Below are 57,671 nucleotides of genomic sequence, written 5' to 3'. Positions count from 1 at the left end.
ATGGCTATGTTTTCCGCAACGGCTGGATTACTGATGAACCTGCGGTGGTGGTGATCCTAAAGGACAGCACGGAGCGCGCGCGCATCTCGCTGCCCTCGACCGTGCTGGGAGTGCCGGTGGAGGTCCGAGACCCCGGCTTGATCGACTTGGTCGCCGATGAATCCTTCGAGTTGCCTGAGATCGCGGCGATCGCCTATGTGCCACCTGAAGACTTCAAACTGGAGTTCGTCGAAGAGGAGATGCGGGTCGTTTGCCACGCCAGCCCTGACGCCTCCTGGAGCGAGCTTGAGAAGTTCCTCAAAGATACCAATGAGCGGCTGACCGTCGCGATGTATGACATGACCGCTCCTCATGTCGTGGAGGGCATCCTCGATGCCGTCAAAGACTCTCCGAAGACGCTGCAGCTCATCATGCAGGAAGGCGAGGCAATGGAAGAGGGCAAGGGGGTGAAGGGCGACGATTGGCGGGAGACGAAAGTCCTGGAGTACTTCGCCGAAGGACTCGGCAAGCGGTTCACCCACGTTCCCGCGTCTGTGAGAAAGGGCGGTCAGTTCGCGTCCCACTACCACATCAAGGTGATCGTGCGGGATGGAAGTGCGTTCTGGCTCTCCAGCGGCAACCTCCAGAGTTCCAACCAATATGTGGAAGCTCCGAAATCCGGCGATTGGTGGTCCCTGAAGGAGCTCAACCGCGAGTGGAACATCGTCATCGAAAATGAAAACCTCGCGTCGCAGTTCGAGAGCTTTATCCGCTATGACTTCGACTGCGCGGCGGCCGAAGAAGCAAGGGAGTTCGTGACACCGGAGGAGCCGCAATTCCTGGTCGAGGAAGCGGCGGCAGTCGCGCGCGTGCCGGCCGCGAGGCCCTTTCACCGCGCCCCGCTGATCGTCACGGAGAAGGTAAAAGTGATGCCCCTGCTGACGCCGGACAACTACTATGATGAGGTGTTCCGGCTGCTCCGGTCCGCTGAGGAGCGCATTCTCTTCCAGAACCAGTCCTTGAGCATCCTGGGACTGGACCCGCGTGGACGAGATAAGAATGATCCCCGCTTCATCGACCTCTTCAGCGAGTTGCTCAGAAAGCAGCAGGAAGGGATCGATGTCCGGATCATCATTCGTGGCGATTTCAATCCCCAGACTGCGCTTGAGAGGATGAGTGAGAAGGGCTTCGACATGACCCGCGTGAAGACCCAAAGCCGTTGCCACACCAAGGGCATCGTCGTGGACCGCGACAAAGTGCTGGTCGGAAGTCACAACTGGACCAACGAAGGAGCTCTGGTGAACCGGGATGCCAGCCTGATCTTCCAGCATGAGGAAATCACCAAGTACTTTGCCGAGCTATTCTGGTACGACTGGAAGACGCTCGCCGAGCGTAGCGTGGGGCCGGCTCGCAGAGTGCGCAGGGCGCCGAATGGCGGCGGGACGGAGAGCCGTGCCGCGTTCGTGCGTTCGGCCGGTTGGGAAACCGTTCGGCTCTCCGACTTAGGATAGCCGCCAGCCACCACGAAACGACACGAACTCCCCGCACCGTTCCACCACTATGCCATCCCCCATCCCACCCCTGCTCTCCGGAGGAAATGCCTCGGTCTATGTCACGGACATGGACCGCGCGGTCCGCTTCTACACCGAGTCCCTCGGCTTCCCGCTCAAGGTCCGCATCGCGAACGAATGGGCGGAGATCGATGCCGGTGACGGCCTGATCATCGGTCTCCACATCGCCAATCCGCCCGGCACCGTGCCCGCGGGCACGCGCGGCGCGATCAACATCGAACTCAAGGCGGTCCGTCCGCTGGAGGAGGTGAAGGAAGTGCTCGGGTCGCGAGGCGTCACCTTCGATGGCGAGATCATCAATTATGAGAATGTCCGGCTGCTGACCGTGCTGGATCCGGATGGGAACGCCATCATCCTCGCCCAGGTCCTCCACAGCGAGACGTAGTTGCAATTGTTAGACCCAAGGCCGGAGCAGCCTCGTTCTCCTTGTCGCGAAACCCGGCAACATGCCGAGGTCGCATCGCGCCATCCTTCCCACCTTTCTCCGCTTTCCCTTCACGCAGTCTCATGATTCACAACGATGTCGATTACTGGCGCCATCTGGAGCACCTGAAACCGGGCGATCCGGATCTGCCCTCGCCGCGCATCTGCCGCCTCTTGCGCCGTCTCTTCCAGCGCTGGCGGGAGAAGCCCCGCTGGCTGACGGAGGAACAGGTGGGTCATCTGATCCCGGGCCCCACCGGGGATCCCGCCGAGCGCAAGGCGCTCAGCGGCGAATCCGTCATGGTCCGCAAAGGCAAGGCCGTGCGCCGCATGCTCCAGATCATCGTCCGCGATGATGTCGCTGCCTCGGCGGGCAGCTTCGAGCTGGATCCGGATGATCTCATTTTCGGCACGATGCCGCCATTCTCCGTCGGCCAGGGAAAGGAATTCGTCCGCTACCTGAAGGAAGACGAGGAGCTGGCCGGCATGCTGGATTTCCTGAACGAGATGTCGCCGATGGGACACATCGCGCCGGACCATGGACGGACGGTGCGGGTGGGCCTGCGGAAGATGATCGATGATTGCAAGGCGAAGGCGGCGGCGAGTGAGGGTGCGCGCGAGCGCGACTTCTACCTGTCCGTGATCGAGTCGCTGGAGGGCGTCGTGGAATTCGCGCACGCCTATGCCCATGGCATCCGCAAGATGGTGGACACCCTGCCCGCGGACGACGCACGGCGGCCATCGCTCGTGGAGTCCGCTGCCCGCCTGGAGCGGGTGCCGGAGTTTCCCGCGGAGTCCTTCCATGATGCGGTGCAGGCGATCCACCTCCTTCACTGTGCCTTCCACTGGACGGTGGAGATCGTGCCCATCGGCCGGCTGGACCAGATCCTGTGGCCGATCTTGGAAAAGGAGCTGGAGGCGAAGCAGCTCACGCTGGATCAGGCGCAGGAGATCCTGGATGGCTTCTGGATCAAGCTGGATGAGCCCGCCATCCTGAACTACCGCCATGCAGAGAATCGCTTCACGGCGTGCGATGGCGTGCTGACCGGCTTCTGGGGTTCCTCGAACTACGACCAGGGCGGCCTGCTGAACCAGTGGATGCAGCAGATCACCATCGGCGGCCTGCTTCCGAAAGACGGCGATCCGCAGGACGCCTGCAATCCGGTCACGAGACTCTGCCTGAACAGCTCGCGGCGGCTGCCGCTGAATAGCCCCACACTGGACCTGCGGGTGAACGGCCAGACGCCGAAGGACGTGCTGGATCTGGCCGCCGCGGCACTCCTCAGCGGCGGTGCCCATCCGGTGCTGCTCAGCGACGAGTGCATCGTGAAGGCGCTGACCGAGAACTCCAACAACGTCATCACCCTGGCCGATGCGCGGGACTACGCGTGCGATGGCTGCTATGAAACGATGGTGGCCGGGAAGTCGGAGTTCAGCTTCGGCTTCGTCTCCGCCACGGATCTGATCGAGAAGACGCTCAACCGCGGCGCCGGCATCGCTGGCACCGGACCGATAAATCTCCGTGGCTCGAAGGAGTCGTGGCGCTCCACCGCCGCCTCCGACATCAAGGATTGGGATGAATTCAAGCGCATCCTGGAAAAGCACCTGGAGCTGGGCTGCCACCGCTACGTGAAGAACCTCACGCTGAACTATGGCAACAAGGAAGCTGTCTGCCCTTCCCCGCTGCTGTCCGCCTTCATCGGCGGCTGCCTGGAAAGCGGGAGGGATCTCACGGCCGGCGGCACCGACTACCACATCTTCTCGCCGCTCTTCACCAGCATCAGCACTGCTGCGGACTCGCTGCACGTGATCCGCAAGCTCGTCTTCGAGGAGAAGAAATTCACCCTGGAGGAACTCCTGACCTGTCTCACCACCAACTGGGGCGACGCCCTGCTGGGGCCGGACGGCGCGAAGCAGCCCGCCTTCGGTCGCTACGTTTCGCCGGAGCGCATCCAGGAGATCCACGCCCTGTGCAAGAAGCAGGACAAATTCGGCTACGGCCATGCCGAGGTCGACAAGATCGCGTGGTATCTAATCGACTCCTTCTGCAATGCCGTGCGGGATGCGGCGGAGCACCCGGTGCATGCCGGGCGGCTGAAGGACCTGGCCGCAAGGTGGAGCTCGCCGGGCAAGGACTTCCAACTGATCTTCGCGCCCGGGGTCGGCACCTTCGAGCAGTACGTCTTTTCCGGCTCCTGGCTGGGGGCATCGGCGGATGGTCGCAAGTCCCGCCAGCCGATCGCCTCCGACCTGTCGCCGGCCCCCCTTCATTCGGAAGAGGACCCCATGCTGCACCGGCGCACCGCCGCGCTCGCGAAGGGCTTCGCGAGCTACTCGGACGAGTGCATGGAGCGCCTGGGCGATGGCGGAGCCGTGGACTACAACCTGCCTGAGGACTTCCCACCGGATAAACTGGCGGCCCTGTTAGGAGAATTTGCCCAGGGAGGGAAAGGCTCCGTCGCCACCTTCACCGTGGCCAATCCAAAGACTCTGCTCGAAGCCCAGACCTCACCGGAGAAGTACAATCTCGTGCGCGTCCGCATGGGCGGGTGGTCGGAGTTCTTCGTCACGCTCTTCCCGGATCACCAGAACCAGCATCGCCGCCGTCCCCTTTACACGCCATGAGCAACTCTCCGAAATGCGAGGAGCGCCCGAAGCGCCCTTATCCTGACCTGAATGGATCCCGCCAGCCCGGCATCGCGGATCCGCAGTGGCCCGTGGAGACCCCATGCTATGTGCCGGAGGAAAAGCGCGCGGGCTACGTGAAGGACTTCGCCGGCCGCGTGGATACGCAGGACTGGATCACCGCCATCTTCTTCGATGTAAACGTCTGCACACGGGACGACCTGAAGACGCTGCTGGAGGATCTCAGCAAATACGCCCGGAAGGAGATGGCAGAGAAGCCGCCCGAGTCCGAGATGGACCTGTGGATCCCCCGGCCCGACTCGCGCCGGGTGACCGTCACCATCGGCTTTGGCACCGGCCTGTTCCTTTCCGCACACGGAGACGACCGCTTCGGTCTCCGCCACAAAAAGCCGAAGTGGCTGCGCGAAATGCCGAAGACGGAGGTCGATGATTTCGAGCCCTCGGAATTCATCTCCGATCTCGTCGTTATCATCGCCAGTGATGCGGACCAGGTGAATGACTCGCTGCTAATGGAGCTGCATGACGGCCGGTGGCACGACCCGAAGACGAAAAAGCCGGACAAGCGGCTGACCTACAAGCGATCCGTCTCCGGCTACCAGCGGCTGGACTACCGCGACCACCTGCGTGTCGCCGATGGTGCGGCGAATCTGACGAACGTGAATGGAGACATCGACAAGCTGGTCTTCATCAGGCCGGAGGACATGGAGCCCGCCTGGTGCGTGGACGGCAGCTACCTGCTGTGGAAGGAGATCCAGCTTGATCGCCCGCTCTTCGAGTCGATGACCCCGGAGGAGCAATCGGGCATCATCGGACGCAACGTGGAGAACGGCGATATCATTCCGGGAAAGGGCCACATCCTGAAGGTCCAGCCGCGCCGCGGCGATCACCAGGACATCCTCGGGGTCCGCGATGAAGAGCGCCGCTTCCTGAGGCGCGGCTACATCTTCATCGGAAATGACACGCCGGTCGTCGCGGGGCGCTTGTTTTTCTCCTACATGCGCTCCCTGGAGAAGCAGGGCGACTGGGCTGTCCAGATGTGGCAGAGCGCGCCGAACTTTCCCACGACCGACTACGGCGTGGATCCGTTGTTCAAGTCCAAAGTCGCGAAGGCCCTGTCCGGCGGCTACTACTTCTGCCCGCCGAATGCAGCGCAGGGCTCGTTCGTCGGGGCCGGGCTCTTCGACTGATCGATGGACCGAATCCTTTTCCCCCTTCCACGCATGAAACCCATAAAACACATCATCTTCGACTTCGACGGCACCTGCACGCAGATCCCGGTGGTCTACGAGGCATTCTCCGAGGCCTACCGGGAGAACTTCTCCACCCAGGTCCAGAAGCTGGATCCGGCGTACCAAGTCTCCGGCGCGGATCTCTGCGCGGTGACGAAGGAGGAGTGGGCCGCCGCCGAGGATGCCGTCCGCAGCAGATCCCCGGCGGAAGGCTGGAGTGTCGGCACCACGCCCTCTGCGCCCATCGCCTCGGATCCCTACATCTTTGCGGACGAGACCGCAAAGCTCATCTGCCGCCAGCGGAAGATCAAGCTGCCCGCCACCGTGGCCTTGCACAGCGACGTGTATAAGAAGGCTTCTGCACCGTGGCGCAACGAAACGCTGCAGGTCCTGAAGACAATCACGGACAAGGGCATCAAGATCCACTTCGTCTCCAACTCCAGCTCGGAATATGTGACCGGCCGCCTCGACAAGCTCCTGGAGGGCGATCCCAACACCCGGGCAAACGTCGACGTTTTCAGCGATGCAGGCAAATTCCTGATCAAGGAGCCGGACTGGGGAACTGAAGGCGACTTGCCCGGGGACCTGCGGGAGCGCTTTGACGAGGTGCCCGTCTCCGAGAGTGCCTGCCCCTACTTCGCGCGGCCGACCTACCTGCGTCGTGGTCGCTACTACGAGGCGCTTTGCCGCGCGCTTGGCAATGACCTCTCCGCCTTCGAGAAGACGCTCGTCTGCGGCGATGTCTGGGAGCTCGATCTCTCCTTGCCCTGCCAGCTCGGCATGCAGCTTCACCTGATCCACCGCGAAGCGCCCTTCGACACCTACCCGTATGAATTTGGGAGGATCCGCCAGTGCGGTGCACAAGCCGGGCACAGTAAGGATCTGACCGGCTTGCTCGCGCGCCTCTGACAGGCGTTCTTTCCCACTTGATGCAGGAATAATCGCCAGCAAATACTGCTCCCGTTTGGGAGCACATGGCGGAGCGGGCGAGTCTAATCTGCGAACCAGTTTCGGGATTCCTCTGATTGTGGGGATGCCTTTGCCTCAGCATCGGCTCGCCCCGTTCGTCGCGGAGCCATTCCGCTTTACATGGCGGTCAAGCGGCTTCGGCGGCGACTGCCAGACGAACGGCGAAGGCCGTGAGTCTTCCACGCGACATCCGATTTGCAAGGTGCTCGAATGGCAGGAACGCTTGAACGGCGACAAGGGGCTGACGAAGGTGCAAATCGGTGAAGCAGAAGGCCTTAGCAAGGCTCGCATCACGCAAATGTTCAGCTTGCTCCGGTTGCCCGAGGACGCACAGCAATACCTAGCTTCCCTGACTTCGCCCGTCTTAATCAAATCCTTTGCCATCCGGCGGCTGATGTCCGTTGCCAAGCTGCCCTCTACCCGGCAGAGCGAGGTTTTCGAGGGGATGAAGGCCGGAGCGGAAAGACGCGCCGGTTGAAATCGGCACGATCTTGTTGCGCAAATGTGCTTGCGGGCTGGCATCACATGCTGGCCCGCGAGTCATCGCGGTCTTGTTTGGCTTGTTTATCTCGTTCCAGAAGGGCGCGAGCTTGCTTGGTGAACGTGTAGCGGGTGGCCGTAGTGGCCCCATGCCTCACAATCCAACCTCTCTGTTCCAAGCTCAACAATCGCCGGTAAGCCGTCGTTCGGCACACGCCCCAAAATTCCGTCGCATCGCGTGGGGCAATCTCTCCCAGCCCGGCATATCGCCGGAGAAGGGCCAAGTCCTCCTCCGACAATAAACCCGCTGCCAGCACAGCCGTTCCATCTGGAGCATCGCCGCCAGCCTCCTCGGCAAGAGCTTGTTTACGCGCCAGCGAAATCACCACGGCTTTGTAGAACAGCGCACCGATCCGCCGAAGCCGTTCTTCCCGGCTCAAGACTTCGTATTCGTGTGGAGCCATTCGTGCCATTCCGGGAGTTTCCCATAAAGCACGCACATTCCCGTTCCCTTACGGGTGCAAAGCCCCTACTTCCCTCTATCCGACCCGCATTTCACCGCCGGGCGGGGCGGCATATGGAGGAGTTTCAATTTCAGGTAATCCATCGCTCTCGGACTTTGAATCAACCCACAACCAATCAAGGGCAGCGGGAGGTGGCCAAGGCTGGGGATCAGACATATGATTAGCGAGGTAAGCTGATTTCCGACGTGTCAACCATCCTCGATTGGACTCTTTCGTGCCAAAGGGAAGGCCTGCACATTTCGCGAGAGCATCTAAGGCGGATTCCAAAACGCCCGGGTTGATGTCTTCGCTCGTGTTCTTCCAGTTGGCGTCGATTCCTGACTTCAAGACCTTCTGTAAACCGGGCATGAACTCGCCGACTTCTCTGATAGATCTTTCATATCTCCTACAGCGACATGCGGTCGGTGAAGGGTCGAACTTTGGAAGCAATGTTTCGATAACAGGCAAGTGAGCAACAAGCTGGAGCGGTTTGAGAAGCGTCTGAGGGCGAGGCTTGCCCTCTGCTCCGTAGATCGGATCAATGTCTGCAATGACCAACGCTTGCTCGTTTTTACCAAGGCGGCCCCGATTCTCGTGATCCAAATGGAAGATCCCTGGCTCTGGGCCATGATACGGGGAAGTTGAGGGAAGACCTGTAGACGGTTTTTCATCCAACCATCCATTATGACCAACAAAGCAACTTTGGCCATGACCATATTGGCCGCATACCGCGTTGCAGAACACGGTAGTAAGGCCGGAAGAAAGGAATGCAGCTTGGCCAAGAACGGAATAATCCGCGGTGCGGCTCGTCATCGCGGGCACGAGAAGGATCGTGCGCCGTGTTCCCAGATTTTCACTGATGGCTGTCGAGACGGCGAACTTCTTAATGTCTGTCATGACATCCTTTTCTATCATATCATCTACTCCTTTACCTCCCACGTTGCTTCCAAATTTTCGTAGTAAATCACGACGCAATCGGGCCAGCGGAAAAAGATTTGCTGGAAAGGTGACAAGAAAAACCTCCGAGCAAATCAGCTCAAAAATATGTGATTTTGCATCACCCAGTTTTTGCTCTATCAGAGCATCCATTTCATCACCTCCGGGGTGGAAGACCTCGTTTGCAGCAGCAGCTGGGTATCTCTTGAGGCGGGAAATTCGTTTCCCGGCTGGATCGGAAAGGACTACTTCGTGTATCGCACTCCATTCACGTGAATCAGTCGGTTTCTGCATCCCTGGAGGGAGGCGATATGTCCCGGCCCAAACCGAAGTCTTCGGAGCGAGTGCCGGTGCTTGCATCGAGAGCCACTCCACAGTTTCGGGGCGCACTGAATACTCTGGTAAAAGCAGAACGTCGACATTGAAGTGATTGCATGCTTTCAGCGCCGCTTTGAGCAAGGCCCTCCGCCGGCTCTCCGCACAACTTTGTCCATAGGAATGCTTTGTCCAAGTCTCGGGTTTCTTGGGTTTGAACTCGTGGACTGACCCGTTGCACAAATCGAAACCGGGATGGCGATAGGTTTCATCTACCTCCCATTGGAAAAGAGCTACTCGCACAAAACTTGGCGATTTCTCTCCGCGAGAGCGCCATGACGCATCCTGCATTTTCTCCAACTCGATATACGTCGCTAAAATATCTTCCTCAGTCTTACCTGACTCACGGTTGGACAGTGGACTGCATTCGGCGGATGGGTGAGGAGCGACCGCAACAGGAGCGACCGCAACAGGAGCGACCGCAACAGGAGCGACCGCAACAGGAGCGACCGCAACAGGAGCGACCTGGGAAGGAGTGTCCGTCGGCGCTGGTTCTACAGTGATTTCATCATTGATTGGTTGTGGTGTATGAACATCTGTTTCCAGCAGTTTAGAGGCAGCTATCGGAGTCTCATTCTCGCTCGGGGACGGCACTGTTCCGAAGGAGCTTCCTGCAAGTGCTACCATGGCTGGTTGCACCACGCCAATGCCTATAAGTTGGTCCCCTCGCCATGTTTCACTCCACCGGAAAACGACTCGATCTTCACCGCTCGATGTAGCAACTCTTTCAATTCCACCGCGGCTCTCGTCGTACGCTTTAGCCCAAGTAATTGCCCATCCTGGTAACATTCGGCGGCCGTCGGATGCCTGCACTTCCGTGGGCCGCCGCCGGCTAGCTTCGAGATAAAAGCGAGAGCTTTTGTGCGTCTCAACGCGCAAGCCAGTTGCGGTGTCAAGCTGGTCCAGAGTGACAAAAGCTTCGCCCAAGAATGTGGAGTTCCAAGCGGCGATCACCTTCTCAAATCCGCCCCATGGTATGTCATCGCTGTCGACCGCTGTGAGAGCCAATCCCCCAGCGAGTCTTTGAAGTTTCGGTCTAACTTCGGCTCCAAGTTTCTCATCACTGATTAGGCCACCACGCCAATCACCTGAGAGCGCGCCGGTCAAGGCACCCAGCACCACAGTCCAGCCTAAGGGGGTGAATCCAGCAAGAGCGCCCCAGTCAACGCGTTGACCTTCGTTAGTGGCGAGATGAAGCTTTTGAAAAAGCTCGCGAACATTCCTCCAATCCGTGGGAGCCCTCGCTCCGTGCAACGTAGATGGTTGTTCGAGATGAAGTAACGCTGTGGAGTCGAGATTCCAATCAGCGAGGCTTGGCGGTGATTCTTGAAATTTCAACTGGGCCGCGACGTCGAGGAGCGACCAGAGCTCCAAAGCTTGGCTACGAAGTTGCAATTCTATTGATAGTAGTCTTGTGCCGCTGGCGAGAGCTCCGAGTGTAGGATCATCGTCGCGCATCGGATCCAACGCCGCTAGATCCGAAATCCTATTAGAAAGCGCGAATAGTGCCCGTGCCGGTCTCCGTCTAGGGGCACACACTGCAAGTAGCGTCCCAGATGATGGGAGATGATGCGCAAGTTCCTCATCAGATCGGAATTGTCCGCGAGCCATTTCTGCAAGCAACGATGTGGCTCCTCCAGCTATTTCAGGATCGATTCGTGCATCGATTCGGGTTTGAATGGCGCGACCTTCGGCAAGTGTAGCAAGCAAATGTGCCACGCCGCGGTTGCCAGTAAATTCTTCTTGGTCCGATGGGAAATTTTCCAGCCTTTTGAGCACTCGCTCGACAGTCACTGGCAAACCTGTCTGTGGCGAAATCCTAAGTGGCCGAGCGGGTAACGACTTCCCACGCAGGCGGCAGAGGCTGAAGCGAAGCATCGCCTCGCGCGCCCAATCCTCACCCTCTTCGTGCACCAACGCCGGTGCGGCAAGACGCTGCGTAGCAAGTTGGCGTGAACTCGGAGCACGTCCCAGCCAATCCGCGAGCGCTGTACCGACTCGCCAGAGATGGTCGTGAAGCTCAAGCACCGGTTCAAGCACTAAGCCACCGTCACCCTGTCGAAGAAAAGCCTGCGCACTTACTTTGGCGACGGGTACACAAAAGCCAAGCACCCCCCATTTACTCTCGGAGTTATCCGCTCCGATCATTGGGCCGAGTAAGTTTGATGCAGTCGGTGGACACAATTGCGTTTGGTCGTCCTGATCCGCAACTGCGACAAGACTTCGGAATGCCTTGGCCAACCAGCGAGTGAGCAGTGGATTTGCTTCACTCCTTTCGGCAGGAGGGAGATACTGATATGGGGAGAGTGACCCAGTTAGTCGTTTCCATTGACCGGCTTCCCCGCCACCGTTTTCAGTCCATGAAAGCTGAGTAGGACAAAATTGCCGATGGTCTTCTTCACGAAAGTCCGCGCGCACCACGGTAGCGCCTTCGTCACGCAGGCCAAGCAACCCTGGCACATCAAGTCCGGGCGGTGTCGGAATCAGTCGAATTTCTGATCCGTTAGAGCCATTAAGAGCGAATCTCGTCAACACAGGCCGGCTGCTGATCAGGTCCACTGCACGTTTCGGTGCAAGATTTATGAGAGAACTAAGAGCTAATTCAGCGGTTGCCGGATCATCAATGTACGGCGCGTCGGGCATCCAAAAATTCAATATATTTTCTAATGAGTGAGTCGTCCTACCTCGCTGCCGCCATGTAGCCATCGATTGGCTAACGGGCATGAGGGGATCGAGACTATTCGGCTCCTGGGAATTTGCGATTCTTAGGCGAGCGACCGACTCATGGAATAAAATGCCAAGAGCAGTATTGCCCGTCCTCCACTCGGCTCGGTCCATGAGGCCGGGTTGTCCTTGAGCTTCCGCCAACGAAATGAGCAACCGAGTCTTCGCGCGTGACTCACCCGCCAAGATCGTGATCGGTGATAGTAATATTGGTCGTTGAACCAATGTTGCGGCACGGCGGATCACAAGCTTCTTGAAATCAAGCATGTGCTCGAAACGAGACGGCTCTCCATCTGGAATCACGCGGCCGATCAATATCTCGCAAAGTCCCGCGTGAACTAGCGCGGCCATACCTTCCCGTATGGCGCGGAGTGTTTGATGTTTCTGTTCGGAAAAGGTCGGATTACGGTCCGGACGGGAAATTAAAAGGCGCTCGACACCGTCCAGCCATGCAAGGAGATCGGATACCGTCAGGGTCTTACGGGGCCATCCGTTAATGAACGCCTCTGCAGCATCCGATGCGTAAAGGGCGGATTTATATCCTTCCTGAATTACGGAACGCCACAAAAGACGCGCGGCACCTGCCTTGTCACCATGCCGCAAGTCTGACTCAGGGGCAGAGAGAATTACCTCCACTGCACTTTCCAGTTCTTCGGGTTTGGTATCGGGATCATCAAGGCGCGGATCATGGAGTATCCGCAGCGAATCACTTCTGTCGGTTTCACCGGCATCGGCAAGTGGCTCAAGGAGGGAGAGCGGTGCATTGCCCGGCGGTCCTTCGAATGGACCGGAAACCCCGAGCCCGGCCCCACGCCTATCAGTTAGCCACTCCCGAACTTTAGCTTCATCCATGACTGGCAGAGGTTCCGTTTTTGGACTCAACTCCATGCCAACCAAGGCAAGCTGCTGCTCAATGGCAGTTCGTAGCCGTGCGAGATCTTGTCCAGACCGAGCGATGATCACCATGTCATCCACGTAACGTGCATAAACAGCCCCCCGTACTGAGGAAACCTGTCCTTCACGGGTCGACTCACCCTGTTCTTCACTAGCCTGACGGTCGAACTTAGCGACCAATTCGCTTAGTGCGCGATCAAGTGGAAACAGCGAAATATTAGCCAAATATGCCGACAGGTCTGGGCCTTGTGGCAAGCCGTGGGGTTGTTCCTCAGGCTCAATCGAGCCTGGGTTCTCAAACTTGTAGCCAAAACTCTGGTCACAAAGCCAATCAACCATCGCTCCAGCTCGCTTCGCCGACTCCTTGATGCTGGGCAGGAACAGCTTAGCGCACGCCTCCGCATTATTTTCCTCTGTACTGTCAGCTAGCTCCGCCAAGGCATCCGTGACTGCGGGGAGCAGCACAGAATTCACCACTGGTCGGGTAACGGTGTCGTAAAAGCTACGCACGTCGAGTCTAGCAACGTGAAACTTACCGGGTGGGAATGCGGCCACCCGCGTATCGATGTAGGAGATAAAATCACGCCAGCACTCGAAGTAAGATCGGAACATCCCGGTGCGCCGTGGAGGTGCCCGATGCTCGATGACATCCATGTCGAGCGTGTAAGCAAAGCTTACGGTTTCACCACCGACGGGGACCAAGCGATCCGCTCCTGTCGTTTCCAAACGACGGGTTCCGCTGCTGGTCGAAAAGCGAACCCCCGGGATGAAGCTCCGGAAGCGGGGGCAATCTGCATATTCACGTAACAGCTCATTGAGAACGTATTGCTGCATCGTTAAAATTTCCGGGCTCGGTAAAGCCTTTAGTCGAAATTTATTCTCCCCCTTCGGCACCAATACTGAAATCATATCGTCGGCATCGACTTTTCCGCTGTCGTTGGCGACGGACAGCAACTCGCGGAGATATGGGATAGTAGCGTCGAGAGCGGCCTGAAGCCTGTCCCAGCTTCCCTCATCGACGGGAAATTCTCGCCTCTGTGTGCTTGCCTCCGCGATTTGGAGAGCACGGATGAGTCGGCCATTGTCATCTTTTGGCACAGTCTTTGCCGACGCGGCAAGAATCATACTTCTACCCCGGGAGGCGCTCAAGAATCTACGCAGGGGTTGTTCCCACAATGATTCAGCGTTGGGCGATCCTGGAAGATGACATTCAAATGCAGGGACTCGATCAAGAATTTCAAGCCAGCGAGCGCGGTCTAGACGCCGTTCTATATCGCGAAACGCCTGTATCCGTTGGGCGTCGGGAAGCTTTCCCCAGGTCGAGTCTAGGTTCACCGGTTCCACCTCCAACGACCAAGCCAACAGAATTTTCATTGGCGACTCACACCATGTGCTGAGTAGTGCGTGTGCCGTATCAAAGTCGTTAACTTCACGGAACCACTCATCTGGATCATGTGCCTGCGCCTCGTTCACAGTGTGAGGCTTACTTGGCGTCAGTACGTCCAGCAGCATTCCCGGAGCTTCCACGCTGGCCGCTAGAAGCTTTATTGTGGAGCTAACTGTTCCGCGCCTCCCAGCCTCGTCGGAATCGAGGAGGAGGTGGATAGCAAGTTGAAGGTCGTCACGATCAAGATCGCGCGCGTATTCCGTGAGCAAAGCCACTTGCTCGGCAGTGATTTGGCTTCCAAGAAGGGCGACAGCGTGGAGTCCGAGGGCCTCTAAACGGAGTGAGTCCATCAAGCCTTCAACAACAAAGATATGGACAGTCGTTTCGGATTCCTTAGATCGACGGGCTGGGCGCGCCGCCCTTACTTTGTGGAAGCGGTAGAGGGTGCTTCCCCGAGGAAACCCAGGTGAAAAGAGATACTTTGGAAGTTCTTTACCAATCGAGCGCCCCGCAAAACCGGCGACCTTGCCTCGATCATCATGGATGGTGAACAGGATACGCGGAGAATTGTAGAAATCCCGTGGGCCCATTTCCACGGGTAGCGGGACAGTTTCTCCACGACGGGCTATCGATTCTCGCAAGATCAATCCCGCAGCATCGAGCGAATCGAATTGTTCTCTATCGGCCACGGCAAGACTCTTGGAAATCTTCGGGGGGCAAACAGCGAACACGTCAGCGGATTGGAGGAAGCCGATCTTCATTCTGCGCGCCGAAGCCCATGTCCGAAGCGCAGATTTTTCCTCTGTTGTTTGGCGGCGATATAAAGATAATCCAATCTCAAGGCCGCGTGATCGAGGAGTAATACGCTCTTTGCGAGTCGTTGATTGGCTGCTGGGAAGGGTGACACGGTAGCAGTCTGCAAGCCATTGGAGCGCACCTCGGAAATCTATGTTTTTCTGGCGCTTGATCAGATCAAAAACATCCCCGTGAGCCCCGCAGCTGAAACAATGAAACTGAGGACGCCCGCTACCACTTGCGGGATAGAGGTACATCGATGGCCTTTGATCTTCATGATACGGACATAGAGTTTTCGGCGATCGGGTTCCACGTCCCACTACTCGCAAGTCTAACCATTCCGCCACGTCCGAGAGATTCGCCTCAGCTGCCAGCTTGTTGATCGCATCATTGCGAGTGCTACTATTATCTGAACCGGACGGTGAATTGCGTTTGGCTGGCATGATGAATTAGGTGTGCAAGATCTATCGATGATTCTCTAGCTTTGTTGAGGAACATGGAAACCTAGAAATTGGTCCCGGCCTGTTTCATGATAAACGTTATCAAGTGAATAAATCGAATTGTTTGTGCTTAAGGATCTTAGTGGAAGTCAGTTTGTTGAGATCAGTTCCGTTCAAGTGGCTCTGGGCGATGGATTCCGCTGTGCGGGTCGTGCATCTGAGAAAAATTCCCCCAAATGTCGCCGATCCGACTAGGGTGTAGTGCAGTAGAACAGGTTCCGGGCGCGTCTGTCCACTTCTTCAACTCGACTGGACGAGGCTGTCCCTGAAGTCGGTGACGTTGGTAAAGGCTCGGAAGTGACTATTGTTAAGTCCGGTTTTCCAAGGGCTGTCTTCCTACGAGGTTTCTGAAATCGTGACCAAAGAATGGAACCGCGATGGGGAGATCCAGTAGTCACGGCCGGTAGCTGCGCGGTACCGAAATTATCGTAAAGCAGGATGTTTCCTAGAACTGACATTCTCTCGTTTACTTCCGATGAGCCAGTCGCATCAAGCACGAGTCTCCTGCAGCCGGGACATTATCGGCCTAGTCCAAAAGTCCGGCCTGCCCCATCGACCTTCAGGGTTCAGCGGTCGACGTTTCTTTCGTGGGACAAACTACAATTTCCGTCACCACGGGGGAGCCTTCCGAAGCCAGAGGCGCGTAGCGGGAGGGAAGCACGCGGACCCATACCAACGAAAGATCGTCCAAGGCTTTCTCCAGCGGCTCCAGCCGCTTGCCCCGGATTTCCACGGTGTCGGATGGGAAACGCAGGGTGGGCAGTTCTTTCCCGTCGTCGGTGTCCTCCAGATGGCCGCGAACGAAGTAGAAATACGGGAACACGAATTTTCCCTTGTCCTCCGTGATTACCCGGATTGTCTGCGTTCCTTCCTCGCGGTGCCAGCATTTGCCGGGGCGTGCCCCCGAGCGTTCCGCCGGGTCCGATTCATTTGTGTCTGATGATTTGATCATGGCTTGATGGATGGGGTGATTTGTTTCCGGTGCATGGCCCGCGCGCGGAAGCCCGTGAATGCTCGAATCCCTCGGGCGAACTCCTCCGCCAACGCTTGCAGCGTGCCTTGGCCTAAAAATTGCCGCTTGCGGCGGGCGGCGATGACGGATTCCGCGTTGCCGCGCACCAGATCGAGCGCCAGCTCGTTCTGGCCGGAGCGGGTGACGTTCTCCCGTAACTGCTTCTTGTCCGTGGTGAAGACCTTCACGCCGCGGCGGCCGCGTGAAATGGTCACATACCATTGCCGCGCATGGGTCGCGGCCTTGATGGAGGAATCCGAGAACAGGACATAATCCACCGTCTTCCCATGGGAGGCGTAGGAGGTGACGGCGTAGCCACGCACGAACTGCCGGAAATCCGGTGGGAGGATGCGTCCGTCATCCAACCGGATGCTGACATCCGCCTATACCCGCTTTAACGGTGACAAGCTCGCCGTTCATGAGCCGCTCGCCGTCGGCGGTCTCGACCTTGAGTTGGACCTGATTCAATAGAGCCATCACAATCCTTTCACACCCGGCCTGTTCAAGAAATTCACACGAATGAGCACCAGCCCATCGGGTATCGACTGGAGATCCGAACTTCCTAGAACAAACCGCCTTGTTCGCCGCAATGTTGAGCCGGCCGGCCTACCGGAGGAACCCTAGAAGCGCGAGAATCCACGTGGCTGGATGGTGAACCGGGAGGGATTGCCCTTGTCGGCGGCGCTCTTCACACCAAACCAGATGGGCTCGTTTGGCGCGCGGGCATCCGTCGCCGATCCGTTCAGCTTTCCGTTTTCAAACCCTCCTGCACTGCGCTCCGCGAGGGACTGCCACCTCCCAGAAACGCCATGACCCCATCCCTGCGAGCAGGGATGGGGTCATGGCGGAGAGAGTGGGATTCGAACCCACGGTAGGTTTAACCCTACGCACGATTTCGAGTCGTGTGCCTTAAACCGGGCTCAGCCATCTCTCCTTGGGCCGCGAGGCGGCGGGCGGTTTGTAGCAATCCAATTCCCCTTGTAAAGCTCTCGTTCAGCGAAATTGGATCAATCAGGAAAAACAATGGCACGGTGCCCATCAATGATGGTGCGGTCATGAACGTGGTAACGAATTCCCCGCGCAAGAGCTGCCCGCTCACAGTCGCGCCCAAGACGGACGAGGTCCTGAGGCGTATGGAAATGCTGAACGCGCTCAACTTGCTGCTCAATGATCGGTCCCGCATCCAGGTCAGCCGTGACGTAGTGGCAGGTTGCCCCGATGAGTTTGACACCCCGTTCGTAGGCTTGTTTGTAGGGATTTGCTCCGATGAAGGCCGGCAGGAAGCTGTGGTGGATGTTGATCACCCGGCCTTCGAATTCCCGGCAGAAATCATTGGGAAGGATCTGCATGAAGCGCGCAAGCACCACCAATTCCACGGCTTCGTCGCGGAGAATGGAGCGAATGCGCTCGAAGCCCTCGCCTTTCTGAGAGCCATCCATCTCGACCCGGTGAAAGGGCAGCCCAGCCTGCTCCGCAGGAACCCGGCAATCGTCGCGGTTGCCGACCACTGAGGTGATCTCAATCGGCAATTCCCCGAGCCGCGTCCGCCACAGGACCTCGTTGAGGCAGTGGTCGGTTTTGGTCACCAACACGGCAGTGCGCATCTTGTAGGGGAGACGCCGAAAGTGCCACTCCGCCTTGAGGGCCCTGCCAAGGGTGCCGAAGCCATCGATGAAATCCTCGACCTCGACTTCGAGGCCACCGGTCTCGATCTCCAATCGGGCAAAGAAGCGCCCGCTCATCTTGTCGGTAAACTGGGCAAACTCGATGAGGTTCGCCGCATAGCCCGCCACATAGCCGGAGATTTTTGCCACGATCCCAGGTTGATCGGGGCAGCGGAGTTTGAGAATGAGGCCGGGTCGAGTCATGCCGGCGGTGACGGAAGCGTTCCAGCGGCATCATGACAAGCTTAGGGCCTGCCAGCCTCCGCATCCGTCCGGACGATCAGCGGTGCCGAGGGTGAATCGGCCCGCACTTCCGACGGCGGACGAGTCGGCACCGGTTCCGAAGCATCCAGTGGCAGCACTCTCCAGCCGATCACCAGCATGAACCCGGCAGCGGCAGCACTGCCTAAAATCCATAGGGAGGTTTTTTTCCCGGCAACTCGCTCTGCCGGCGAAGCCGCGACTGACCGGACCCCTGGGTCCGCAACTACCGGTGCGCTCATGGAGCTTTCCCTCGGTACAAACGCCGGATGCGGGCCCGCTGGAAGAATCGGTGTCACTTTCCCTTCTCCATCGCGGACGGCAAAAAGCACCTCGTCACCGAAATCGACCCGTCCGGGAAAGGCGAAGTCTTCGGTCGATTCGATGCCCGTTCGCTCACGACTCCCCAATGCCATCGACCCCACCAGCAACTGACGGATGGCGGACTCGGTGACGAACTCACTCTCCACCTCCGGCTTGCTGGCATCTTCCGCCACCGGCAAGGGCGCTAGGGTGTCTGGCAAAATCATGGCGAACTCCAAAAATTTGACGAAGTTTTCGCCGATTATCCCGAATGGGTCAATTATCAATTTTTCTTAATCAAAGAGCTTTTCCGGAGGGCATTCATTGCGCGGCGATCATGGGAAAATGAAGTCGCGCTAGGCGATCGGACCGTGAATGATGCCGGACATGAATTGCTGCGTTGTCATGACTGTGCTTGCGCCCGATCGCACGGGCATCGTGAAGTCGATTTCGGAAACGATTGCTGCTCATGGGGGCAATTGGCTGGAGAGCCGGATGGCTCGACTGGCGGGGCAGTTTGCCGGGATTGTGCGAGTCGAATGCTCGGAAGCTGAGGTCGAGGGGTTGATGGCGGATCTGGAGGCGCTGGAAGGGTTGGCCATTCAGACCCGCCGTGAGTCGCTCGCGGGAGAAGAACACCACGATTTCATCCATCTGGATGTGGTGGGAAATGACCGCCCGGGCATTGTGCGCCAGCTTTCTGCGGCGATTGCCAGTGTCGGTGCGAACCTTGAGGATCTTCATACCCAGCTGGAAAGCGCCCCGATGGCGGGCCATCCGCTGTTCCACGCCACCGTCACGGTTTCCTTGCCACCGGATGTGTCTCCGGGTGCGCTGACGCAAAGCATCGAAACCTTGGGCGAGGACCTCGCCGTGACGGTGCTCGACTGAATGTTTCAAAGTTCCTTGCAGATCCGGGCAAGCTTCCAGACTTTCGCGGTGCGATGGTATCACCGGCTGGTTTGGGAGCGTTGCTCGCGGAGTTTGAGGAAAATTTCCGTTCCCGCGGCGAATTAGGGGCGTCGGTTTCGATCTGGATCGACGGGGAGGAAGTCCTCCATGAGGCCGGAGGCTGGTGCGACACCAGTCGCGAGCGGCCGTGGACGACTCAGACGATGGTGCCGGTCTATTCGGCGACCAAGGCGCCCGCAGCGGCCACTCTGCTCTTGGCGCTCGATGCGTTTGGCCTCGGTCCGGAGACTCCTGTCGGGGAAGTCTGGCCCCGCTTCCCCCTGCCGGAGGCGACCTTTGCTGAAATGCTGTCCCACCAATGCGGCCTCGCAGCGCTGGACCAGCCGGCGAGCCTGTGGCGACACGATGAAATCGTCGCAGCGGTCGAAGCGCAAAAACCGGCGTGGCGACCGGGTGAAGGTCACGGTTATCACCCCCGCACTTTCGGCGCCTTGCTCGACGAACCGGTCCGGCGGCTCACCCGGCATCCCCTTGCCCGCTACTGGCGGACCCACATTGCCGAGCCTCTGGGGTTGGATTTCTGGATTGGATTGCCAAAGTCGCAACACGCCCGGGTGGCGACACTCTATCCCGGCAAGGCCAGCCCCGCTGATTTCCAGGAGGGTTTCTATCAAGCCTTCCAGCAGCAGGACAGCCTCACCCACCGGGCTTTCTCGTCGCCGCGCGACGTCCGCTCGGTGCGGGAAATGAACGATCCGAAGGCGTGGTCAGCGGGTTTTCCCGCGATGGGAGGCATCGGCACCGCTTCGGCACTCGCTCGATTTTACCAGGTGATTTCCGGGCAAATCGACGGCCCTTTCAGTACGGAGGTCCTCGCGGCACTGGCCACCCGTCGGGTCGATGGCGAAGATCTGGTTTTGCTCAAGCCGACGGCCTTTTCCTGCGGGTGCCAGCTCGATCCCCTCGATGAAATCGGCCGCAAATGCCGACATCTGTACGGTCCGGCGACGCGTGGCTTCGGCCACCCGGGAGCCGGCGGCAGCCACGCATTTGCCGATCCAGAAAGCGGTCTGAGTTTCGCCTACGTGATGAACCAGATGGAGCTCAGCGTGATGCCGGGCATCCGTGCCACCGGGTTGATCGAGGCCCTCTACGGCGCCTGATCCGCGGCGCATTGGTGGGCACCGGAGCCTGCGCCCGGTGCCTTCACCAAAGAGGCATCAAGCCAGTTTGAGGCGTTCGTCCGACTCCAACTTGGAGCTGAGAGCCCCCCAACCGCCCGAGTTCTGGAGGTTGAAGAATTGGAGGTAAACGGTGACGATTTTCGGATCGAAGCGCTCCATCAGGGAATCGACCGCCGCGTCGAGCTTGGCGGCATCCAGTTCCTCGGGGAGTTCACCGGTCACGGAGCCCTTGCCGTCGTGTTCGATGCCCATGGCGTCGCAGAATGCAGCCAGGAGTTCTTGGTTTCCGGCCATCAACCAGGCCTGCATCAGGTGCTCACCAATCGCCTCCGCCGACTTGGTCTGAAGAGTCTTCAGAATCCACGCATACTGCTCGGGGAGGGCTTTCTTTTGGATGAAAACCGGGCGCAGCTTGCGCGATTGGGCCAGGGTCGCCACGGCAGTCTTGTAGACATTGCGGTCGTTGTCGCGGAACCAATCGAGCATGGCATGCACGACGGAAGGATCGATGGCGGAATAAATTTCGTAGGATTTCACGGCAAAGTTCGGGCCGCGATTCCATCGGGCTCCTCCGCCGATGCCAAGCCCGGAAAAGCCTCCTTCCTTCGCGCCGATTTCACCGAAAATTCCATCGCTCCCCCCAACGGAGCCGCTACAGTCCCCGATCATGTCCGAAGAATCGAAGTCTCTCCAGGACCAGTGGCTCCGGGCCGCGGCCCGAACTTCGCGCAAAATCAATCTGGGCTGGTGGCTGCAAGCCCTCTCCGCACCGCTGGTGATCGGCAGCGGGATCGCCACCCTAAGTTTGCTGTGGCTCCGCCGTCACTGGCCAGCCGTCGAATCCCCCGTGTGGTGGGCCAGCTCGGTAGGATGGGTGCTCCTGCTTGCCATCGTTGCTTGGTGGACCGCCCGCCGCCGGTTCGAATCTCCTCATCACGCCTTGGTGCGCATCGAAGACACCATGAGCCTGCGCAATGCGCTCACGACCGCCCGCTGCGGAGTGGGACGTTGGCCAGCGCTTCCACCGCAAATTGATGCCGGCCTGTCGTGGAATTGGACGCGGGTGACGGCCCCTCCCTTGGCGGCTCTTGCTCTCTTGCTCGCCGGGCATTGGATTCCTGTTTCCGCCCTGCCGGGTGCCGACTCGACTCCTCCCGAGGCCCCCTTGGCATGGGAAAATATCCAGGCTGACCTTGACCGCCTCGATCAGGAGGATGTGATCGATGAGGACTACATCGAGGAGATGGAGAAGAAACTTGAGGCCCTGCGGGAAAAGGATCCCGACGAATGGTTCGATCACGCCTCGCTGGAAGCCACGGACGCTCTGGAGCGCCAACATCAATCCGAGCTGGAGCGTCTTTCCCGCGAAGCCACCCAGGCGGATCATGCTCTCGCCAATCTGGAGCAGGGTGCAGGCAAGCTATCGACTCAGCGCAAAGACGAGCTTTTGCAGCAATTCGACAACGCCCTGCAAGGGCTCCAAAGCGGGGCGCTGAAACCCAACTCCGAACTTCTCGACCAACTTCAGCAACTCGATCCCAGCCAGCTGGGCCAATTGACCGAGGAACAGATGCGGCAGTTGCGCGAAAACCTTCAAAAAACGGCAGCCGCGGCCAAGTCCGGTCAGTGCGAGGGCTCCAGCGGACAGGGCGAGGAGTGGATGGATGAGCTGATGGCCGGAAATCAACCCGGGCAGGGCGAAGGCCCCATCGGCCCGGATGGCAGTGGGTCCGGCTCGGGCGGCGTATCTCGCGGACCGGGTGAAGCCGGAGGAGTGCTCGGCAACGAAGGCCCATCGATCAAAACCGGTGCCTTGGAAACCCTTCAGGCCATGGATCTCTCGCGCACCCTTCCAGGGGATTTGCTGGAGCTTCAAAATGGGCAACACGAGGTCGACGATTCTGCGACAGCCCCTCAAGCAGGCGGGAGCGTGAGCCAAGCCGGTGCGGGGGGGGATCGTGTGTGGCGCGAGTCCCTCGATCCCGACGAACAACGAGCACTCAAGAAGTTCTTTGAGTGATCCCCTTGGCCAGACGGTAAGTGCCCCTTCATTTTTTCGATCTTTGAAAGCGCTGATCATCGCCAGCCTCCTCTCCCTCACGCTCGGCCTGCTGATCGGGCGCTGGACCGGACCGGCAGCGATCTCGAGTTCCCCGTCGACTCCGGCGGACGAGCTTCCTTCATCGAATCTTGCCCGGGAAAAAGCACCTCACTCGAAGGTCCCACAACTTCGCAGCCTCCTCGCTTCCGACACCATCGACCAGGAAGCATTCCGGCAAGCCATGGAGGCATGGGATCCCGCCGACTACCCCGAGATCATCGGCTGGCTGGCCGATCAAGGGGGATTGCTGGGCCTGGACTTCCAGAAAAAAAGCTACCTGAAGCATTTGATTCAGAGGTGGTACGCCCAGAACTCCGACGCAGCGCTTGCGTGGATCGCCTCGCAGGCCTCCCCGGACGACCGGCAGTTCTATCATCAAGCGATCGTGGAAGGATTGGGGTTGCAGGACCTTCCTGCAGCGGTGGCCTTCTGGGAGGCTCACTACGATCGTTCCGCGCGCTTCCAACCTTTCTCCTACGACCTCTTCTCACTGGCGGCCCAGCACAGCCCAGAGATGCTGATCCGGCTCTGCCAAGCCAGCGCCAGTCGCCACCAGGGTCCCACAGGAAACCCCATCGACTTCCCTGAAGGTTTCGACTTTCGCAGCTGCATGGACGGCTTCGCTTCCGCCGCCACCTCGTTGGATGAGGATCAAAAGCTCACCATGATCCCTCCGAACTTGATCTACCAATGGAGCCTCGTTGCCCCTCAGGAGGCCTTGGAGTGGGCTCTGGAAACCGAAGGAGCCGGGTGGACTGAGAAACTTCACTATTTCGAGCCCTTGACCCAATTCTTCCAAGGCCTTGCCCAGACCAGCGACACGGTCGGCTATGGAGATTTCCTGGCCGATTTCTACCGGGCGCGCTCCGATACCGACGCTTCTGCCGAGAGGATTTTCAATGCCCTTTCACAGAAGCCGGACAGCGAAACCTTGGACACCTTTCTTGGCTCCGTCTCCCGCGATGCGAATGCCGACGAGGTCATTCGCCAAATCCTCCCCGCCTCGCTCCAAACCACAGGACCCTCTGCGGGAGGGCTCCGTCAGGAATTGTTTGTCCGCCTCTCTCCCGAGGCTCAACGCGCCTTTCTCCGGGAAATCTCAGCCCAATCGACGCGCCCGATAGGATTCAACGAACTTCTTAAGAGTCTGCCTTCGCTCGGATACTCTGAGGAAGAGATCCACCAAGCTGTCGGGCCTTAGGGGACTTGAGCTCCCTGCGCGAACCAGCGCACGGCGGAAGAACCCGCCACCGTGGCAAGCACTTCACCGGTCACTTCCGGATGTCGACTCGTTGGAACGATCCATCTAAAAAAACCGCTATCGACGCCGCTGCGCGTTTCCTCTAATTCCGCGCCGCGCACCGCGCTGATTCTCTAGCCACATCCACCCATGTCCGCTCCCAAGACCGCCATCACTCCGACTCGCGCCGAAGATTTTCCCGAATGGTACCAGCAGGTCATCAAGGCCGCCGACCTCGCGGAAAACTCGGAAACTCGTGGATGCATGGTCATCAAGCCTTGGGGCTACGGCATCTGGGAGCTGATCCAGCAGCAGCTTGATCGCCGCTTCAAAGAAACCGGCCACCAGAACGCCTACTTCCCGCTGCTCATTCCCCTCTCCTATCTCGAAAAGGAGGCCGAGCACGCCGAGGGTTTCGCCACCGAATGTGCCGTGGTCACCCACCATCGCCTCGAAGCTGTCAAAGATGAAGAGACCGGCAAAACCAAGATGATTCCGACCGGTGAGCTCGCCGAACCGTATGTCATCCGGCCGACGTCCGAGACCATCATTGGCGCTGCCTTTTCCCGCTGGGTCCAGAGCTACCGCGACCTCCCGCTGCTCATCAACCAATGGGCCAATGTGATGCGTTGGGAAATGCGGCCACGCCTCTTCCTGCGCACTGCCGAGTTCCTTTGGCAAGAAGGTCACACGGCTCACGAAACCAAGGAAGAGGCCATCGCCGAAACCCGCCTGATGCATCAGGTCTATGCCGAGTTTCTTCGCGACCACCTCGCCATTCCCGTGATCCCCGGCGAGAAGACCGAGAACGAGCGATTCCCCGGTGCCGACATGACTCTCACCGTCGAAGCCATGGTCCAGGACCGCAAAGCGATCCAAGCGGGCACCTCACACTTCCTCGGCCAGAATTTCTCCAAAGCCCAGGATATCTCGTTCACCGGTCGCGATGGCAAAGTCGAGCACGCCTACACCACCTCCTGGGGCGTCTCGACCCGCATGATCGGCACCCTGATCATGGCCCACTCCGACGACGATGGGCTGGTTTTGCCTCCCCGCGTCGCCACTCAGCAAATCATCATCATTCCGGTCACCCCGAAAGAAGACTCCAAGCAGGCAGTCATTGATTGCTGCGAGGCGCTCGCCGAAACGCTGCGCGGAGAACGATTTCATGGTGAGCCGTTGCGCGTTCACGTCGACTCCCGCGACATCCAGGGCGGACAGAAGAAATGGGAGTGGGTGAAAAAAGGGGTTCCCCTGCGCGTCGAAATCGGTCCCCGCGATGTGGAAAGCCGCAAGGTTTGCCTCAATCGTCGAGACCGGGCAGCCCAGGAGAAAGAGTTCCTCGAAAAGGAAGCCTTCATCCGCGACGCCGCGGATTTGCTCCAAGCCATCCACGACACCCTCCTGGAGCGCGCTTCGAGTTTCCGTGACGAAAACATCGTCCCCTGCGATGCATTGGCGACCTTCGAAACCCACTGGGAGACGGAGAACCCGGGTTGGCTGATCACCCCTTGGGCCGGAACGCCCGAGGAGGAAGACGAACTCAGCAAAAAGCACAAGATCACCATCCGTTGCCTGCCTCTTGACCAACAGGATGGCGACGAAGCCCCATGTTTGCTGACTGGCAAGCCGACTCGCCAACGCGCGATCTGGGGCCGCAGCTACTGAGCTCACCGAACGAGCATCTCCGGGAGCACGAGGACAAGCTCTTGCTCCCGGTGCGCAGCCATTACGGATTGGACGAGCCGTCCCATTTCCTCAGCCGCTTGAACAGCTTGGGCAACTGGCGCAGCAACGCCTTTTGCCGCTGCTCATCCATCTGCAGCTGGGCCGGATAACCGCCGTAGGTTTTGTGACCCTCCAGATTCGCGGTCACGCCCGTGCGCGCGGCAAGAATCGCCTGATCGCCCACTCGAACGTGCCCGGCGATGCCCGCTTGCGCGGCGGCAATGACGTAAGCCCCCGTCCGCGAACTCCCGGCAATGCCGCTCTGTGATACGAAAAAATTGTGGGGCCCGATCTGCACGTTGTGACCGACCTGCACCAGATTGTCGATCTTCGAGCCGGTGCCGATCACCGTGCGTCCAAAGCGCGCTCGGTCGATCGTCGTGTTGGCGCCGATCTCCACATCATCCTGAATTTCCACGATTCCAATCTGGTCGATCTTCACGTGTCTCCCGGCGACCGTCTCGTAGCCAAAACCATCCGAACCGATCACAGCTCCGGGTTGAAGGATCACCCGATCCCCAACCAGGCATCGCTCGCGGATCGAAACATTCGCGTGGATCAGGCAATCACGCCCCACCACCACATTCTCGCCGACCACGGCATTGGGGCCGATTTCGGTTCCGTCGCCAATCTTCGCGCCGGCTTGGACCACCGCCCCCGCATGGATGCGGACTCGCTCCGGGTCGAACTGCACGGTCGGATCGACCACCGCACGCTCGTGAATCCCAGGTACAAACACCCGGGCCAGCGATTCGGTGAAATGCTTCACCACCCATCCAAATGCAAAAGACGGATTGTCACAGGCGATCAATGCCAAGTGATCGGGGCCTTCGGTCACTCCTCTTGGCACCAGCACCACGGAAGCTTGGGTTTCCAGGAATTGCTGGCGGTATTTCTCGTTCCCCAGGAACGAAACATCTCCCGGCCCGGCTTCATCAAGAGCCGCAATCCCGGTGATGGAAAGCGAAAGCTCGCCCCGGACGACGTCACCGTCGACCTGCCGGGCGAGCTCGGAAAGAATCAGTTGGCTCACGCAGGGAAGTTCACTCGCCTTCGCCAGACGTGGCTGCCGGAGTCGTGGCTCCATCCTTCGGGGCGTCCTTGTTCAGGTCGACCAACAGCGTCGGAGTGATGTCGGTGGCATCCTTCGTGTAGAGAAGGAATGGCACTTGAGAGGTGCTGAGGCCCGACTTGTCGAACACGTAGTCGTAGTCCTCTTTCTTCGCCTGCTCTTCGACCAGCTTGCGGATTTCCTCAAGGATGCCCTTCATGCGCTGCACCATCTTCTCATTGAGGGCCTGCGTGCGGCGTTGCTGGAACTCACGGCGCTCACGGTCGATGGCGATGCCTTCGTTCTGCTTCATGCCCCAATCCCGCTGGATCTCCTGCTTCTTGGAGTCATTGATCGACGGATCTTCCATCATCTTGCGAAGCTTTTTGAGCTCCTCTTCGATCTCCTGCACGCGGGTTTGGCGCTCATTGAGCTCCTTCTGAATCCGAGCACGCTCAACGTTGACCTGCTGCTGGGCTTCCTCCGTACGGTAGTATTCCTTGAAAAGCTGCTGCATGTCGACCGTGGCGATCTTCAGCTTGGCGTCCTGCGCGAGGGCGGTGCCACCCAAAACGGCGGCGACAAGGAAAGGGGTAAGGCGACGAATCATAAGGTGGATGGGATTTCCCCGCTGGGGTTCCCGGGCACCCTGAACGGATTTCTGGCCCTCGTCAACGTCCACTCCCGGCCCTTGCGGCCAAATTCCTTCGTGACCAAGATCTGCCGCTCATGCGTGTCGTTTCCTCTGTTTGCGAGCTCCGCTCCGCCCTCTCCTCCTCCCCCGTGCTGGTACCCACCATGGGAGCCCTCCACGCCGGCCATCTCGACCTCGTTCAGCGCGCCCGCAGCTCGGCCGGCCCCAAGGGTCAGGTCGCCGTCTCGATTTTCGTCAATCCCATCCAGTTCGACCGCCCCGGAGACCTCCAAGCCTACCCCCGAACCCTCGAATCCGATCTCGAAAAATGCCGCGCAGCCGGGGTTGACCTCGTTTTCACTCCCTCGGCCGACTCGATGTATTTTCCCGATCGCTCAGTGACCGTGATGGAAAGCTCCCTCTCGGCCACCCTTTGTGGCGCCACTCGCCCGGGACACTTCGATGGCGTCTGCACGGTGGTTCTGAAGCTCTTCCATCAATTCCAACCCTCCGCCGCGGTGTTTGGAGAAAAAGACTATCAACAGCTGGCCATCATTCGCCGCATGGTGCGCGATCTCGATGTGCCAGTCGAAATCATCGCCGCGCCCACGGTGCGCGAAATCGACGGCCTTGCGATGTCCTCCCGCAATGCCCGTCTGAGCGAAACTCAGCGAGCCGATGCCCCGCGCATTCGCCGCGCGTTGCTAGCAGCCGCCGAAACCACGGAGCCCACCTTGCTCCTCGCCACCGCCCGCGCCGCCATCGAATCGCCCCTGAACCGCATCGACTATCTGGAACTCGTCGATGCAGAGACTCTGCTGCCAGCAAGCGACCGATCGCGTCCGACACTCCTGGCCACCGCCGTGTTCTACGGCGAGGTGCGGCTCATCGACAATCTCCTGCTCCCTGCCCTCGGATGACCTCAAGCTACCACGTTCGCCCCCTCCCCCCACTTTAAAAACCTTGGCGAATCCGGCTCCTTGGCGGTTCAATCGCCGCCCTCCCCCCTCGTCAACACGGAGCTCTCCGGCAACCAGCCCACCACCGAACCTCGCACTCCCTTGACCACCGACTTTCTCGTCATCGGCTCCGGCATCGCCGGCCTTTCGTTTGCGATCCGTGCTGCCGCTCACGGATCCGTCACCGTGATCACCAAGGGCAAATTGCTCGAATCCAACACCGCGTGGGCCCAAGGAGGCATCGCCTCCGTATTGCCCGAAGGACTTCGCGATCCAGGGGATTCCATCGAATCCCATGTCGCCGACACCCTCGACGCCGGTGCCGGGCTCTGCGATGAACACGCAGTTCGCACCATCATCACCGAAGGCGCGGCCACCATCGAAGATCTCGTCGCCGCCGGCACCGACTTTGATCACGATCAAGATCGCTACGCCCTCGGCAAAGAAGGAGGGCACAGCCACCGCCGCATCCTCCATTCCAAAGACACCACCGGACTGGAAATCGCCACTTCCCTCGTCGAGACCGCACGCCAAACCCCCGGCCTGACACTGCTGGAAGATCACTTTGCCATCGACCTCATCACCACGGGAAAACTCGGCATGGTCACCGACGACCGGGTCCTAGGTGCCTATGTGCTCGATCGCACCACCGGCGAGGTTCAAGTATTCCGCTCCGATCGTGTCATCCTCGCCACTGGCGGCTGTGGAAAAGTCTATCTCTACACCACCAATCCCGATTCTTCGACCGGCGACGGGCTCGCGATGGCTTGGCGGGCTGGCGCGACGATCGAGAACATGGAATTCATCCAGTTCCACCCGACCTGCTTCTACAACCCCGCGGCCAGTGGACCCGAGGCCCGATCCTTTCTCGTTTCCGAAGCCGTCCGTGGCGAAGGGGCGATCCTGATCAACTCCAAGGGTGAAGATTTCGTCAAACGCTCCGACGAACGGGGCTCCCTCGCCCCTCGGGACATCGTCGCTCGGGCCATCGACCGGGAAATCAAGCGCACCGGTGCTCCCTGCGTCTATCTCGACATCACTCACAAACCCGCCGGATTCTTCCGCGATCGCTTTCCCTTCATTCACGAAAAGCTTCTTTCCTTCGGCCTCGACGCCGAAAAGCAACCGATTCCCGTCGTTCCAGCCGCCCACTACCAATGTGGCGGGATCAAAACCGATCTCGACGGCCGGACCACCATCCGCGGACTCCACGCCATCGGGGAAGTGGCATGCACCGGCCTGCATGGGGCCAACCGCCTGGCCTCCAACTCCCTGCTGGAAGCCAACGTGCTTGCCCGCCGCGCCCTCGATCGGATCCTGCGTCATCACGCCCCCGGAAAACCCGTGCCCGATGCCCCGCCCATTCCGGAATGGGAGCACGGTGACACCACCCCACCCGACGAGCAGGTCGTCATCTACCACAACTGGGATGAGCTCCGCCGCCTGATGTGGGACTACGTTTCCATCGTGCGCACCAACAATCGCTTACGCCGAGCCGCCACCCGCCTGCGCAACCTCAAAAAGGAAGTTCGCGAGTTCTACTGGGGCCATCGCGTGAATGCAGATATCCTCGAATTGCGCAACCTCGTCGACGTCGCTTCGCTCATCGTCGATAGCGCGATCCGGCGCCGCGAATCAAGGGGCTTGCACTATACGCTAGACTACCCGCGCAGCGACGACTCTCTGACGAGAAACACTGTGCTGCGGCGGTTCTAGACCGCTCCCCCACGTCGACCCATTCGGAATGCTTCGCCCCATCTTCATCCTCGCTCTCGCCACCTGGCTCCCGCTGCTCTCCAGCGCGGATGCCCAAACGGCTGCCAGTTCGTCGGCGATGCCCCGGGTCATCATTCCCACCGCCCGCCAAACCATCCCGTCCCGCCGCACCCCGGTGGCACCTAACGGCCAGCTTTATCCATGGCGGCAAAACATCACGGCCACCGTGTTTTGGATCGGCGAGCAGCCCACCCAGAACAATCCGGTTCCCAACTGCAAATCTTCCTGGGACCAAAACTGGATGGCCAACTACGGCGGCTACGACAACCCGGAACCTGCCGCCCGCGTCGCCAACCACAACGCCTCCGATTTCCGCCCCAAGGGATTTCTCCCTAAGTTGAATCCCTTCTACATCGCGCTCCCCTACAACGACATCCTGCGTCACGGCGCCCATAAGCCGGAAGCAGCGCGAGTCATTCCGTGGTTCCGCCGGCACAACCCCGAACCCGGAAAAACCGTGCTCAAGGGCCGCTGGCTGCAAATCTACCATGGAGGTCGCAGCTGCTACGCCCAGTGGGAAGACTGCGGTCCCTTCGTCACAGACGATTGGAACTACGTCTTCGGCAATTCCCGCCCAAAAAACCACAACAACAAGGACGCCGCCATCGACATCTCTCCCGCCGTTCGCGACTACCTCGACCTCCAGTCGGGAGAAAAATGCCATTGGCGTTTTGTCGAGGACGCCCAGGTCCCCTACGGACCATGGAAAAAATACGGGCAGCAAAGCCCCGGAGTCACCGCCGATGGCACCGATTTCGAGGCCAAACGCCGTTACCTCGAATACCTCCGCAAACTCCGCGACCAGCAGTACCAGCAGAAGTCGCTCAACGAACTGCAACGTTAAGGCGCTCCCAGGCCCTAACCCGCGTCGCCAAGCTCCGTTCCAGCTCCCGGTCCCGAGGTCGACCTTCATAGCGTATGCCGTAGTGGTACGCCACCAGTTCGTCGGCCCATTCTGGGCGATCGACACCCAATGCCCGCGTCAACTGCCGCAAGGTGACCGCCCGCCCGGCATGCATGCCTCTTTGGCGACATCCCTGCCGAAAGATCGCTTCATAGCGCCCGCCAGGCGATCCTACCCGCCCCTTCTCCCGCTCTGGGAAAACTCGGCGACTCCCGGCCACTACCCCCGCCCACGCGAACAATCCCAGGATCACCGCCAGCACCCATCCCAACAGTCGGCCTCCCCCTTCCTCCTCTCGCCAACCACCACCGTGCACGGGAGCCTGCTCGTCCACCGCTGCCAATGCAGGGCGCCCCGCCTCCGTCGACGGCATCGGGGTCGCATCCATCACCACCCATCCGTAGTTTGGCAACCAAACCTCTGCCCAGGCGTGCGCATCCCTCCCGCGGAAAACGAACCATTTTCCTGACTCGTAGTAAGTCCCCCCTGCCCAGCCATAGACCACCCGCGACGGCACCCCGAGCGCCCTCGCCATCAATGCCGCGGCCGTCGCGAAAAACTCACAATGCCCCCGCCGTTCGTAGAACAAGAAGTTCTCCAACGGATCTCGATCGTCGCGGTTCTCGACCGTCAGAGAATATCGTGCCTGCGCACTCAGGCCCTCGCGCACCCGGCGCAGACCTTCCAAACCGCCCCTATCCCCCGCCCATTGCGCGGCCAGCTCACCGATCCGGCGGCCCAGCTCTCCACCCGCCATTTCCCGATACACCCCATCGGGAGCCTCGCGGACCACCCTTCCACCTGGATCGTCCAAGGTGCGCATTTTAGACACTGCCTCGTAGTCCCGCGCCTCGCCACCCGGCAGGGTTCCTCCCGCTGCGGAGACCACCACTTCGCCCACCCGAACCGCCGTCACCCCTTGAAGGGCCACCAACGGCTGGGAATCCTCGCCACTCCGTCCTAGAAAGACCCGATGCGCCCACCCTCCGCGACCCGAATCGAGCCTCAGCCAGCCGTCATTCTCCGCCATCAAAGATTTTTCCCCTCCAGAAACGGCCGACCATCCTCCCTGACGATATTCCCCCAAGGCAAACGCACTCAGATAGAGCCGATGGGACAATAACTGTCCCTCCTCCCCTTCTGCCCGCAGAAAGACTTCCGGCCGGTTTCCAGGATTCAACCGCGTCCGCTCCGGAAGCGTGCGACGCCCAGCTTCATCCCACAGCCAATTCCCCGTCCGCGGCTGAGGCTGCGGCGTCAAAGCCTCACGTGGTGAGGCCTCCGAATCGTCATGCCAACCGTTCCTTCCCATCGCCTCCCACCACGTCTCCATCCGCACCGGGAGGAAATGGAACCACCCACCCAACGCCACCCACATCCCCAGTCCCACCAAGCGCGTAGGCCAAATCTCACTCCAGCGACGACGCATCGCCTCCCCCCTCCTTCGCGCCGCCCATTTCCAACCCGCGGCCCACACCAGCACCGCCACGGCCACCCTCCCCACCTGCGACCCCTCTTCAGGCCATCCAAGCAGGACGGCCAATGCCCCGAAAAGCCCCGCAATCATCGCCCAGCCCTTCACCGCCGCCCTCCCTTTCTCACTTCAGGACCCCGCGCCACCCGGGCCTCCCCTGCCCATCTCTCCCAGCGTTCCATGGGCACATCCGAAAAAATCCGCAAAGCCCCTGCCACCTCCTGCAGCCGCCCTTCGACTTCGTGGCGCTGCGTCCCCTTGGCCCGTTGCGCCCGCGCCACCACCTCGCCCGCCACCGCCAGATCTCCGCGGCGCGAAATCTCCAACGGCACCCACTCAAGAAAGTCCGCCGTCCATCGCACCACGATCCCGGCATCCACCAAAAGCTCCGTTTCTCCCCACCAAAGAGCGAGCGCCCGTTCGAAGCGGTCCGGCTGGATCAATCCACCCTCCGCCAACGAGTGAAAAATCAACGTCACCTGCTCCACTTCCCCCCCGGGCGGATCCTCCTCCGCCACCAACAACCCTCCACCACTTGCCACCGATCGCAGGCTCTCCGGCCAACGTACCGCCCGTGGGGAATCACCGGGCCGATGCGCTCGCAATCCTCTCCAATCGCCTCGCTCGCCCGTGGCCAACCCTCGCGGTGGAAACGCTTCCCCCCAACCCACCGAGAGCACCTCTCCCGGCAATGGACGCACCCCTCTCGGCAAAACCACCATCTCCTTCGCCCAATCCCCCCGCTTTTCGAAATCGAAAAGCCCCCAAGGATCGGACCATGCCAGGCGCCACCCTAGGTGCGCCCTCACTCCCCGGCGCACCGCGCAAAACCCATCGTCCACCTCCATCTCCTGCCCTGCCGACAACGCCGGAACCCTTCCCCCAAAGGCCACCCCTCCCGGCCCGTCACCCGACAAATCCAACCCTCGCAGCTCCCCGCCCGCCCTTTTGCGCACCCTCATCCGCACCCGGGCAGGCATCCCCACCACCACCACCCGTGGCCCCTCCCACTCCACCTCGATCCCCCTGCCCTGCCAGCGACCCACTACCCAAGCCACCAGCAGCGCCAGCAAACCCGCCAACGCCAAAGTCAGCATCACCCCATTTCCCCACCACAGCCCGGCCACAGCCAGCGTCACCGACGCCGCTGTCCAACCGTAACCGCGCGCACTCATTCCTCCCAATTCCCGCTGGCTCACCGCCCTTGCCAAGCGCCAATTTTTCCCGCGCCCCCGTCATCGCCCACGAATTCCTCCTTCATCCCTCACTCTCAAGTCTTGCCTCCCCCCGCCCGACCTCCTGACTCTCCCCGCATGCAAGTCCGCACCCGATTCGCCCCGTCTCCGACCGGCTACCTCCACGTCGGCGGCGCCCGCACGGCTCTTTTCAACTACCTCTTCGCCCGCAAACACGGCGGCACCTTCGTCCTCCGCGTCGAAGACACCGACCACGCCCGCAACACCGAAGCCGCCCGCGCCGCCATCTTCGACGGCATGCATTGGCTCGGCCTCGATTGGGATGAGGGCGAAGGCCATGGCGGCGACTACGGCCCCTACAACCAATCCGAACGCACCCCCATCTACGACCGTTGGTTCGAGGTGCTCCGCGAAAAAGGTCGCGTCTACGAAGACGACGGCGCCTGGCGATTCCGTTTTGAGCGCAAGCCCATCACCATGACCGATCTGGTCTGTGGCGAAGTCACCATCGACTACACCAACCTCGACAACACGCCTGACATGGTCGTCAAGCGGTCCGATGGCTCCTATGTCTTCCACTTCGTCAATGTCGTCGATGACCTCGAAATGCAGATCACCCACGTCATCCGCGGCGAGGACCATCTCATGAATACGCCCAAACACCTCCAACTCTTCGAGGCCTTTGGCGCGACTCCACCGCAATACGCTCACATCCCCCTCATCCTCAATCCGGATGGATCGAAGATGTCGAAACGAGACGAAGGCGCCGCCGTCGGTGACTATCCCCGGCAAGGCTTCTTGTCCGAGTCCGTCGTCAACTTCCTCGCCCTTCTCGGATGGAATCCGAAAACCGACGAAGAAGTCTTCACCCTGGCGGAACTCGTCGACCGCTTTTCCCTCGAAAACGTCAACCGCTCCCCCGCCCGATTCGACATCGAAAAGTGCGCTTGGCTTAACCAGCAGCACCTCACTCGCCTTTCCACCGAAGCCCTCACCGCCTCGGCCACCCCCTTCGTCGAAAACGCGGGACTGCCCATCAACTCCCGCTTCCCTGCTGCGCTCACCGCCGTTCGCGAAAAAGTCCGCCTGCTCTCGGAAATCCCCGATGCCCTAGGATTCCTGGTCCTTGACGACATCACGATCGACGACGAGCCCCTGGCTAAAGTCCGCAGCCATGATACCGCCAAGCCGCTGCTGAGCGCCCTTGCGGAAACTTTCGCCGGGCTCGACGAATGGACCGCCGAGACCGCCAAGCACGCCATCGGAGACACGGCCAAAGCCCATGGTGCCAAACCCGGACAACTCATGTTCCCCACCCGCGTCGCGCTCAGTGGCAAAGGCGGCGGCCCAGACCTCGGCGACATTCTCGCCATCCTTGGCCAGGAGGAGTGCGTTCGCCGCCTTCATCACTTCACTAACACCCTCTGACCGGCCCGCCGCCCTCGCAGCCATGCCGCCTTTCACCCTCGCCACCCTCCCCGAAGCCACCGGGGCCCGGCTCGCCGTCATCGGCAAGCCGATCGCCCACTCACTCTCCCCCCGCATGCATCAGCCGGCTCTCGATGAGGCCGGCATCGATGCTCGCTACATCGCGCTCGAAATCGAGCCCGGCCAAGTGGGGGAGGCCTTCGCCCGCATGCGCGAGCTAGGCTTCATCGGCTGCAATGTCACCGTTCCCCATAAGTTCGATGCCCTCGCAGCCTGTGGCGAAATCGATGACACGGCTCGCGATCTCGGAGCCGTCAACACCGTTCGTTTCGACCCTGATGCCACGCGCGGCACCAACACCGACGGCATCGGATTCGAGCATGCCGTTCGGGAAACCCTCGGCCTTTCTTTGCCGGGACTTGCCGTGATGATCGTGGGCGCTGGAGGAGGCGCCGGAGGCGCGATCGCCGCCCATTGTGCCCGCACCGGTGTCTCCCGGCTGATTCTCGCCAACCGCACTCTTTCCAAAATTGAGGCCCTCGCCCAACAACTTCGAGATCGCCATCCCGGACTTCAGATCGAGACCGTGGCCGCCGAGGAAATATCCGCTCCCGCCGCCGACCTCCTGGTCAACACCACTTCGCTCGGCCTGAAGGATGGAGATCCCTCCCCCTTTCCCGTTCAACTCCTCACTCCCCAGCTCGCGGTCTTCGACACCATCTACCAGCCGACCGCTCTGATCCGGGCAGCCCAGGCCGTGGGAGCCCCCCACGCCCAAGGCAATCTCATGCTCCTTCACCAAGGCATCGCTGCTTTCCACTACTGGTTCCCGGATACCAATCCGGAATCCGCCATGCGCTCTGGACTCGGGCGATGAGCCCGCCATCGCGACATCAGCCGATCCGTCATGGGCAACACGGCCGTGAGCAATGCCGGCAAAAAGGTCAACGTCACCACGGAACTGCACGCCAAACCAAAGAGCACAATCGCCCCCACTCCCCGGTATAGCTCCGTTCCCGCACCTGGCAAAAACACCAAAGGAGCCAAACCCATCAAGGTGGTCGAAGTGGTCATCATCACCGGCCTCAAGCGGGCCGCAATCGCATCCTTCACGGCATCCAGCGTACCCATCCCCGCCCGACGATTCTCCATGGTCCGGTCGACGATCAAAATCGGGTTGTTCACCGAGGTGCCCAGAAGAATCAGAAAACCTAACATCGTGATCATGTCAAAAGGCTGAGTGATCAAGGGAATCCCTAACAAGGGTAGCTTCCCACCCACAAAATTCAGCAACCACAGCCCCACAATTCCACCACTGATCCCCAACGGCACCGTCGCCAAAATCAGAAAAGGCGATCCCCAATGACGATAGATGATCACCAATTGGAGATAGCAAAGCACCACCGCGATCCACAGATTGCCCGCCAACGAAGCCTTCGTCGCCTCCAACTGATCACTCGCTCCCGTGAGATCCACCGCCACGCCATGCGGCAATCCGCCTTCCCGCCGCATCGGCGCCACCACTTCCTCTCGGATCTTGCTCACTGCCGTCTCCAGGGGCATCGACCTCGGAGGAATGACGTAGAGCGAAACCGTGCGGCGTCCATCCACTCGACGGATCTCCGCCGTATCGACGGTTTCCCGAATGTCGGCAAGCGCCCCCAATGGGACGACGGCACCCACAGGGGCCCGCACCGGCAGCTCCTCAAGCCGCTCCAATTGCTGACGATTGAGCGCATCGCTAAAGAGGAAAATATCCACCTTGTCGTCGTTCAGGAAAAACTCGTCGACGAACGCTCCATCTGTCAGCGCCGAGACCGCAAACCCAAACCCCGGTGCGTCAAATCCCATCTCCGCCAGCCGTTCCCACTTGGGCCGGATTTCTAGCAACGGTTGCCCAAGCTTCAGCGATGACGGAATCGAATTGATCCGCGCACCATCGATCGCCTCACCTGCCCTACGATACACCTCCAGAGCGGTCCGATAGATCTCCGGAAGCCCTGGCCCACTGATATTCAATGCCACCGCCCGCGTTCCGCCATCATTACTGGAAATGATCGAACCTCTCGAAGAAAACGCTCGCATCCCCGGGTAAGTCCGGAAACGCGCGTCAAGACGATCCATCAGGGCATCAATATGCTTTGGGTTCTTGGTTTCAGAAATGATCCGCAGCGACTGCGACTGCGCATTCACCGAAACTCGCGTCAATGCCGGAAACTCCGTCTCCCCGCGATCAAAGGCCTCCGGCTCCTGCTCCAGAGCAGGCAACAGAGCCGCCTCCAACTCCCGCGCAATCCCGTCCATCTCCTCCAACGAATATCCAGGAGGAGCGATCATCGTCGCAAATACCTTCGCCTCCTCCCCTTCAGGCAAATACTCCGCAGGCGGGGTCAAAAACACCATCGCTGCGACCGTCATTCCCAACGTCACCACCAAACACGAAAGCCGTCGCAACGGCGTCTCGATCAACCCAAAGAGGGGCGCCAACAACCACTGCTTCCGGGGCGGCGGTGGGGCCGACGCACCTCCCCGCCGCCAGGCGAGATTCGCATATGCCACCGGAACCAAAGCGATCGCCACCACCATCGACACCACAATCGATGACGAAATCGCGATGCCGATGTCCGAGAAAAGCTGCCCGGCTTCTTCCCTCACAAACAACAAAGGCAGAAACACCAAAATGGTCGTCATCGTACCCGATAGCACCGCCGACCACACCCGGCTCACCCCATCCCGCGCTGCATCGAAGCGGCTTTTTCCCTTCTGCCGTTCTTGCTCGATGCTCTCCAGCACCACGATCGTATTATCGATCGTCATCCCAATGGCAAAGGCAATCCCCGCCAAGGAAATCACGTTGATCGTCCTGCCAAACATCAGGAGCCCCAGAAAACCCGCCACCGTACAAATCGGCATCCCCAACATCCCAATCAGCGTCGCCGAAACCGAACGCAAAAAGAGGAACATCACCAAAACCGCCAACATCGCCCCAATCAGGATGTTCTTGCGCACGTTGCCCACGGAGTCCTCGACGTAGCGCACATCGTCATTGCTTAAGTACATCCGTAGCCCGGCGGGAGCGAGGATGTCCTCATTGATCTGATCCAACATCGGAAGCACCGCTTCCTTGATCGCGATCACGTTCGAGCCGGTTTGCCGAATCAATCCCAACCGGATATTGGTTTCTCCATCGGTCGACGAGGTTCCCCGTAATTCGGCATGATCGAGATGCACCGTTGCCACATCCGACAACCTGAGGACTGCATCCCCACGCCGCGAAAGAATCAGATCCTCCAACTCCTCCAGAGTGTCGAAACGCCCGACAGTCCGGAGCAAGTAGCGACGTTTTCCACTATCGATATCACCCGCGGAGACGTCGATATTGCGGGTGCGGATGGCGTCACGCAGGTCCCCCAACGTCAATCCCCGCTCGGCCAACTTCGCCGCATCTGCCTGAATTTGGATTTGCCGCTCAGCCCCCCCGCGCACCTCCACTTGCGACACCCCCGGCACCCGTTCCAAAACCGGGCGGACGTTGTCCTCTACAAAATCGAGCATCATGTTGATGTCGACGTGCTTCGGATTCCCCTTTGCTGGCACCACGTTGAACGCCATGAAGGCATTGTAGGAAAACGAATCCGTCCGCAGCACCGGCTCATCCACATTCTCTGGATACGCCGGCACCTGACTCAGCGCATTGTTCACCCTCAGCAAGGCCTCTGTGATGTCCGTGCCGAAGGGAAACTCCAACTCGATCTCCGCCCGACCCGTCGAAGAAAACGAAGTCATCCGCTTCAAGTCGGGAAGCCCCCGTAGATACTCCTCCTGCTCGATCAGGATCTCCTTTTCCACATCCTGTGGAGTGGCCCCCGGCCAGCCGGTTTCGATCGAGATGATCCGCACATCAAGATCGGGGATCATCTGGATCGGAACCCGCAGGGCAGCAATCACCCCCATCAGCAGGATCATCGCCGTGATCACCGAGACGATCGTGCCCCGTCTGAGAATCGCTTCAAACATCAGAACGTGGGATCAAGGGGTTTCCGCTCTCACCTCCACCCGTTGCCCCGGGAGAAGCGACTCGTTGCCACGCACCACCACCCGGGCGCCTTCCGGGACCCCTTCCAAAACCTGCACGTGCTCTGCCAAGGACTCGCCCACCTTGACCGGTCGCGCTTCCACGACCGAGTGCCCCTCCTTTTCCTGCACCGTCCACACGGTCACACCACCATCCGGCGACCTCACCAACGCATCGCGCGGGATCTGCACCACCGGCTCGTCCGATTGAAAATGGAATCTCGCCCGTCCCGACATCCCAGGGGCTTCACCCCCCTCAGCTTCCGACCATTCGATGCGCACCAAGAACGTCCGCGCCACAGGGTCCTTCACCGGCACCACCGCCGCCACCTGTCCCTTCAGCGGACGCCTTCCGTACGCATCCAACTCAATCTCCACCTCCGCACCCGTCCGAACCCGTCCAAAAAACTCCTGGGGAACCTGCACGTCGAAACGAGGATCTTTCAGCGATACCAATTCAAATACGGGCGTTCCGGTTTCCACCCATTCGCCCACATCCGCCAGGCGCTCGCCAATGACTCCCTCATACGGGGCCACCAGTCGATGCCGCTCCACCACCGATGCCTGGTGCTTTGCCTGCGCCTCCAGCTGCGTCACCGCTGCACGACGGGATTCCACCACGCTTTCACGACTGTCCGCATCAGACTTGGGAAAGGCCCCGCGCTCAGCCAACTCGCGGCCGACCCGCAACAACCTCTCCGCTTCATCCCGTTCGATTCTTGCCTGATCCAACTGCCCTTCCACCTGCGCCAACTCGATCTCCGCCAACTCCGGATCCAACTCCATCAACAGATCCCCCGCTTTCACCCGATCGCCCGCATCCACGTGCATCGTTGTGGTCAATCCGGAAGTGCGGGCGGACAGCCGCGATCGATGCCGGGCACTTACCGTGCCCGTGAGCTCCAACTTGGTAACCACAGGCGACCGCTCCGCGGTGACGACCGTCACCGGTCGCGCCTCTTCAGCGTGGGCCACCGCCAGCCATGCCAGCGTGACCCCCATGCTCCGACCCAAAAACATGGCCGGACTATCCAGAGCTTTCTCGCAAGATCAAGGGATGTCGACACCCCCAGACGGGAATCCTTCCGCTCCGCTCAAATCGACTTGTAGCGGACTCTCCTGCCGTCCGAGCGAGTGGGCCGATCATCCACGCGTTCCTCCCTGACTTTCATCGACACCCGACGCTGCCGCGCGGCGGGATGGTCATCCCCGCCTCGATCGGAAGCATCATCCGCACGCAACGCCTGCCCTCCCAACTCCAATCCTTGAATGACCTCTTTCGCATTCGCGGCGGCTTCCATCGAGGCAAAGGTCACAAATGCGAAGCCACGGGGCTTGCCGGTCTGCCGATCCACAGGGCGTTGCACATCAAGGATCGGCTCAAACTCCGCCAACGCGTCACGGAGTTCGCCGAGTGGGGTTTCCGGATTCAGATTTCCTACAAACAATTTCATCATCATATCATCGGTGGTTTTCGCCCGCCCACCGGCAAACCAGACACTGCGCTTCAACTCGACCGACGAACCCAATCCTCCGCCGCGCAAACGACCAATGCCTGCCCCGGGGCAGGCCACGAGGGGCCAGCCTCTCAAGGATCCTCCCTTCTTCCGAGCCCTTTTTCCCCACTCGCCGAGAAATCCCCTCTCCGTAAGTCGCCATTACCTGACGCCCCGACACCATCCCCCCTCGATTTCCGGCTCCTTCCGCATTTCCAGGAGACTCTCGTTGAGTGGCTCTCGGGTTTTGAAACGCCCAGCGACGGTTCCTGATCGAGACTACAAATCTTCCGGCGGCAAAACCTCTGGCCAGCCGTCGTCGCTCCATCGAATCGGCATCAACCCCAGAGTCGCCTTTCCCCCCATCCGATCGTCGGCCTCAAAATGGCAGCTGAACCAGCTCTTCCCCTCCATCTCGACGATCCCTGCATGCCCCGGCCCCGTCAGCGGGCCCACCTTCATCTCCAGCACCAGGCTCCCCCCTCCATCAAGCAGCCCCTTCCCCTCGCGATCCACATACGGCCCTTCGATCTGCGAACTCCTACCCACTTGAATGTGATAGGTACTTTGGTCTCCCCGGCAGCAGTCACCACGATTCACGAAAAGGTAGTAGAGCCCCTCCCTTGAGTAGAGATAGGCCGCCTCAATCGGAACGCCGGCCGCCACGGCCACCATCGGAGCCTGCTCATCTTTTCGCTTCCCGGTCGCCGGATCCAGTTCCACCAACTTCAGGCCGCTCCATTGCGAGCCAAAGACCAGCCACAATCGACCATCGGCATCATGAAAAATTGAGGGATCGATGGTGTTGAAGTCCCCTCCTTCTCTCGATCGCACCACTTCTCCCTCATCGGTCCATTGAAATGCCGCGCTCGCAGGATCCAGCGTCGAATTCGTCGCCAGACCAATTGCAGAGTCCATCTTCCCAAAACTGGACACCGAATAATACAGCAAAAAACGATCTCCCACTTTCATCACATCGGGAGCCCAGTAAACGCCCCGATTCTTCGGCACCGCCTCCGCAATCCATGGAGGAGGCTCACGGAAAACCGGCGGCCCCGGTTCCCATGTCACGCCGTCCTTTGAGCTCATCGAGTGCACTCCCTGCCCCGTATAAAATACCCAAAACCGATCGCCCGATTGCACCACTGTCGACGGATCGCGCGTGACGACTCCACGACTCGCAGCCTGTGCCAGCGGCCCTCCCGGCAATCCCTCGGCGGCCTCGACCCCCACTCCACCCAGCCCACCGACGACTGCCGCCGTCACCATCCATCCCCTGCATCCATCAAATCCCATCATCACCCGACTCGCTACGAATCTGGGCCTCCCAAGCTATCACTCCGCCGCCACCCGCCAGACGATCCCTGCGTCATCATCGCAGACCAAAAGCGAACCATCCGGCAACAAACTCACCCCTACCGGCCGCCCATACACCTGACTCGCCCCTTCATCCGCAATGAATCCCGTCAAGAAATCCTCAGGTTGCCCTGGCCGCCCTTGCCCATCAAAAGGCACAAACACCACCTTGTAGCCCGCCAGTTTCGAACGATTCCAGGAACCGTGCTGCCCGACAAAGGCGCCTCCATGAAACTTCTCTGGAAAACTCGTCCCCGTGTAAAACGCCAATCCGAGACTCGCCGTGTGGCTCCCCAACGGCACGTCAGGCACGATCGCTGAACTCACCTTTTCCTCATGTGGGAGATGGCTCCACCGGGGGTCCTTCAAAGATCCATAGTACGAATACGGCCACCCATACCATCCGCCTTCCTTCACGCTCGTCACGTAATCTGGCACCAAGTCATCCCCCAAATCATCACGCTCATTCACCGCCGTCCACAACTCCCCCGTCACCGGTTGGATGTCCAGACCGACAGGATTGCGCAGCCCGGAAGCATACACCCGCTCACCAGAACCATCCGGACGGACTTCCAAAATCGCTGCCCGGCGCTCCTCATCGTCCATCCCGTTCTCGCCCACATTGCTCCCTGAACCCACCGTGATGTAGATCCTTTTCCCATCCTTCGAGGCCAACAAATTGCGCGTCCAATGGTTGTTGTATCCTCCAGCGGGAAGATCCAACACCTTCTCCCCTTTCCCCTTCAGCTCCGTCGAACCCTCCGAGTAGGGAAAACTTAGAAGCTCCCCCGTGTTGGCGACGTAGAATCGTCCTCCGAGAATCAGCATCCCAAATGGCTGATTCAATCCCTCCACGAACCCCATTCTCTCCTCCGGAACTCCATCACCATCCTGGTCCCGCAACAACGTGATGCGATCAGCACTGCCCCGCGTGTTCGATTCGGCGACGAACACATCCCCATTGGGGCCAACATAAGCCCAGCGCGGATGCTTCAATGCATCCGCGAATCGCGTGACCTTGAATCCCTCCGGAGCCGTCGGCGTCACCCCTTCCGGCCAAGCCACCTGACGCGTCGAATTTCGCGCCGAAGCCGTCTGATAAGGAGGCGGCAACGTCAGATCTCCCACCGCAGTTTTCACCGTCACCGGGGGCTCTTGGGAAAGCTCTTCCTTCGCCGCCCGATCCGGATCCCGCGCCTGCTCGCCGCGCACACAGGAAACCAGCAGGGACAAGCCCAAAGAGACAACGAAAGCAGGAGGGTGGGAGAGATTCATGGCGAAACAGCGACTCCCGCACCCATCCGTCAATCCTTGCTGCGGTCAAGCCACTTGCCCGCAGAAACTCCCGCATTATCTCCCTTCCGCGATCGGCCCAATGACAAAGGCGTAGTCGTAGCTCCGGTCCGCCGGGAACTGGTATTTTGCCAATGGCCAGGCACCCCACGAATTCTCTCCCCCTACTCCCATCTGAACGTGGCTGATCTGCACCGTGACCCGATCGCGCAAGGGAATATCGGTCGGGTGTCCTTTGCCTTCCAGGTCCTCTTGCAAGAATGGATAGGCGGCCATTTCCAGAAGTTGACCGTCATTCGGACGGACCTCCAAGCCCTTGCCATCCGGCCGTGTAAAACGACTCCATCGGATCCCGGTCCGGTTGGCCGTTTCGCCAGGTTCACCATAAGGGAACCAGAGCTTCGTCACCGACCCCGACCATACTCCCACCATCGTCCCGGTATTCCGATCGACGTAGTTCTCCTCTGGACCGCGACCATACCAACTCCATTCCGAATATTCGGGCATCAAAGCACAGCTCATCCCCACCCGCGGCAATACCGGCAACTTCTCCCCTTTCGGCGTAAAATGAAGCTTCACTTCAAGCGCTCCACCACTGGCAACGCGATAGCTCCACACCGCCGTGCTCTCGCCCACAGGAATCTTCAATGTATAGGTCAATTCCACCGCTCCCTCTTCGGCCTTTTGGCTTCGCGAAATCACCGTCGCCCCTGCTCCCGCAGCTCTCCAGACCTCGCAGTCCTTCGGCATCGTACTGCCCCGATCATTGTCCGTCGGCGGGCGCCAGAAATTCAATTCCAAGGGGCCAGCCAGCATCTCCTGCCCTCCAAGCCGATAGGCAACACATTGCCCCGTCGAGTCGTCGAAGACCGCCTCAAAGCCCTCACCAGTGATCGTCGTCCGACCTTGCTTCACCGCCATCTGCGGAGCCACTCCCGACACCTTCTCTGATTTCGCAGGGACGCCTCCATCCAGCGGAATCTGCTCCACAGCCACCACATAGTCTGCCGTGGCCCATGGGCGATCCACTCCCTGGAAAAACTCGAATTGCACGAAATACTCAGCGCCCGGCTTGGCTTCGAATGCCTCCACGGGAACCGTCACCTCCACTTCCGATTGGGGTGCCACCCGAGGCAGCACCGCTTCGCCCGACTGAACGACGCGGCCGTCCTCCAACAGAGACCAACGATAGGGCTGATTCTCCTGAGTGGTGAAGAACAGCTCATTCAGCACCTTGACCTTCGGACTGGAAAGGGAGCGATCGACCGCCGTCACCACCCAATTGCGATACTGATGAAACACCTCCTTGGCATGGGGATTGGGAGTTAGATCCGCCTGAACCACACCATTGAATGCAAAGTTATCACTATTCGGATAGTCTCCGAAGTCGCCACCATACGCGAAACCCTGAAGCTTACCGTCGGCCGTCAAATAGCGCTCGGAATCATAGGCAGCGAGAGCCGGTTTGCCCTCACCAGGAAACGGCATCTCCTTGAAAAAGCCCTGATCTTTCCAATCCCAGATACTCCCGCCCTGAAGAAGCGGCTCGCGGCGAATCGCGTCCCAATAATCCGCCAAACCACCACAGGAGTTCCCCATGGCGTGGCTATATTCGCACTGGATCATCGGTCGGCGCTCACCCAGCGGCTTGGCTTTTTCCTCTTCCAGCCAGGACTCCAGTCGGCCGATCGGATAATACATCGGCGAAAACACATCCACGTAGTCATCCATTCGGCCCTGTTCGTAATGAATCGGGCGGCTTGGGTCGCGCTCACGCAACCACTCCGCACAACGGACAAAATTGATCCCGTTGCCGGCCTCATTGCCCAAGGACCAAAGAATGATCGATGGATGGTTTTTGAACGCTTCCACCATGTTCTTCACCCGGTCGAGATGCTGGGCTTGCCAACTTGGATCCTTGGCCAACGAAGCCTCCTCGTAGCCCATGCCATGCGATTCGATGTTCGCTTCACTGATCACGTAGAACCCATACTCGTCCACCCATTCCAGGAAGCGAGGATCGTTGGGATAATGGGCCGTCCGAATCGTATTGATATTCAGGCGTTTCATCGCCTTCAAATCCGCAAGCATGCTCGCCTCCGTGACATACTGGGCCGTCCGTAGGTCGTGATCATGCCGATTCACCCCCTTGATCAATACCGGCTGGCCATTCACCCACAAATTGCCATCGCGAATCTCCGATCGATGGAAGCCGATCCGCGACGCGTAGTGGGCGACCTCCCTTCCTTCCGCGTCCTTGAGAGTCAAAAGCAGTGTGTAGAGCTTCGGATTCTCCGCTGACCATGGCTCGATCTCCAATTCCGTCGGCAACGACTCAAGGACCTCTTCCCCTCTGGCGGGCGCCGTTCCCGCAAGTTGGAAAGTCGTCAACGTGGCACCATCCCTGTCTGTCAGTTGTCCCTCAATCGCATACCCGGCCGCTTCTCCCCCAGCCTGATGAGTCGTCGTTTTCACCTGAAAGGTGCCCCTCTCAAAATCGTCCGTGAGACCCGACTTCACCTCAAAATCCCTCAGATCGAGATCCGCCGCTGACCAAAGATACACATCCCGAAAAATCCCCGAAAATCGCCAGAAATCCTGATCCTCCAAATAGGTTCCATCGCTGTAACGGTAGACCTCCACCGCGATCAGGTTTTCTCCTTCGTGCAGGTAAGGGGTGATATTGAATTCGGCCGGAGTGCGGCTATCTTGGGAGTAGCCCACCTTTTCCCCATTCACATACAGGTAAAATGCGGAAATCACTCCATTGAACACCACCATCGTCTGCCGGTTCTCCCACGCATCAGGAAGCGTGAAAGTCTTCCGATACGACATCACAGGATTGCGCTCCTTGAAGGTAGTATACTTCGGATCGGGCTCCTCCATCACCTTGGGAGGGTCGATCTTGAAAACATACCCGGCACTCACATAGATGGGAGTGCCGTAGCCGTGCATTTCCACACACGATGGCACCGCCAAAGTGTCCCACCCCGAGGCATCAAAGTCAGGCTTTTCGAATCCCATGGGACGCTGGGACGGCTCCGGCACCCAAGAGAATTGCCAATCCCCATTCAGCATCTGGCACCACGGACTCTCCATCCTCGACATCGTGCGCGCACTTCGCGCATCCGGGAAAGGCATCTTCACCGCGTGCGGAGCTTCCTTATGAACGCGAAACACCTCTTTGTTTTCCCAATCGGGAGGCGTCTGGGCAGATACGCTGGAAGCAGCGGCGGCAAGCATGGTGAGGGCAGTCAGGATTTTCCGAGCAAACATGACGACGGGTAGGAAGTACTCCTTTGAGACATCGCAACCGGAAGCCGGACCGGAATCAAATGGATTGATCCCCTCGTGCCGTTTCTGTGCCCGGCACCCGACATGCCGCACAAATTTTCCTCAACCTCCACTCGATCTACCCGATCCGCTTCCCTGCGAGGGCAGGCTTCGGGACCACCAAGGCCGTCAACACCAACCCCATCGTGAAACCTCCAATGTGCGCACCAAAGGCAATGCCCTCCTCCGAGCCAGAAAACTGCGAGTAGTAGTCCATCACCACAAATCCCCCCGCCAGGAGAGCCAGATAGTGCGGAGGTACCGGCTCCGCCATCGGCCAAATGTGAGGATTGGGCAGATGCCACCGCAACGCCATCCCCAGGTAAGCACCCATGAACCCCGAGACCGCCCCGGAAGCGCCCAGAGTCGGAATCAAATCGGACCGATTCAATCCAAGATGCACCAACCCAGCCGCTACTGCCGTCATGAAAAAAATCCCCAGCATCCAACGCCATCCCAACAGCTCCGAAACCAACGCGCCAAACCCCCAGAAATACAAAAGATTCCCCGTCAGGTGGAATCCGTCCCCATGGAGAAAGGCATAACTCAGCAAAGTGAAAAACTGCCACGCATCGGCCACATCTCCTTGGCCAGCACGCACATGGTGAAAACTGTCGATCACTTTTGCCGGCACCAAAACCCCTGCCATTTCGTAGCGCGCCGGACCGAAAATCTGCACCAAAAAAGAGCCCACCATCAGGGCCATCAACCCCACCAGCACGCCCTGCTCGCGCATCAAACCTTTGAATCCGTGCACCGCCATTCTCATCGCTCCCATCCTCCCTGCGATTCCTCTGGCATGACAATCCGATAGTGACCCGACTGCCGCGAATCCAAGGGTGCCCATTCCGTCAGCACCAAACAATGCCTTCACCCAGCCCCCAGAATTTGCTTGGCTAACGAGCAATCTCATCGGGATTCCCGGGCGACTTCTTCGTGCCGGCCATCCAGTTGCATTCACCACTTCTTCGTCAACTCCACCCTCTCTCACCATGTCGACCGAATCCTCCTGCCCATTTGCACCCGGCACCAGCACTGCGGGCCACGGAACCTCCAATCAGGATTGGTGGCCCAACCGGCTGAAAGTCGAACTCCTCAGTCAGCACTCCACCAAGTCGGACCCCATGGAACCGACCTTTCACTACGCCGACGCCTTCCTGTCCCTCGATCTCGCCGCCGTCAAAGCCGACCTCCATGCCTTGATGACCGATTCCCAAGACTGGTGGCCCGCCGACTTCGGACACTATGGACCCCTCTTCATCCGCATGGCATGGCACAGCGCCGGGACCTATCGCATCCAGGACGGCCGCGGCGGCGGCGGGCGCGGCCAACAACGCTTCGCTCCCCTCAATAGTTGGCCCGACAACGTCAGCCTCGACAAAGCACGCCGTCTCCTCTGGCCCATCAAACAAAAATACGGTCGCAAGATCTCCTGGGCCGACCTCATGATCCTCGCTGGAAACGTCGCCCTGGAGTCCATGGGCTTCCCTACCTTCGGCTTCGCAGGTGGCAGGGAAGACACTTGGGAGCCCGACCAGGACGTCTACTGGGGCAGCGAAACCAGTTGGTTGGGCACCGACCTCCGCTACGGAAAAAGCCAACCCGGCTCGGAAGAAGGGGCCCTCGTCGCCGACCCCGATGCTCACGGCAGCGAACACGAACGCCGCCTGGAAAATCCCCTCGGGGCCACCACCATGGGACTGATCTACGTCAATCCAGAAGGCCCAGAAGGCCATCCGGATCCGATCGCCGCCGCCCACGACATCCGCGACACCTTCGGCCGCATGGCCATGAACGACGAAGAAACCGTCGCACTGATTGCCGGCGGGCATACCTTTGGCAAAACCCACGGCGCCGGCCCAGCCGACCACGTCGGTCGCGAACCTGAAGCCGCCGGCCTCGAAGACCAAGGGTTCGGTTGGTCCAGCACCTACGGATCCGGCAAAGGAGCCGATACCATCACCAGCGGCCTCGAAGTCACCTGGACTCAGACCCCCACCCGGTGGAGCCATGGCTTCTTCAAAAACCTTTTCGACTACGAATGGGAACTCACCAAGAGCCCAGCCGGAGCCCACCAATGGGTCGCCAAAGACGCCGAAGCCAGCGTGCCCGATGCCTTCGATCCCACCAAGAAGCACCGTCCCACGATGCTCACCACCGACCTTTCCCTACGCTTCGACCCCGAGTACGAAAAAATCTCCCGCCGATTCTACGAACACCCCGAAGCTTTCGCCGACGCCTTTGCCCGTGCCTGGTTCAAGTTGACCCACCGAGATATGGGGCCGAAGTCCCGCTACCTCGGCCCAGAAGTCCCCGCCGAAGACCTCATTTGGCAGGACCCAATCCCAACCGTCGACCACCCTCTCGTCGATGCCGACGACCTCCCCGCCCTCAAGTCCAAAATCCTTTCCTCTGGACTGAGCATTGCCCAACTCGTCTCCACCGCCTGGGCTTCCGCCTCCACTTTCCGCGGCTCGGACAAACGCGGCGGCGCCAATGGAGCTCGCATCCGCTTGGCTCCCCAAAAAGACTGGGAAGTCAATCAACCCGCCCAACTCGCACAAACCCTCGAAGTCCTCGAAGCCATTCAGGCCGAATTCAACCAATCCGCATCCGGTGAGAAAAAGATCTCCCTCGCGGATCTCATCGTCCTCGCAGGTGGCGCCGCCATCGAGAAAGCCGCCCAAGACGCCGGTCACACCGTAACAGTGCCCTTTCATCCCGGGCGTACCGATGCCTGCGCAGAACAAACCGACATCGAATCATTCGCAGTGCTGGAACCCGTCGCAGATGGCTTCCGCAACTATCTTCAAAGTTCGATCCCCGTCCCCGCTGAAGCCTTGCTCATCGACAAAGCCCAGCTCCTCACCCTCACCGCGCCGGAAATGACTGTCCTGGTCGGCGGGCTTCGAGTCCTCGGAGCGAACTCCGGGGGAACCCCGCATGGCGTGCTCACTGATCGGCCAGGGCTCCTCACCCACGACTACTTCGTTCACCTCCTCGACATGGGAACCGAATGGAAATCCGTATCTCCCTGCGGCAATGCCTTCGCAGGGCTCGACCGCAGCACCGGCGCCCCGCGATGGAGTGCCACCCGCGCCGACCTCGTCTTCGGTTCCAACTCCATCCTCCGCTCATTGGCGGAAGTCTACGCTTGCTCCGATAGCCAATCGAAATTCGTCGACGACTTCATCGCCGCCTGGACCAAAGTGATGGAACTCGATCGCTTTGACCTCGCTTAGGCCACCTCATGCAAAGCCTTCCGGATGGCCCTCCGGAAGGCTCGCCATCCTCTAAGGAGGCTCCATCGAAAATCCTCGCAGCAGCTTCACCCACTCCCGCAGCGCCGGGTTCTTTGCCGTGCGCCGATAGACAAAGCCGTGCGCCAACACCGGCCGGGGCTTTCCCACCAGAGGGAGAAACACCACAGCCGCATCGAGCATCCGTGTGAGCCCGGATGGCACGAGGCTGATCCCCTGATTCGCCGCCACCCAGGTCAGCACCGCAGCGACCCGTTTCGACTCGTGGACGATCTGCGGCCCGAAACCTGCCTGGCGACACCACTCGTCGAATTGCCGACGAAATGCAGGGGCGCCCTCACGCGCCACCATCACCCAACGCTCCTCCCGCAGCTGCGCCAGCTTCAGCGATGGCTCATCCTCCCAGCGATGCCCCTTCGGCAAAACCACCACCAATGGCTCACGCTTCCAGGTGAACGACACCCATTCCTGAGACAACTTCGCCGGCCTCTCCCCAATCAGAGCCCCATCGATCCGTCCCTCCTGCAACGCCAACTCTTGGTCCGCCGGCGAAAGATCCTCCAGCTGCACCTGACAGTTCGGCCGCCCCTCCCGGAACTTAGCCAGCACCCCCGCCAAATCTTCATCCAAAAGCGCACCGACAAATCCCAAACGCAGACGCGTGGTCTCCCCCGCCGCAAATCGTTTCACCTCGTCCACCATCCGATCCAATCCACCCAACCACGGCCGGACTTCTTGCAACAACTTCTCTCCCGCGGGAGTCAGCGTCACCTTCCGCGTATCCCGCTCAAACAATCGGCAACCCAGTCGCTCCTCCAATGATCGCACCTGCCTCGACAACGGAGGCTGACTCAAATGCATCCTCACCGCGGCGCGACTGAAGCTCAACTCTTCCGCCACTGCCACGAAACATTCCAACTCGCGAACGCTCGGTCGATTCATACGTTTTTTGCATCAATTCGATGCTCAATTAGCAATTCTGGTATTAGCCAAATCACGGCATCCTCTCTGCATGACACCCCTTTCACGCAAATCCTCCCTCGACGAAATCCGGGCCCGATTCGATGCCGATGTCGACCGCTTCAGCCAACTAGAAACCGGACAACAAGCCACTCTCGATGCCCCCCTCGTCCTCGACCGCGTGGCCCATACCGCCTCCACCCACCTCCGCTCAGGAGACCGCCTCCTCGACCTCGGTTGTGGTGCCGGCAATTTCACCCTGCGCGTGATGCAGGAATGCGGAACCATGGACTGCACCCTCGTCGACCTCAGCACACCGATGTTGGAGCGGGCACGAAAACGCGTCGCCGATGCTGGCGCCACAGCCATCCACACGCTCGCCTCCGATCTCCGCGACCTCGAACTTCCCGAGAACTCCTTTGATGCCATCCTCGCCGGAGCCGTCCTGCACCACTTGCGGGAGGATGACGATTGGTCTCACGTGTTTCGCCAACTTCATCGCTGGCTCCGCCCGGGAGGAAGGCTCTACGTTGCCGACCTCGTCGAGTTCGATGATCCGAGGGTGCAAGCAAAGATGTGGCAAAACTACGGGGATTACCTCACAACGCTCGGCGGAGAAGACTATCGCGACCGGGTCTTTGCCTACATCGATCAAGAAGACTCCCCACGCTCCCTTCCCTATCAAATTCGGTTGCTTGAGCAATGCGGCTTCTCCCACTGGGATATTCTTCACCGAAACAGCGTCTTCGCCTGCTACCTAGGAGAAAAGTGAGGGATCACTCCCACAACGGGTCGTCCCAATCCTCCCATTCCCGGCCGAAACTCTCTACCACCTCCTTCGGCAAAAAGACGACCTGACTCGCATCCTTCACCGCGGGATCGAGCTCGAAGTGAACCGTCTTTCGGGTGTCACCCGAACGCGTTCTCACACTCAAATCCACCCACATCTCCAACTTCCCGTCCTCCTCGGGCTGTACCTTAAGCAGCCCGGGGATCGGGTACCGAGCGCGCACCTTTCCCCCATGGTCCTTCCATGGCCGGAATTCCGCCTTCCGTCCCAATTCCGCAGAGGGATACCACTCGTCACGTCCAGACTTCGTCGTGCGCGTGCGAACCCGATGCACCACCAGCCCTTCATGCACCCCTGCGGTTCCCACAGCCACCACCCTCCATGAAAAGGGGCCTTCGAGCGTTGCCATTCCTCCACCCACCACCATCGCGGAAACCATCACCGAGCCGGATCGACTCCCCTCCGGCCGAAATGCCATCGTCAGCTCCGCACCCGCCACCGTCGCCTGCCCACCTGAAACGTAAGTGTGCTTCGTCCCGCGCAGTGCAAAACACGAACTCACCAACCCACCCAAGGCCCCTACCAAGACTCCCTTCAGGATCTCCATAGCACTCACGCTAAGGAATTCCCGAAGACCTTCCAGCAGAAAATCCTCTTGATCATCGCTCGGTCAATCGAGCCGCTCGAACCCCCAAATGGTTCCCCACACTCCGCTGTCGCCTCCCGGATGGCCGATTCAGCACCCGGGCTTTTCCGGCCTCATCCGCAATCACCAAAGTCGTCGATCCCCCACCATCGAGATTCATCGCATCCCAGATCCCGGCCTCTTTCATCCACTCCGCCAACTCCACTAGAGACATGCCCTCGCTATAGCCAGGTTGCCGACCGTCCACCACCACACCATGCACCCATCGACCATCCTTCGAGACCCCCACGGCCGTCCGCGGATGGATGTCGCGCCCCTCACTCACCACCTTGGCATCATCCACCAACACCGCATTCCTCCCATAGTGGCCCTGCAATGCCACCACGACTTGCGGGTCCTTCGCAACTTCAACAATGGCCTCCTCGTCCGTCGCCACATGCGCTCGCCCGTCTCGCCCTACCCAGAAAACGGGATTCCCGCTCGCCAGATCTACGGGACTCACCGTTTCACCATCTGCGATGGAAAGCCCCAGGATATCGAGAGGCTTGCCGGGAGTGGTTACCGGATCGAAGGCCGAACCATTGATTGCCACCTCCAGGCCAAACTCCTCCAAAAAGGCTCCCGTCACCCTTCCATCGACCTCACCCGGCTTGTCTCCATTCGAGGGAGTCACAAAAAACCGAACTCCAGAGGCTTGAGTATCGACCCGCACCTCATGGATTTTCACCTTGCGAGGTTTCTCCAGCGTCACCTCACGGTGCTCCACACCCACAAACAATGGCTCCCATGCTTGCTCCTCGCCGGCCACAACTCCGCAGACCCATCCAGCGACTAGGCAGTTCCTCAAAATTTGCATCATGGCAGTCGATCTTTACCCACCTTCCTTCCGAAACCCTCTCAGAATTTCCAACTTTCTCACCCATCTTGTCGACCCGCCCAACTCAATGATCGAGCCATCATTGGACGCCATTCCGGCGTCGATTCAGGATGAGGGCTGATGCACACCACGCGCCCCCTTCCACATTCCGTTGCTAAAATCGCTGGCGTTCCTTCCATGGTTCCTTCCTGCACCGCATAATGGGAGACCTCACTTCGGAATCGCGCCAACACCCGAAACTCCGGCAAATCGCTCTCGCCCGCGGGCGACATGATCGGCCCATTGTGATAGCGGACTCCCAATTCGCCCGAAATGTTCCCCATCATTTTCCTGCCTTCCTCCGTCAGTTCCATTTCCACGGTCGAGGACGGACCTCGGTACCACATGCTCTTCTCCCCCTGACCGGGCACTTCTCTCATCTCGCAGAAGGTGCGATGATTGCTGATCCCCAGCGACCATGAATAATTCGTCGCCGCCAAATAGGCACCCGCGCAAATTCCGGCATACCCTCCTCCCTCCCGCACAAACGTCCTGACTTTCTCACGACCTCCTTCCCCCAATGCCTCGGCTTGGCGGCTGGCACTCCCACCTGGGAACACCACCAAATCGAAACCTGCCAAGGCGCCATCGCGCACATCGTCACCGCCGACCCTCCACACCTCGGCACCCTGCACCTTGCTTAAGGTCGCTTCGACCTGCTGCGGCCCCGATCCACTCGCGCCCGCATCATCAAACAACGCAACAGCAAACGCTCCCTCCCGGGGACGCGGATAATCTGGCGCATCCGTTGCCAACATCCCCAACTCCTCCAGCAACACTTTCAGCATCGTCCGATGCTGCCGCACCCGAAGCGAGAGCGCCTGATCCCGCGTCGTGGTTTCCAAGATCATTGCGTGGCATCCCAAGTGCGCCGCAGCAGCCCTCGCAAGACTCCCATTCACGGGCGGATGCAGGTGCTGAAACTTCCGCTGGGGATCGACAATCTCCGCATTCACCGCCTCCAACATCAACGGCACCATCGCCTCCACCTCACTCCCTCCCGCCTCAATAATACTCGACCCGACCGACGCCGGTTGCCGTCCATGAAAGTCGTAGCCTTCGTGGAGATCGATCACCCAATCCGGTCGCTGCGCTTGCAGCCACTCCCAGATCGATTCCGCGATCGTCCCCTCTGCCATTCCTTGCTCGCCAGCCTTCGGAAAACTCCGATTCAGATCACGATTTTCCCCAGGAATCTTCCTCTTTCCGGCCGCGAGCGCCGTCACATTCGCGCGCGGCAGCACCAATAATCGTCCCTTTTGGATCTTCCAGTGGCGGACCTGTTCGGCAGCGCGCGCTCCCGCCGGCTCATCCCCGTGCACTCCGCCGCTGATCACCACCAACGGTCCCGGCTCCTTACCTTCCACCACAAACCACGGCGTCGCAGCGGACGTTCCCCGACTCAAAATGCCTGCCGCTGTGCCTTCTTCCGCACCGCAACTCCCTCCCGTCACCGCGAGGATCCCTACCAACATCAACCATCTCCACATCCCCCGATAAACGTCCCCCAGTCACGGGGGACGCTACCTGAATTCTGTGTCAGTTTCCCCACAGTTCCCCCCCGCTGAGAAGTCGGCTCAGCGAGTCTCGTGGTAGACCCCGAATTCAGCAATCACCGGAGGCGCGTGAAACTTCTCGATCTCAATTCGCACCTTCTCGGCTTCGACCTCCTCAAAGCGATGCACCGTCAGCCTCCCCTGCTTCTCACCGCGGCCTGCTGCCAACGTTTTCCAATGACTTCCGTCCCAGAACTCAAGCTTGTAGGACTCGACCCGCGGCTCGGCTTCAAACAAAGTGATCATGTTGAACCGGGTTCCCTTCCCTAGCTCCACCTCCCACCATGGCTTCTCCACGGAAGGGTGCGAGATCCACGATGTCCCGAAATCATCGTCGTTCGCAAAATCCATGATCCACATGTCATCGCTCCAACTCGACTCTGCCGGTCGCCCCTTGGCCAAGTTCGACGCCACAATCGGCGCGATCCCGTCCGGAACCCGGATTCGCTTTTTCGAGGGCTCCCACATCTCGCCCATCTCCTTCAACGCCACCAACGCATTGTCATCAAGCTTGCCATCGGCATTCGGCGAAACGTTGAGCATAAAATTGCAGTAGGCCTCATTGAAGGGACGCAAATTCTTTTCCACCAACTCCTGGGGATCTTTGACCGGCTCCTCGGGAAAGCGCGGCTCCCAAAACCATGCCCCATTCAACGGCAAGCAAGACATCGCCGGCAGCCGGTTGGTCTCCTTAGAGATGTGCTGCCCAGCGTTTTGTTCGTACGGCTTGATATCCCCGTAAAAGAGAGCATCCGCGGGATACTTCGCGGCATTCAAGTCCATCACCAAGCAATTCGGCTGCAGGGACTTGATGTGCAGATAAATGCGCTCGAACGGAATCTCCTCATAAGAAATCCGAGACCACGGCGCGTCCCAGCCATCAATCACCAACGCATCGATCTCCCCATAATGCGTCAGCAACTCGGTGAGCTGCTGCAGAATCATCTCCGTATTCTCCGGCTTGATGTGACCCGGGCGAATCCGGTGATGCGTGTCGAGCATCGAATAATAGAGCATCGTCTTCAACCCCCTCTTGCGGAAGGCCTCCACATACTCCTTCACCACATCCCGTTTCACTGGGCTATGCATCGAACTGTAATCCGTCGTCCTCGTGTCCCAAATACAGAATCCGCTATGATGTTTGGTGGTCAGGCAACCATAACTCATGTGTGCGGAAACCGCCGCCTCTGCCCACTGGTCACAGTCAAGATGCCGGGGCGTGAAGGCCTCCGGAGAAGCATCCGGATCCGGCCAATCCCCCGGGAAAAACGTCGGCATGTTGAAGTGAATGAACATACCAAATCGCAAGTTCACAAAATCCTCCTGCAACGCGTGCAGGCTGCGGGTGGGTTCGGCGGCTTTCACGGGAGTCCAAATCGCGCCGCCAAGCAGCGCCAGCAAAAGGGTGAAACGAGTCATGATTCCGCCGCCTAGCCTGCCAGCGGTTTGACAAGGCGTCGATGTCCACTTAGCTCCTCATTTGTGTCTTTTTCAGCACCGCAAGGAATCAACCGAGGCGCCTACGAGCACCCCCACTCAGGCGTCGGCATCGAGTACACCCCTCTCGGCGGAGCGCTCTCCGAAGGGCAAATCCTCATCCACGAAGTGGGCTACCTACCACGAAACGAACGCTGGATGTTCCCCAACACGGTGAGTCCTTTCTGGCGACTCTACTACAACTTCGATCCAGGACACCGTGTCGTTTTTCGCGATCATGCCATCGATTTGATTCCAGACCACCTCGTTCTGATTCCCGATCATCAAGTGTTCGACTCCCGGGGCTCCGTCCCCGTCCGCCATCTTTGGATCACCTTTTCCATCGCCCTCTCCCTTCGCCAAGGCGACTCCATCGTTTTGCCCATCCAAGCCTCGGAACGGGCTCGCGCAGAACGCATGGCGCAATGGGTGTCTCACCCGTCTCCGCGACGACGATTTCACCTCCTCCACGAAGCCTCCGCCCTTTTGCACGACGTTTTTCTCCGCCAGGAAATCGACTGGGACGAACGCCCCCGATCTCCTCAAGTCCTCAAAGTCGCAGAACACATCGCTCATCACTTTGCCGAGCCCTTGGAAGTCCCACGGCTCGCACAAATCGCCGGCATCTCCCCCCGGGCCTTGGCAACCCTGTTTCAACGCGAATTTCGCACCACGGTCCCTCAGTTCATCGCCCGTGTTCGAACCCGGGAAGCCGCCCGACTCCTCGAGCAAAGCCCCCTGAGCATCGATGAAATCGCCGAACGAACGGGTTTCCCCAATCGCTACTATTTGACCCGAGTTTTCACCCGGGTGACCGGAAAGCCCCCCGCCCGTTACCGGCGCGAAAGCGCCAGTACGGATCGGGAAGGTCCCCAGGCGCCATCAACCCCGACGACGCCGCAATCCGATTCCACAGCCCGCGACGAGCAGCAAAGCCGTGGCTGACGGCTCGGGAACCACCGCTACCGAATCCAAGGAAAATGCCATCTCTTCTCCTGCACTCGATACCTGACCTCCAAAATTCAGGTTCCCGAGGTTGCCTGCATCCCCCGTGCGGAAACCCAAGGGGGCCGAGATCGGCCCGCCATTGATACTCACCGAATACTCGAGTGCCGCCGGATCGATAAAAACCTCGAAATGATACACGGTCCCCGAAGCCAATGCGACGCCTGAATCGACGAAATTGGCCGTATTGAAACCCGCCCCATCCTGCCCACCGTCATAGAACATCCAGTTCAGGGCGTTGATGCCATTCACCGATGCCCCGGCAGCCCGGA

Annotated in this window: 44 protein-coding genes and 1 tRNA gene (2 of these 45 running past the window's edge); 20 read left to right on the top strand and 25 right to left on the bottom strand. The window is 59.7% G+C overall.

Features of this window, described 5'->3' with window-relative positions; all coding sequences use genetic code 11:
- The 6 genes from HNR46_RS09035 to HNR46_RS09010 all read left to right on the top strand — a co-directional run.
- Positions 1–1,490: the 3' portion of a phospholipase D-like domain-containing protein gene (locus HNR46_RS09035; protein WP_184017957.1), read on the top strand. It extends 1,381 nt beyond the left edge of the window; the window shows 1,490 of its 2,871 coding nt (coding positions 1,382–2,871); its start codon lies off the left edge, out of view; the stop codon is at positions 1,488–1,490.
- A 49-nt stretch (positions 1,491–1,539) separates the two neighbouring features.
- Positions 1,540–1,935 (top strand): VOC family protein, encoded by a 396-nt coding sequence (locus HNR46_RS09030; RefSeq protein ID WP_281375569.1) that lies wholly within the window; start codon positions 1,540–1,542, stop codon positions 1,933–1,935.
- Positions 1,936–2,057: 122 nt separating this feature from the next.
- Positions 2,058–4,598 carry a pyruvate formate lyase family protein gene (locus HNR46_RS09025; RefSeq protein ID WP_184017953.1) on the top strand — a complete coding sequence of 847 codons (2,541 nt, stop codon included), beginning with the start codon at positions 2,058–2,060 and terminating at the stop codon, positions 4,596–4,598.
- On the top strand, positions 4,595–5,806 hold the full coding sequence (locus HNR46_RS09020) for a Dyp-type peroxidase (RefSeq protein WP_184017951.1): 1,212 nt from the start codon (positions 4,595–4,597) through the stop codon (positions 5,804–5,806). The genes HNR46_RS09025 and HNR46_RS09020 overlap by 4 nt, the downstream gene beginning before the upstream one ends.
- 33 nt (positions 5,807–5,839) lie before the next feature.
- Complete coding sequence (locus HNR46_RS09015; protein ID WP_184017949.1) at positions 5,840–6,757, top strand: HAD family hydrolase; 918 nt, start codon at positions 5,840–5,842, stop codon at positions 6,755–6,757.
- A gap of 124 nt (positions 6,758–6,881) precedes the next feature.
- Entirely contained in the window at positions 6,882–7,295 is a 414-nt protein-coding gene (locus HNR46_RS09010) for a hypothetical protein (protein WP_184017947.1), read from the top strand.
- Between the two features lie 43 nt (positions 7,296–7,338).
- On the opposite strand, the gene HNR46_RS09005 is transcribed toward HNR46_RS09010, so the two are convergent.
- The 4 genes from HNR46_RS09005 to HNR46_RS08990 form a co-directional block, all read right to left on the bottom strand.
- Entirely contained in the window at positions 7,339–7,761 is a 423-nt protein-coding gene (locus tag HNR46_RS09005) for a hypothetical protein (RefSeq protein WP_184017945.1), read from the bottom strand.
- Positions 7,762–7,836: 75 nt separating this feature from the next.
- Entirely contained in the window at positions 7,837–15,354 is a 7,518-nt protein-coding gene (locus HNR46_RS09000) for a CHC2 zinc finger domain-containing protein (RefSeq protein WP_184017943.1), read from the bottom strand.
- A 616-nt stretch (positions 15,355–15,970) separates the two neighbouring features.
- Positions 15,971–16,363, bottom strand: a complete 393-nt coding sequence (locus HNR46_RS08995; RefSeq protein ID WP_184017941.1) for a hypothetical protein — start codon at positions 16,361–16,363, stop codon at positions 15,971–15,973.
- Complete coding sequence (locus HNR46_RS08990) at positions 16,360–16,746, bottom strand: hypothetical protein (protein WP_184017939.1); 387 nt, start codon at positions 16,744–16,746, stop codon at positions 16,360–16,362. The genes HNR46_RS08995 and HNR46_RS08990 overlap by 4 nt, the downstream gene beginning before the upstream one ends.
- Before the next feature lie 25 nt (positions 16,747–16,771).
- Between HNR46_RS08990 and HNR46_RS21195 the strand changes: the two genes are divergently transcribed.
- A complete protein-coding gene (locus HNR46_RS21195) occupies positions 16,772–16,894 on the top strand; it encodes a hypothetical protein (protein ID WP_281375568.1) in 123 nt (40 codons plus the stop codon).
- A gap of 371 nt (positions 16,895–17,265) precedes the next feature.
- Here HNR46_RS21195 and HNR46_RS08985 read toward each other — a convergent pair.
- From HNR46_RS08985 to HNR46_RS08975, 3 genes are all read right to left on the bottom strand, one after another.
- Positions 17,266–17,357: transfer RNA gene (locus HNR46_RS08985), tRNA-Ser, on the bottom strand.
- A gap of 73 nt (positions 17,358–17,430) precedes the next feature.
- The gene (purU, locus tag HNR46_RS08980; RefSeq protein ID WP_184017937.1) at positions 17,431–18,291 is read right to left on the bottom strand and encodes a formyltetrahydrofolate deformylase; all 861 of its coding nucleotides are present in this window, start codon (positions 18,289–18,291) and stop codon (positions 17,431–17,433) included.
- A gap of 41 nt (positions 18,292–18,332) precedes the next feature.
- Positions 18,333–18,878 carry a hypothetical protein gene (locus tag HNR46_RS08975; protein ID WP_184017935.1) on the bottom strand — a complete coding sequence of 182 codons (546 nt, stop codon included), beginning with the start codon at positions 18,876–18,878 and terminating at the stop codon, positions 18,333–18,335.
- Positions 18,879–19,056: 178 nt separating this feature from the next.
- On the opposite strand from HNR46_RS08975, the gene HNR46_RS08970 reads away from it, so the two are divergent.
- A complete protein-coding gene (locus HNR46_RS08970; protein ID WP_221285087.1) occupies positions 19,057–19,542 on the top strand; it encodes a glycine cleavage system transcriptional repressor in 486 nt (161 codons plus the stop codon).
- Between the two features lie 53 nt (positions 19,543–19,595).
- Positions 19,596–20,726 (top strand): serine hydrolase domain-containing protein, encoded by a 1,131-nt coding sequence (locus tag HNR46_RS08965; RefSeq protein WP_184017931.1) that lies wholly within the window; start codon positions 19,596–19,598, stop codon positions 20,724–20,726.
- Between the two features lie 57 nt (positions 20,727–20,783).
- Here HNR46_RS08965 and HNR46_RS08960 read toward each other — a convergent pair whose 3' ends face one another.
- Entirely contained in the window at positions 20,784–21,284 is a 501-nt protein-coding gene (locus tag HNR46_RS08960; RefSeq protein ID WP_184017929.1) for a hypothetical protein, read from the bottom strand.
- 130 nt (positions 21,285–21,414) lie between these two features.
- Between HNR46_RS08960 and HNR46_RS08955 the strand changes: the two genes are divergently transcribed.
- From HNR46_RS08955 to proS, 3 genes are all read left to right on the top strand, one after another.
- Entirely contained in the window at positions 21,415–22,767 is a 1,353-nt protein-coding gene (locus HNR46_RS08955; protein WP_184017927.1) for a DUF2231 domain-containing protein, read from the top strand.
- A gap of 43 nt (positions 22,768–22,810) precedes the next feature.
- A complete protein-coding gene (locus HNR46_RS08950) occupies positions 22,811–24,049 on the top strand; it encodes a hypothetical protein (protein ID WP_184017925.1) in 1,239 nt (412 codons plus the stop codon).
- Positions 24,050–24,238: 189 nt separating this feature from the next.
- Positions 24,239–25,756: a proline--tRNA ligase gene (gene proS / locus HNR46_RS08945; protein WP_184017924.1), complete on the top strand. Its 1,518-nt coding sequence runs from the start codon at positions 24,239–24,241 to the stop codon at positions 25,754–25,756.
- 61 nt (positions 25,757–25,817) lie between these two features.
- On the opposite strand, the gene lpxD is transcribed toward proS, so the two are convergent.
- Entirely contained in the window at positions 25,818–26,903 is a 1,086-nt protein-coding gene (gene lpxD, locus HNR46_RS08940; RefSeq protein WP_184017922.1) for a UDP-3-O-(3-hydroxymyristoyl)glucosamine N-acyltransferase, read from the bottom strand.
- Complete coding sequence (locus HNR46_RS08935) at positions 26,860–27,477, bottom strand: OmpH/Skp family outer membrane protein (RefSeq protein ID WP_184017919.1); 618 nt, start codon at positions 27,475–27,477, stop codon at positions 26,860–26,862. The genes lpxD and HNR46_RS08935 overlap by 44 nt, the downstream gene beginning before the upstream one ends.
- Before the next feature lie 119 nt (positions 27,478–27,596).
- Between HNR46_RS08935 and panC the strand changes: the two genes are divergently transcribed.
- The 3 genes from panC (at position 27,597) to HNR46_RS08920 (ending at position 31,080) form a co-directional block, all read left to right on the top strand.
- Positions 27,597–28,421 (top strand): pantoate--beta-alanine ligase, encoded by an 825-nt coding sequence (gene panC, locus HNR46_RS08930; protein ID WP_184017917.1) that lies wholly within the window; start codon positions 27,597–27,599, stop codon positions 28,419–28,421.
- A gap of 141 nt (positions 28,422–28,562) precedes the next feature.
- Entirely contained in the window at positions 28,563–30,176 is a 1,614-nt protein-coding gene (gene nadB / locus HNR46_RS08925) for an L-aspartate oxidase (RefSeq protein ID WP_184017971.1), read from the top strand.
- A 28-nt stretch (positions 30,177–30,204) separates the two neighbouring features.
- Positions 30,205–31,080: a hypothetical protein gene (locus HNR46_RS08920; RefSeq protein WP_221285086.1), complete on the top strand. Its 876-nt coding sequence runs from the start codon at positions 30,205–30,207 to the stop codon at positions 31,078–31,080.
- Here HNR46_RS08920 and HNR46_RS21380 read toward each other — a convergent pair.
- Complete coding sequence (locus HNR46_RS21380) at positions 31,061–32,722, bottom strand: transglutaminase domain-containing protein (protein WP_184017915.1); 1,662 nt, start codon at positions 32,720–32,722, stop codon at positions 31,061–31,063. The two genes, HNR46_RS08920 and HNR46_RS21380, sit on opposite strands and share 20 nt — an antisense overlap.
- Positions 32,719–33,789 carry a hypothetical protein gene (locus HNR46_RS08910; RefSeq protein ID WP_184017913.1) on the bottom strand — a complete coding sequence of 357 codons (1,071 nt, stop codon included), beginning with the start codon at positions 33,787–33,789 and terminating at the stop codon, positions 32,719–32,721. The genes HNR46_RS21380 and HNR46_RS08910 overlap by 4 nt, the downstream gene beginning before the upstream one ends.
- Before the next feature lie 138 nt (positions 33,790–33,927).
- Between HNR46_RS08910 and HNR46_RS08905 the strand changes: the two genes are divergently transcribed.
- Both HNR46_RS08905 and aroE read left to right on the top strand, forming a co-directional pair.
- Positions 33,928–35,238 (top strand): glutamate--tRNA ligase, encoded by a 1,311-nt coding sequence (locus HNR46_RS08905; protein WP_184017911.1) that lies wholly within the window; start codon positions 33,928–33,930, stop codon positions 35,236–35,238.
- Positions 35,239–35,260: 22 nt separating this feature from the next.
- The gene (gene aroE / locus HNR46_RS08900) at positions 35,261–36,115 is read left to right on the top strand and encodes a shikimate dehydrogenase (RefSeq protein WP_184017909.1); all 855 of its coding nucleotides are present in this window, start codon (positions 35,261–35,263) and stop codon (positions 36,113–36,115) included.
- Here the strand turns inward: aroE and HNR46_RS08895 are convergent.
- From HNR46_RS08895 to HNR46_RS08865, 7 genes are all read right to left on the bottom strand, one after another.
- Positions 36,058–39,255 carry an efflux RND transporter permease subunit gene (locus HNR46_RS08895; RefSeq protein WP_184017907.1) on the bottom strand — a complete coding sequence of 1,066 codons (3,198 nt, stop codon included), beginning with the start codon at positions 39,253–39,255 and terminating at the stop codon, positions 36,058–36,060. The genes aroE and HNR46_RS08895 overlap by 58 nt on opposite strands.
- Positions 39,256–39,267: 12 nt before the next feature.
- Positions 39,268–40,332 (bottom strand): efflux RND transporter periplasmic adaptor subunit, encoded by a 1,065-nt coding sequence (locus HNR46_RS08890; protein WP_184017905.1) that lies wholly within the window; start codon positions 40,330–40,332, stop codon positions 39,268–39,270.
- 74 nt (positions 40,333–40,406) lie between these two features.
- Complete coding sequence (locus tag HNR46_RS08885) at positions 40,407–40,886, bottom strand: RNA-binding protein (protein WP_184017903.1); 480 nt, start codon at positions 40,884–40,886, stop codon at positions 40,407–40,409.
- A gap of 201 nt (positions 40,887–41,087) precedes the next feature.
- Entirely contained in the window at positions 41,088–42,107 is a 1,020-nt protein-coding gene (locus HNR46_RS08880; protein WP_184017901.1) for an arabinan endo-1,5-alpha-L-arabinosidase, read from the bottom strand.
- A 36-nt stretch (positions 42,108–42,143) separates the two neighbouring features.
- Entirely contained in the window at positions 42,144–43,439 is a 1,296-nt protein-coding gene (locus tag HNR46_RS08875; RefSeq protein ID WP_184017899.1) for a PQQ-dependent sugar dehydrogenase, read from the bottom strand.
- A 75-nt stretch (positions 43,440–43,514) separates the two neighbouring features.
- On the bottom strand, positions 43,515–46,733 hold the full coding sequence (locus HNR46_RS08870; protein ID WP_184017897.1) for a glycoside hydrolase family 2 TIM barrel-domain containing protein: 3,219 nt from the start codon (positions 46,731–46,733) through the stop codon (positions 43,515–43,517).
- Between the two features lie 136 nt (positions 46,734–46,869).
- Entirely contained in the window at positions 46,870–47,559 is a 690-nt protein-coding gene (locus tag HNR46_RS08865) for a rhomboid family intramembrane serine protease (RefSeq protein WP_221285085.1), read from the bottom strand.
- A gap of 223 nt (positions 47,560–47,782) precedes the next feature.
- Here HNR46_RS08865 and katG point away from each other — a divergent pair, with 223 nt between their 5' ends.
- Complete coding sequence (gene katG / locus HNR46_RS08860; RefSeq protein WP_184017893.1) at positions 47,783–50,032, top strand: catalase/peroxidase HPI; 2,250 nt, start codon at positions 47,783–47,785, stop codon at positions 50,030–50,032.
- A 51-nt stretch (positions 50,033–50,083) separates the two neighbouring features.
- Here the strand turns inward: katG and HNR46_RS08855 are convergent, their stop codons facing one another.
- A complete protein-coding gene (locus HNR46_RS08855) occupies positions 50,084–50,992 on the bottom strand; it encodes a LysR family transcriptional regulator (protein WP_184017891.1) in 909 nt (302 codons plus the stop codon).
- A 70-nt stretch (positions 50,993–51,062) separates the two neighbouring features.
- Here HNR46_RS08855 and HNR46_RS08850 point away from each other — a divergent pair, with 70 nt between their 5' ends.
- Positions 51,063–51,782 carry a class I SAM-dependent methyltransferase gene (locus HNR46_RS08850; RefSeq protein ID WP_184017889.1) on the top strand — a complete coding sequence of 240 codons (720 nt, stop codon included), beginning with the start codon at positions 51,063–51,065 and terminating at the stop codon, positions 51,780–51,782.
- 4 nt (positions 51,783–51,786) lie between these two features.
- Here HNR46_RS08850 and HNR46_RS08845 read toward each other — a convergent pair whose 3' ends face one another.
- From HNR46_RS08845 to HNR46_RS08830, 4 genes are all read right to left on the bottom strand, one after another.
- The gene (locus tag HNR46_RS08845; RefSeq protein WP_184017887.1) at positions 51,787–52,407 is read right to left on the bottom strand and encodes a hypothetical protein; all 621 of its coding nucleotides are present in this window, start codon (positions 52,405–52,407) and stop codon (positions 51,787–51,789) included.
- Positions 52,408–52,459: 52 nt separating this feature from the next.
- Complete coding sequence (locus tag HNR46_RS08840) at positions 52,460–53,305, bottom strand: phosphodiester glycosidase family protein (protein ID WP_221285084.1); 846 nt, start codon at positions 53,303–53,305, stop codon at positions 52,460–52,462.
- A 56-nt stretch (positions 53,306–53,361) separates the two neighbouring features.
- Positions 53,362–54,852 (bottom strand): BPL-N domain-containing protein, encoded by a 1,491-nt coding sequence (locus tag HNR46_RS08835; RefSeq protein ID WP_184017884.1) that lies wholly within the window; start codon positions 54,850–54,852, stop codon positions 53,362–53,364.
- Positions 54,853–54,939: 87 nt separating this feature from the next.
- Positions 54,940–56,337: an alpha-L-fucosidase gene (locus tag HNR46_RS08830; protein ID WP_184017882.1), complete on the bottom strand. Its 1,398-nt coding sequence runs from the start codon at positions 56,335–56,337 to the stop codon at positions 54,940–54,942.
- Positions 56,338–56,400: 63 nt separating this feature from the next.
- Between HNR46_RS08830 and HNR46_RS21375 the strand changes: the two genes are divergently transcribed.
- A complete protein-coding gene (locus tag HNR46_RS21375; RefSeq protein WP_184017880.1) occupies positions 56,401–57,339 on the top strand; it encodes a helix-turn-helix domain-containing protein in 939 nt (312 codons plus the stop codon).
- Here HNR46_RS21375 and HNR46_RS08820 read toward each other — a convergent pair.
- Positions 57,277–57,671, bottom strand: partial view of a PEP-CTERM sorting domain-containing protein gene (locus HNR46_RS08820; RefSeq protein ID WP_184017878.1) — the end only. It continues 412 nt past the right edge of the window; the window shows 395 of its 807 coding nt (coding positions 413–807); the start codon falls outside the window, past its right edge; its stop codon occupies positions 57,277–57,279. The two genes, HNR46_RS21375 and HNR46_RS08820, sit on opposite strands and share 63 nt — an antisense overlap.

This window comes from Haloferula luteola (assembly GCF_014201715.1).
Classification (GTDB): Bacteria; Verrucomicrobiota; Verrucomicrobiia; order Verrucomicrobiales; family Akkermansiaceae; genus Haloferula; species Haloferula luteola.
Note: the sequence above shows the minus strand (reverse complement) of the source record. Positions and strands in the feature narration are given on the sequence as shown.

Bases quoted from the DNA above. Each gene is read 5' to 3' on its own strand.
- HNR46_RS09030 (WP_281375569.1), top strand. From the start codon at position 1,540: ATGCCATCCCCCATCCCACCCCTGCTCTCCGGAGGAAATGCCTCGGTC.
- HNR46_RS09025 (WP_184017953.1), top strand. From the start codon at position 2,058: ATGATTCACAACGATGTCGATTACTGGCGCCATCTGGAGCACCTGAAA.
- HNR46_RS09020 (WP_184017951.1), top strand. From the start codon at position 4,595: ATGAGCAACTCTCCGAAATGCGAGGAGCGCCCGAAGCGCCCTTATCCT.
- HNR46_RS09015 (WP_184017949.1), top strand. From the start codon at position 5,840: ATGAAACCCATAAAACACATCATCTTCGACTTCGACGGCACCTGCACG.
- HNR46_RS09010 (WP_184017947.1), top strand. From the start codon at position 6,882: ATGCCTTTGCCTCAGCATCGGCTCGCCCCGTTCGTCGCGGAGCCATTC.
- HNR46_RS09005 (WP_184017945.1), bottom strand. From the start codon at position 7,761: ATGGCTCCACACGAATACGAAGTCTTGAGCCGGGAAGAACGGCTTCGG.
- HNR46_RS09000 (WP_184017943.1), bottom strand. From the start codon at position 15,354: ATGCCAGCCAAACGCAATTCACCGTCCGGTTCAGATAATAGTAGCACT.
- HNR46_RS08995 (WP_184017941.1), bottom strand. From the start codon at position 16,363: ATGATCAAATCATCAGACACAAATGAATCGGACCCGGCGGAACGCTCG.
- HNR46_RS21195 (WP_281375568.1), top strand. From the start codon at position 16,772: ATGCGTCCGTCATCCAACCGGATGCTGACATCCGCCTATACCCGCTTT.
- purU (WP_184017937.1), bottom strand. From the start codon at position 18,291: ATGACTCGACCCGGCCTCATTCTCAAACTCCGCTGCCCCGATCAACCT.
- HNR46_RS08975 (WP_184017935.1), bottom strand. From the start codon at position 18,878: ATGATTTTGCCAGACACCCTAGCGCCCTTGCCGGTGGCGGAAGATGCC.
- HNR46_RS08970 (WP_221285087.1), top strand. From the start codon at position 19,057: ATGACTGTGCTTGCGCCCGATCGCACGGGCATCGTGAAGTCGATTTCG.
- HNR46_RS08965 (WP_184017931.1), top strand. From the start codon at position 19,596: ATGGTATCACCGGCTGGTTTGGGAGCGTTGCTCGCGGAGTTTGAGGAA.
- HNR46_RS08955 (WP_184017927.1), top strand. From the start codon at position 21,415: ATGTCCGAAGAATCGAAGTCTCTCCAGGACCAGTGGCTCCGGGCCGCG.
- proS (WP_184017924.1), top strand. From the start codon at position 24,239: ATGTCCGCTCCCAAGACCGCCATCACTCCGACTCGCGCCGAAGATTTT.
- lpxD (WP_184017922.1), bottom strand. From the start codon at position 26,903: ATGGAGCCACGACTCCGGCAGCCACGTCTGGCGAAGGCGAGTGAACTT.
- HNR46_RS08935 (WP_184017919.1), bottom strand. From the start codon at position 27,477: ATGATTCGTCGCCTTACCCCTTTCCTTGTCGCCGCCGTTTTGGGTGGC.
- panC (WP_184017917.1), top strand. From the start codon at position 27,597: ATGCGTGTCGTTTCCTCTGTTTGCGAGCTCCGCTCCGCCCTCTCCTCC.
- HNR46_RS08920 (WP_221285086.1), top strand. From the start codon at position 30,205: ATGCTTCGCCCCATCTTCATCCTCGCTCTCGCCACCTGGCTCCCGCTG.
- HNR46_RS08910 (WP_184017913.1), bottom strand. From the start codon at position 33,789: ATGAGTGCGCGCGGTTACGGTTGGACAGCGGCGTCGGTGACGCTGGCT.
- HNR46_RS08905 (WP_184017911.1), top strand. From the start codon at position 33,928: ATGCAAGTCCGCACCCGATTCGCCCCGTCTCCGACCGGCTACCTCCAC.
- aroE (WP_184017909.1), top strand. From the start codon at position 35,261: ATGCCGCCTTTCACCCTCGCCACCCTCCCCGAAGCCACCGGGGCCCGG.
- HNR46_RS08895 (WP_184017907.1), bottom strand. From the start codon at position 39,255: ATGTTTGAAGCGATTCTCAGACGGGGCACGATCGTCTCGGTGATCACG.
- HNR46_RS08890 (WP_184017905.1), bottom strand. From the start codon at position 40,332: ATGTTTTTGGGTCGGAGCATGGGGGTCACGCTGGCATGGCTGGCGGTG.
- HNR46_RS08880 (WP_184017901.1), bottom strand. From the start codon at position 42,107: ATGATGGGATTTGATGGATGCAGGGGATGGATGGTGACGGCGGCAGTC.
- HNR46_RS08875 (WP_184017899.1), bottom strand. From the start codon at position 43,439: ATGAATCTCTCCCACCCTCCTGCTTTCGTTGTCTCTTTGGGCTTGTCC.
- HNR46_RS08870 (WP_184017897.1), bottom strand. From the start codon at position 46,733: ATGTTTGCTCGGAAAATCCTGACTGCCCTCACCATGCTTGCCGCCGCT.
- HNR46_RS08865 (WP_221285085.1), bottom strand. From the start codon at position 47,559: ATGAGAATGGCGGTGCACGGATTCAAAGGTTTGATGCGCGAGCAGGGC.
- katG (WP_184017893.1), top strand. From the start codon at position 47,783: ATGTCGACCGAATCCTCCTGCCCATTTGCACCCGGCACCAGCACTGCG.
- HNR46_RS08855 (WP_184017891.1), bottom strand. From the start codon at position 50,992: ATGAATCGACCGAGCGTTCGCGAGTTGGAATGTTTCGTGGCAGTGGCG.
- HNR46_RS08850 (WP_184017889.1), top strand. From the start codon at position 51,063: ATGACACCCCTTTCACGCAAATCCTCCCTCGACGAAATCCGGGCCCGA.
- HNR46_RS08845 (WP_184017887.1), bottom strand. From the start codon at position 52,407: ATGGAGATCCTGAAGGGAGTCTTGGTAGGGGCCTTGGGTGGGTTGGTG.
- HNR46_RS08840 (WP_221285084.1), bottom strand. From the start codon at position 53,305: ATGATGCAAATTTTGAGGAACTGCCTAGTCGCTGGATGGGTCTGCGGA.
- HNR46_RS08835 (WP_184017884.1), bottom strand. From the start codon at position 54,852: ATGTGGAGATGGTTGATGTTGGTAGGGATCCTCGCGGTGACGGGAGGG.
- HNR46_RS08830 (WP_184017882.1), bottom strand. From the start codon at position 56,337: ATGACTCGTTTCACCCTTTTGCTGGCGCTGCTTGGCGGCGCGATTTGG.